The 57,671-nt window shown below is 45.2% G+C and carries 57 protein-coding genes, 1 tRNA gene and 1 pseudogene (2 of these 59 cut by a window edge); 33 read left to right on the plus strand and 26 right to left on the minus strand.

All coding sequences use genetic code 11. From position 1 onward, the window contains the following. From ACKU35_RS15880 to ACKU35_RS15960, 17 genes are all read right to left on the minus strand, one after another. Positions 1 to 217, minus strand: the 5' portion of a protein-coding gene (locus tag ACKU35_RS15880; protein WP_319760709.1) for a PEGA domain-containing protein. 794 nt of this gene lie to the left of the window's left edge; 217 of the gene's 1,011 nt are visible here — the first part of the coding sequence; it begins with the start codon at positions 215 to 217; the stop codon falls past the left edge of the window. 81 nt (positions 218 to 298) lie between these two features. Next, on the minus strand, positions 299 to 652 hold the full coding sequence (gene panD / locus ACKU35_RS15885; RefSeq protein ID WP_319760711.1) for an aspartate 1-decarboxylase: 354 nt from the start codon (positions 650 to 652) through the stop codon (positions 299 to 301). Between the two features lie 144 nt (positions 653 to 796). Beyond that, positions 797 to 1,024 (minus strand): MoaD/ThiS family protein, encoded by a 228-nt coding sequence (locus ACKU35_RS15890; RefSeq protein ID WP_319760713.1) that lies wholly within the window; start codon positions 1,022 to 1,024, stop codon positions 797 to 799. Positions 1,025 to 1,191: 167 nt separating this feature from the next. Then, a complete protein-coding gene (locus tag ACKU35_RS15895) occupies positions 1,192 to 2,112 on the minus strand; it encodes a manganese-dependent inorganic pyrophosphatase (RefSeq protein WP_319760715.1) in 921 nt (306 codons plus the stop codon). A 76-nt stretch (positions 2,113 to 2,188) separates the two neighbouring features. Further along, the gene (locus ACKU35_RS15900) at positions 2,189 to 2,887 is read right to left on the minus strand and encodes a PTS sugar transporter subunit IIC (protein ID WP_319765422.1); all 699 of its coding nucleotides are present in this window, start codon (positions 2,885 to 2,887) and stop codon (positions 2,189 to 2,191) included. A gap of 13 nt (positions 2,888 to 2,900) precedes the next feature. Beyond that, positions 2,901 to 3,362, minus strand: a complete 462-nt coding sequence (locus ACKU35_RS15905; protein WP_319760717.1) for a PTS sugar transporter subunit IIB — start codon at positions 3,360 to 3,362, stop codon at positions 2,901 to 2,903. 3 nt (positions 3,363 to 3,365) lie between these two features. Further along, on the minus strand, positions 3,366 to 3,794 hold the full coding sequence (locus ACKU35_RS15910) for a PTS sugar transporter subunit IIA (protein ID WP_319760719.1): 429 nt from the start codon (positions 3,792 to 3,794) through the stop codon (positions 3,366 to 3,368). 29 nt (positions 3,795 to 3,823) lie between these two features. Then, positions 3,824 to 4,708 carry an RNase adapter RapZ gene (gene rapZ / locus ACKU35_RS15915; RefSeq protein ID WP_319760721.1) on the minus strand — a complete coding sequence of 295 codons (885 nt, stop codon included), beginning with the start codon at positions 4,706 to 4,708 and terminating at the stop codon, positions 3,824 to 3,826. A gap of 95 nt (positions 4,709 to 4,803) precedes the next feature. Beyond that, entirely contained in the window at positions 4,804 to 5,253 is a 450-nt protein-coding gene (locus ACKU35_RS15920; RefSeq protein ID WP_319760723.1) for a fructose PTS transporter subunit IIA, read from the minus strand. A 3-nt stretch (positions 5,254 to 5,256) separates the two neighbouring features. Next, entirely contained in the window at positions 5,257 to 5,793 is a 537-nt protein-coding gene (gene hpf / locus ACKU35_RS15925; protein ID WP_319760726.1) for a ribosome hibernation-promoting factor, HPF/YfiA family, read from the minus strand. Positions 5,794 to 5,841: 48 nt separating this feature from the next. Further along, complete coding sequence (gene rpoN, locus ACKU35_RS15930; protein WP_319760728.1) at positions 5,842 to 7,257, minus strand: RNA polymerase factor sigma-54; 1,416 nt, start codon at positions 7,255 to 7,257, stop codon at positions 5,842 to 5,844. Positions 7,258 to 7,574: 317 nt separating this feature from the next. Next, complete coding sequence (gene lptB / locus ACKU35_RS15935) at positions 7,575 to 8,297, minus strand: LPS export ABC transporter ATP-binding protein (RefSeq protein ID WP_319760730.1); 723 nt, start codon at positions 8,295 to 8,297, stop codon at positions 7,575 to 7,577. A 42-nt stretch (positions 8,298 to 8,339) separates the two neighbouring features. Further along, the gene (locus ACKU35_RS15940; RefSeq protein WP_319760732.1) at positions 8,340 to 9,965 is read right to left on the minus strand and encodes an LptA/OstA family protein; all 1,626 of its coding nucleotides are present in this window, start codon (positions 9,963 to 9,965) and stop codon (positions 8,340 to 8,342) included. A gap of 14 nt (positions 9,966 to 9,979) precedes the next feature. Beyond that, a complete protein-coding gene (lptC, locus tag ACKU35_RS15945) occupies positions 9,980 to 10,570 on the minus strand; it encodes an LPS export ABC transporter periplasmic protein LptC (protein WP_319760734.1) in 591 nt (196 codons plus the stop codon). Then, positions 10,571 to 11,092 carry an HAD-IIIA family hydrolase gene (locus ACKU35_RS15950; RefSeq protein ID WP_319760736.1) on the minus strand — a complete coding sequence of 174 codons (522 nt, stop codon included), beginning with the start codon at positions 11,090 to 11,092 and terminating at the stop codon, positions 10,571 to 10,573. Continuing rightward, positions 11,082 to 11,894 carry a 3-deoxy-8-phosphooctulonate synthase gene (gene kdsA, locus ACKU35_RS15955; RefSeq protein WP_319760738.1) on the minus strand — a complete coding sequence of 271 codons (813 nt, stop codon included), beginning with the start codon at positions 11,892 to 11,894 and terminating at the stop codon, positions 11,082 to 11,084. Before kdsA ends, ACKU35_RS15950 begins: the two co-directional genes overlap by 11 nt. 76 nt (positions 11,895 to 11,970) lie before the next feature. After that, the gene (locus ACKU35_RS15960; protein WP_319760740.1) at positions 11,971 to 13,605 is read right to left on the minus strand and encodes a CTP synthase; all 1,635 of its coding nucleotides are present in this window, start codon (positions 13,603 to 13,605) and stop codon (positions 11,971 to 11,973) included. Between the two features lie 286 nt (positions 13,606 to 13,891). Between ACKU35_RS15960 and ACKU35_RS15965 the strand changes: the two genes are divergently transcribed. The 26 genes and pseudogenes from ACKU35_RS15965 to ACKU35_RS16090 all read left to right on the plus strand — a co-directional run bounded on the left by ACKU35_RS15965 (position 13,892) and on the right by ACKU35_RS16090 (position 36,424). Further along, a complete protein-coding gene (locus ACKU35_RS15965) occupies positions 13,892 to 14,701 on the plus strand; it encodes a phosphoribosylformylglycinamidine synthase subunit PurQ (protein WP_319760742.1) in 810 nt (269 codons plus the stop codon). 96 nt (positions 14,702 to 14,797) lie between these two features. Continuing rightward, a complete protein-coding gene (locus ACKU35_RS15970) occupies positions 14,798 to 15,310 on the plus strand; it encodes a nucleoside deaminase (RefSeq protein WP_319760744.1) in 513 nt (170 codons plus the stop codon). A 31-nt stretch (positions 15,311 to 15,341) separates the two neighbouring features. After that, on the plus strand, positions 15,342 to 16,265 hold the full coding sequence (locus ACKU35_RS15975; RefSeq protein WP_319760745.1) for a sulfotransferase: 924 nt from the start codon (positions 15,342 to 15,344) through the stop codon (positions 16,263 to 16,265). Positions 16,266 to 16,362: 97 nt separating this feature from the next. Next, positions 16,363 to 16,453: transfer RNA gene (locus ACKU35_RS15980), tRNA-Ser, on the plus strand. 88 nt (positions 16,454 to 16,541) lie between these two features. After that, positions 16,542 to 16,730 (plus strand): annotated as a pseudogene (locus tag ACKU35_RS15985) (DUF6538 domain-containing protein); the annotation flags it as partial. 27 nt (positions 16,731 to 16,757) lie between these two features. Beyond that, positions 16,758 to 18,236 carry a site-specific integrase gene (locus ACKU35_RS15990; RefSeq protein ID WP_319760747.1) on the plus strand — a complete coding sequence of 493 codons (1,479 nt, stop codon included), beginning with the start codon at positions 16,758 to 16,760 and terminating at the stop codon, positions 18,234 to 18,236. 313 nt (positions 18,237 to 18,549) lie between these two features. Then, positions 18,550 to 18,954, plus strand: coding sequence for a hypothetical protein (locus ACKU35_RS15995; RefSeq protein ID WP_319760749.1), 405 nt, complete (start codon positions 18,550 to 18,552; stop codon positions 18,952 to 18,954). A 266-nt stretch (positions 18,955 to 19,220) separates the two neighbouring features. After that, positions 19,221 to 19,703, plus strand: a complete 483-nt coding sequence (locus ACKU35_RS16000) for a hypothetical protein (protein WP_324292728.1) — start codon at positions 19,221 to 19,223, stop codon at positions 19,701 to 19,703. Positions 19,704 to 19,707: 4 nt separating this feature from the next. Next, positions 19,708 to 21,222 carry a type I restriction-modification system subunit M gene (locus ACKU35_RS16005; protein ID WP_319760752.1) on the plus strand — a complete coding sequence of 505 codons (1,515 nt, stop codon included), beginning with the start codon at positions 19,708 to 19,710 and terminating at the stop codon, positions 21,220 to 21,222. A gap of 44 nt (positions 21,223 to 21,266) precedes the next feature. Continuing rightward, entirely contained in the window at positions 21,267 to 21,470 is a 204-nt protein-coding gene (locus tag ACKU35_RS16010; RefSeq protein ID WP_319760754.1) for a KTSC domain-containing protein, read from the plus strand. Positions 21,471 to 21,500: 30 nt separating this feature from the next. Next, positions 21,501 to 22,532 carry a virulence RhuM family protein gene (locus ACKU35_RS16015; RefSeq protein ID WP_319760756.1) on the plus strand — a complete coding sequence of 344 codons (1,032 nt, stop codon included), beginning with the start codon at positions 21,501 to 21,503 and terminating at the stop codon, positions 22,530 to 22,532. 29 nt (positions 22,533 to 22,561) lie between these two features. Next, positions 22,562 to 23,815 carry a restriction endonuclease subunit S gene (locus ACKU35_RS16020; protein ID WP_319760757.1) on the plus strand — a complete coding sequence of 418 codons (1,254 nt, stop codon included), beginning with the start codon at positions 22,562 to 22,564 and terminating at the stop codon, positions 23,813 to 23,815. Positions 23,816 to 23,820: 5 nt separating this feature from the next. Next, positions 23,821 to 24,522 (plus strand): DUF3800 domain-containing protein, encoded by a 702-nt coding sequence (locus tag ACKU35_RS16025; protein WP_319760759.1) that lies wholly within the window; start codon positions 23,821 to 23,823, stop codon positions 24,520 to 24,522. Continuing rightward, a complete protein-coding gene (locus tag ACKU35_RS16030; RefSeq protein ID WP_319760761.1) occupies positions 24,523 to 24,984 on the plus strand; it encodes a hypothetical protein in 462 nt (153 codons plus the stop codon). 134 nt (positions 24,985 to 25,118) lie between these two features. Further along, on the plus strand, positions 25,119 to 28,409 hold the full coding sequence (locus tag ACKU35_RS16035) for a type I restriction endonuclease subunit R (RefSeq protein ID WP_319760763.1): 3,291 nt from the start codon (positions 25,119 to 25,121) through the stop codon (positions 28,407 to 28,409). Further along, the gene (locus ACKU35_RS16040) at positions 28,396 to 29,139 is read left to right on the plus strand and encodes a SprT family zinc-dependent metalloprotease (RefSeq protein ID WP_319760765.1); all 744 of its coding nucleotides are present in this window, start codon (positions 28,396 to 28,398) and stop codon (positions 29,137 to 29,139) included. Before ACKU35_RS16035 ends, ACKU35_RS16040 begins: the two co-directional genes overlap by 14 nt. A gap of 367 nt (positions 29,140 to 29,506) precedes the next feature. Further along, positions 29,507 to 29,926 (plus strand): DNA polymerase, encoded by a 420-nt coding sequence (locus tag ACKU35_RS16045; RefSeq protein ID WP_319760767.1) that lies wholly within the window; start codon positions 29,507 to 29,509, stop codon positions 29,924 to 29,926. A gap of 11 nt (positions 29,927 to 29,937) precedes the next feature. After that, complete coding sequence (locus tag ACKU35_RS16050) at positions 29,938 to 30,204, plus strand: hypothetical protein (protein WP_319760769.1); 267 nt, start codon at positions 29,938 to 29,940, stop codon at positions 30,202 to 30,204. Between the two features lie 12 nt (positions 30,205 to 30,216). Beyond that, the gene (locus tag ACKU35_RS16055; protein WP_319760771.1) at positions 30,217 to 30,441 is read left to right on the plus strand and encodes a hypothetical protein; all 225 of its coding nucleotides are present in this window, start codon (positions 30,217 to 30,219) and stop codon (positions 30,439 to 30,441) included. Between the two features lie 164 nt (positions 30,442 to 30,605). Then, a complete protein-coding gene (locus ACKU35_RS16060; RefSeq protein WP_319760773.1) occupies positions 30,606 to 31,721 on the plus strand; it encodes a phage antirepressor N-terminal domain-containing protein in 1,116 nt (371 codons plus the stop codon). Between the two features lie 3 nt (positions 31,722 to 31,724). After that, entirely contained in the window at positions 31,725 to 31,868 is a 144-nt protein-coding gene (locus ACKU35_RS16065; protein ID WP_319760775.1) for a hypothetical protein, read from the plus strand. Beyond that, entirely contained in the window at positions 31,861 to 32,652 is a 792-nt protein-coding gene (locus tag ACKU35_RS16070) for a hypothetical protein (protein ID WP_319760777.1), read from the plus strand. Before ACKU35_RS16065 ends, ACKU35_RS16070 begins: the two co-directional genes overlap by 8 nt. 281 nt (positions 32,653 to 32,933) lie before the next feature. Next, positions 32,934 to 33,965, plus strand: a complete 1,032-nt coding sequence (locus ACKU35_RS16075; RefSeq protein WP_319760779.1) for an AAA family ATPase — start codon at positions 32,934 to 32,936, stop codon at positions 33,963 to 33,965. A gap of 168 nt (positions 33,966 to 34,133) precedes the next feature. After that, entirely contained in the window at positions 34,134 to 34,823 is a 690-nt protein-coding gene (locus ACKU35_RS16080) for a hypothetical protein (RefSeq protein ID WP_319760781.1), read from the plus strand. A 20-nt stretch (positions 34,824 to 34,843) separates the two neighbouring features. After that, the gene (locus ACKU35_RS16085; protein ID WP_319760783.1) at positions 34,844 to 35,473 is read left to right on the plus strand and encodes a hypothetical protein; all 630 of its coding nucleotides are present in this window, start codon (positions 34,844 to 34,846) and stop codon (positions 35,471 to 35,473) included. 273 nt (positions 35,474 to 35,746) lie between these two features. Beyond that, a complete protein-coding gene (locus tag ACKU35_RS16090) occupies positions 35,747 to 36,424 on the plus strand; it encodes a recombinase family protein (protein ID WP_319760784.1) in 678 nt (225 codons plus the stop codon). A gap of 249 nt (positions 36,425 to 36,673) precedes the next feature. Here the strand turns inward: ACKU35_RS16090 and ACKU35_RS16095 are convergent, their stop codons facing one another. Next, on the minus strand, positions 36,674 to 38,926 hold the full coding sequence (locus tag ACKU35_RS16095) for a PocR ligand-binding domain-containing protein (RefSeq protein WP_319760786.1): 2,253 nt from the start codon (positions 38,924 to 38,926) through the stop codon (positions 36,674 to 36,676). 182 nt (positions 38,927 to 39,108) lie between these two features. On the opposite strand from ACKU35_RS16095, the gene ACKU35_RS16100 reads away from it, so the two are divergent. Both ACKU35_RS16100 and ACKU35_RS16105 read left to right on the plus strand, forming a co-directional pair. Continuing rightward, positions 39,109 to 40,458 (plus strand): DEAD/DEAH box helicase, encoded by a 1,350-nt coding sequence (locus ACKU35_RS16100; RefSeq protein ID WP_319760788.1) that lies wholly within the window; start codon positions 39,109 to 39,111, stop codon positions 40,456 to 40,458. A 233-nt stretch (positions 40,459 to 40,691) separates the two neighbouring features. Next, a complete protein-coding gene (locus tag ACKU35_RS16105) occupies positions 40,692 to 41,864 on the plus strand; it encodes an iron-containing alcohol dehydrogenase (protein WP_319760790.1) in 1,173 nt (390 codons plus the stop codon). 59 nt (positions 41,865 to 41,923) lie between these two features. Here the strand turns inward: ACKU35_RS16105 and ACKU35_RS16110 are convergent, their stop codons facing one another. From ACKU35_RS16110 to ACKU35_RS16125, 4 genes are all read right to left on the minus strand, one after another. After that, a complete protein-coding gene (locus tag ACKU35_RS16110) occupies positions 41,924 to 43,618 on the minus strand; it encodes an FAD-dependent oxidoreductase (protein ID WP_319760792.1) in 1,695 nt (564 codons plus the stop codon). A gap of 178 nt (positions 43,619 to 43,796) precedes the next feature. Next, on the minus strand, positions 43,797 to 44,180 hold the full coding sequence (locus ACKU35_RS16115) for a ferredoxin-thioredoxin reductase catalytic domain-containing protein (RefSeq protein WP_319760794.1): 384 nt from the start codon (positions 44,178 to 44,180) through the stop codon (positions 43,797 to 43,799). Positions 44,181 to 44,333: 153 nt separating this feature from the next. Beyond that, a complete protein-coding gene (locus ACKU35_RS16120; protein WP_319760796.1) occupies positions 44,334 to 45,038 on the minus strand; it encodes an HAD family hydrolase in 705 nt (234 codons plus the stop codon). A 68-nt stretch (positions 45,039 to 45,106) separates the two neighbouring features. Beyond that, positions 45,107 to 45,961: an AraC family transcriptional regulator gene (locus ACKU35_RS16125; RefSeq protein WP_319760798.1), complete on the minus strand. Its 855-nt coding sequence runs from the start codon at positions 45,959 to 45,961 to the stop codon at positions 45,107 to 45,109. Positions 45,962 to 46,286: 325 nt separating this feature from the next. Here ACKU35_RS16125 and ACKU35_RS16130 point away from each other — a divergent pair, with 325 nt between their 5' ends. The 3 genes from ACKU35_RS16130 to ACKU35_RS16140 all read left to right on the plus strand — a co-directional run bounded on the left by ACKU35_RS16130 (position 46,287) and on the right by ACKU35_RS16140 (position 50,123). Continuing rightward, positions 46,287 to 46,664 (plus strand): PH domain-containing protein, encoded by a 378-nt coding sequence (locus tag ACKU35_RS16130; RefSeq protein WP_319760800.1) that lies wholly within the window; start codon positions 46,287 to 46,289, stop codon positions 46,662 to 46,664. 134 nt (positions 46,665 to 46,798) lie between these two features. Then, positions 46,799 to 48,637, plus strand: a complete 1,839-nt coding sequence (locus tag ACKU35_RS16135) for a UbiD family decarboxylase (RefSeq protein WP_319760802.1) — start codon at positions 46,799 to 46,801, stop codon at positions 48,635 to 48,637. Between the two features lie 211 nt (positions 48,638 to 48,848). Next, positions 48,849 to 50,123: a hypothetical protein gene (locus ACKU35_RS16140; RefSeq protein ID WP_319760804.1), complete on the plus strand. Its 1,275-nt coding sequence runs from the start codon at positions 48,849 to 48,851 to the stop codon at positions 50,121 to 50,123. 162 nt (positions 50,124 to 50,285) lie between these two features. Here ACKU35_RS16140 and ACKU35_RS16145 read toward each other — a convergent pair whose 3' ends face one another. The 4 genes from ACKU35_RS16145 to glnH form a co-directional block, all read right to left on the minus strand. Then, the gene (locus ACKU35_RS16145) at positions 50,286 to 50,861 is read right to left on the minus strand and encodes a calcium-binding protein (protein WP_319760806.1); all 576 of its coding nucleotides are present in this window, start codon (positions 50,859 to 50,861) and stop codon (positions 50,286 to 50,288) included. Positions 50,862 to 51,004: 143 nt separating this feature from the next. Then, on the minus strand, positions 51,005 to 51,736 hold the full coding sequence (locus ACKU35_RS16150) for an amino acid ABC transporter ATP-binding protein (protein ID WP_319760808.1): 732 nt from the start codon (positions 51,734 to 51,736) through the stop codon (positions 51,005 to 51,007). A 4-nt stretch (positions 51,737 to 51,740) separates the two neighbouring features. Next, a complete protein-coding gene (locus tag ACKU35_RS16155; RefSeq protein ID WP_319760810.1) occupies positions 51,741 to 52,409 on the minus strand; it encodes an amino acid ABC transporter permease in 669 nt (222 codons plus the stop codon). A gap of 75 nt (positions 52,410 to 52,484) precedes the next feature. Continuing rightward, complete coding sequence (gene glnH / locus ACKU35_RS16160; protein WP_319760812.1) at positions 52,485 to 53,228, minus strand: glutamine ABC transporter substrate-binding protein GlnH; 744 nt, start codon at positions 53,226 to 53,228, stop codon at positions 52,485 to 52,487. A 1,656-nt stretch (positions 53,229 to 54,884) separates the two neighbouring features. Here glnH and ACKU35_RS16165 point away from each other — a divergent pair. Both ACKU35_RS16165 and ACKU35_RS16170 read left to right on the plus strand, forming a co-directional pair. Further along, the gene (locus ACKU35_RS16165; RefSeq protein ID WP_319760815.1) at positions 54,885 to 57,071 is read left to right on the plus strand and encodes a glutamine synthetase III; all 2,187 of its coding nucleotides are present in this window, start codon (positions 54,885 to 54,887) and stop codon (positions 57,069 to 57,071) included. Between the two features lie 142 nt (positions 57,072 to 57,213). Beyond that, positions 57,214 to 57,671 carry the 5' portion of a hypothetical protein gene (locus ACKU35_RS16170; RefSeq protein ID WP_319760817.1) on the plus strand. 85 nt of this gene lie beyond the right edge of the window, so 458 of the gene's 543 nt are visible here — the first part of the coding sequence; its start codon is at positions 57,214 to 57,216; the stop codon falls past the right edge of the window.

Genomic DNA, 57,671 nt, shown 5'->3' on the forward strand with positions numbered 1-57,671 from the left:
CCTGCTGGCGGAACTGATCTTTCTTGATTGTAATGATATGATCAGCATTACGGGGAAGCTCAACAGTACAGGGCGAAGTGCAGGAAACTTTACCATCTGCAAAAACAGTTGCCCCCATGGGGTTTGTCGAAACCGGTATGGATTGAGTCTGAATGGCTGGAGTACACCCTGCCGTAGCAATAAGCCCACAAAAAATTGCAATAAATCTTTTTTTCATTAAACCCTCCCTTTCTCTGCTACATGTACATCATATCTAAAAATAAAAAAAGGCGCGGAAATCCGCGCCTTTATAATTTAGCTATTCAGCTTTTTTAATTTTGTTCCCGTCACCGAGCAGGACTACTTGTGGTTTATGAAGAGCTAGTTCATCTTCATCCAGCCACGCATAAGAACAAATAATGATCTTCTGCCCAACCTCACCCTTGTGTGCGGCTGCACCGTTTAAGCAAAACTCACCAGGACCGCCCTCTATGGCGTATGTAGTGAGTCTTTCCCCGTTATTGACATTTAATACGTCAACCCGCTCAAAGGGAAGGATACCGGCTTTTTCGAGCATATCCACATCAATTGAAATCGACCCTTCATAATCGACATTTGCGTCGGTAATAGTCGCTCTGTGGATCTTTGATTTTAAAAGGCAACGACTGCCCATAGCTTCCTCCTTCAGGACTTATATTTTCCTGACCGGATAAGCCGTTAGCACGCAAAAAAGAGATTATCAATATAATAAATAATACTTTAATTTTTGGTCAAACAGTCAGAGAAGATAATAAACAGCTAAGATGATGTAATAATATCATCCGCCACCAACAGCGGGAAAAACACCAACTCTATCACCGTCATTAAGTTTAGTGTCAAACTTACAGGAAACACCGTTTACAAAAACAATTTTGACCTCTTCGATCGGAATCTCAACTTTCCGGAGAACATCTGAAACAGTATCTCCCTCGGCAATGGGATATGCATCAGAATTTTCTGGACATTTAACCGCAAAGGTGGCGTAGCAAAGCAGGGTAATTTTCATACGTCCCCATTTGTATAAATTAAGAAGACAGGTTTCCTCGTAGAGTCACGGCTTTAAAATAAAAATGTAAAAAAAAACTCCCCGTAGATCAACTCTATAATATTCAGCGAAAAAAAAGGTCCGGCAGAGAGACTCTGCCGGACCCAAATAAGCATATTATACTTAACTTATGCGGAGAATGCTTTCTCGAAGTTAGGTACAACCTGTTTTTTACGGGACATTACGCCTTCGAGGTATACTTTGGTACCTTCGGGAGCAACGCCGAATGCTTTTTCAACAACGGAAGGATCATCGGAAACGATAAGCATTTCGGAACCTTCTTTCATGATGTCGGTAAGCAGCAGGAAACAGCTGTGACGGCCGTCAGCTTTAACTTTTTCAAGTTCAGCGTAGAGGTCATCTTTGATGTCGTTGAATACGGACAGATCAACAACTTCGAGCTGGCCGATGCCAACTTTTTTGCCGGACATATCGAAATCTTTGTAGTCACGGAAGATCAGTTCGTTCATGGAAGCACCAGCAACAGCAGACTTCACGTTGAACATTTCCATTCCGAGAGCCATAACGTCTTCAACACCAGCGATTTTAGCCAGTTCTGCAACAGCTTCTTTATCAGCTTCGGTGCAGGTTACGGACTTGAACATAACGGTGTCGGAAAGGATAGCACAGAGAAGTACGCCAGCAATGTTTTTGGGGATTTCTACATTGTAGAATTTGTACATTGCATTGATAACGGTACCGGTACAACCTACGGGCCATACCCACATTTCGAGGGGGTTGGGGGTAGTAACATCACCGAGTTTGTGGTGATCAACTACTGCAACAACTTCACCTTTATCAAGGTTGTCCATGGACTGAGCGAGGTCAGAGTGGTCAACGAGGATAACTTTCTGATCAGTAGCGTCAGTTACTACTTCGGGAGCTGCGCAACCGAATTTTTCCAGAACAAATGCGGTTTCAGGAGCGATTTCGCCCTGAGCAACAGCTTTGGTTTCTTCTTTAGCTTTGGACCAAAGGTCAGCAATTGCGATTGCGGATGCAATGGTATCGGTATCGGGGTTTTTGTGTCCTACTGCGATAATAGCCATAATAATTTCCTCCTAAGAAATATGGTAGCTTAATAGAGCTTGTGTCTTCTATCACAATCTTTTTTTAATGCCAACCCTACAGAATCCCGGCAATGAGAATAAAACCCACTATAACCACTCCGAAGACAAAAGTGGCGTAGGCCTTACGCAATCTAAGGGCCAGAAGCCCTCCGAGACTGGCAGCTATCCATAAAAAAGACCATTTCATATCCACTCCGGCGACCAGCGGCCCCCATTTGTGAAAAAATATACAAAGCATATAATGAAGGATGATGGTGCTTGTCCAGAAAAAAAGCCAAGAAGTGACAAAAGTTCTTAAGATTGACCGAAAAACCAGTTTTTGCGGTAGTTGATCACCTACTTTTCCCTTACGTGCCCAGCCGATCAACTTATTGTGGCCGCGGTTATGCCATTGCCTGAGAGAATAATCCAACCATCCGCCGATGCGGGCAAGGGGCAGACAGGCCAACAAGATAACCATAACCTGACGTGCTTCGGTAAAAGCAAATGAAGTGGTCAGGGCCAGTGCGGCAAATGTTGAAGCCAGGATATGGGGGGGGATATAGGTTCCTGCCGGGATATTATCCAGCCAGAAAAGCTCAAAAAATACTGCAATCTTGAGACTTGTGGTTACATCTCCGGTAACAGCGCCCCACAAGGCACCGACAACTAGGGGACGCTCAAGAAGGCCGGGATTTATAGTAAAACGGAAGAGCGAAAAAATCGCAAAAAAAAACCGACTAGCGCAACCCAGACAGGAAACGACAATGCCAATCCTTGAAACAGACTCATGAAAACCTCACCTGAACAGGATCATTGGGAACGCAGCGAAAGTCGAGTTCAATACCCTGTCCTTTGAAATACTGGAGACAGGACTCATCATCAGAACTCAAAGCCACACTGGGGGAAATCTGTTTTTTACCTGGTCCGTAATGAATATTGCCGATATTAACTGTGTTGAATCTAAATCCGGCATCAAGTGCCCTGCGTACATCGCCGCATGAAGAAAAGAGAATAATGGTGCTGCCGTTCCCTTCTGCCAAGCCTATAACTTTATTATTCAAATCCTCTACAGAGCAGAATGTGTAGTTGACCGAGTGCGGAATAGCGAGTGACATAATCTGCTGCTGCAAATCATCTCCGGCGACGGCATCATTGGCCACCACTATATTCTTGGCGTGGGTGTACGGGAGCCATGTTTCGATTATCTGCCCGTGAACAAGTCGGTTATCAATTCTCACCCACATCATATCCTATCCTTTAGAAGTTCGTTTTCGCAGCATTTCGCCAGCAATTACAATACCTTTGGCAGCGGCCTTACTGACTTCTTCAGCCATTTTCTGTAAAGACTCGTTACGCATCTGAAATGCCTTCAAGAGCATAGGCAGGCTGACCCCGGTAACAACCTCGATATGATCTCCCTGCAACAGGGACAGACTGAGATTTGTAGGAGTCCCGCCAAACATATCGGTAAGAATCAAAACACCGCTCCCGCTATTAACTTCGGCAATACTTTTTTTTAAAGTATCCACAGCGGCGTCAATACCTTTCTCGACATCAACAGAAAGGGATCTGACCCCTTCCTGCGGTCCTACAATTAATTCTCCCGCTTCTATAAGCGCCTGCCCAAAATTACCATGGGTAACGAGAACTATTCCGTTCTTGCTTGATTCTATGTCCATCAAAATTCCCGATATATTCAGCTACAAAACTATTTTAAATGGATATGCTTGTGTTCAAGGGAGACAGAGTAACCATTATCCTTGAGAGTTGCAAATATCCTCTCAGCAGTTGCAACGGACCGGTGTCTCCCCCCGGTACAGCCTACGGCAATGGTCAGCCGGTAGCGCCCTTCCGACTCGTAAAGGGGAAGCACATATTGCAGGAAATCGAGATATTTCTCAATAAAAATTGAGCCCGGTTCTGAACCAAGTACGTAATCCGAGATAGCCCTATCCTGCCCGGACAGAGGACGAAGCTCTTCCTCAAAATAAGGATTGGGTAAAAAGCGAAGATCCATGACCATATCCGCGGCAGTAGGAACATCGTGCTTAAAGCCGAAAGACATGACGTGAACACGTAATCCGCGCGGCCTTTCACTCAATTCAGCCCACTTTTCCTGAATCCTGCGGCGCAGGTCGTGTATGGAATAGGTAGTGGTATCAATGACCAGATCAGCCTGGTTCCGAACAGCTTCAAGGATAGCTTTTTCCTGCTCCAACGCCTGCTCAAGCCCGAAATCTCTGGATTCAAGCGGATGAAGACGACGAGTAGTGGCATACCTGCGCACCAATTCCGGTAAACGGGCTTCAAGAAAAAGAATGCTGGGACAGTATCCCATTTTGGTTAATTCTTCACGGGTACTTTCCCAGTCGCTGCTGAACTCCAGCTGACGGAGGTCCATGCCCAATACAATCCCCCGGTAGGCATTATCACGGGTATTAAAAAGCTCAACCAGACGTGAAAGCATTCCCGCCGGGAGTCCGTCCACACAGAAGAAACGCAAATCCTCAAAAACTTTTAAAACCGTAGATTTACCAGCACCGGACAACCCGGTAACAACAATCACTGGAAACGGATCATCAGCAGATACCACTTTGTCCTCCTTAAATTGCAGCCTACAAAAAAAATTAGCAATGACCTGAGTTCATTGCTAATGTGTATATTTTAAATTTTCAAATTGGTTCGGGCTTATGCTATGCCGAGGAGTCGGAGCAATTCCTCCTTATCCCCGGTTTCTATAAAAGCCTGCCGGAAGGCCTCATCTTTGAGCTGCCTTGAAATCTGCGCCAGTACCTTTAAATGGGTACCGGCCCCCTGCTCGGGGGCCAGCACCATAAAGAATATCTTACACGGCTGCATGTCCAGAGATTCAAAGTCAACCCCTGCGCTTGAGCGGCCGACGACAACAACAATCTCTTCAATGCTGTCCAATTTTCCGTGGGGGATGGCTATGCCATCCCCTATTCCTGTTGTTCCAAGTTTTTCACGATCATTGAGGACCTTGAGCGAGTTCTCCACATCAATATCGAGACCTGCGTCCTTGAGTGTAGAAACCATCTCTTCCAGAACTCCACCCTTATCAGTGGCCTGCAGTTCATAGACAACAAGATCCTTCGCCAGATTATCAGATATATTCATCAGTTAGTATCCCGGGTCAATTAAGCCGAAATCGCCGTTATTGCGACGGTAAATTACATTTATAGCTTCGTTATCCGCATTACGGAAAACGAGGAATTCATGGTCAAGGGTCTGCAGCTGTTCTGCTGCTTCATCAATAGTCATAGGCTTCGGAACAAAGGAGTCAGACTCCACAATTACAGGTTCCCTATACTCAGCCTCACCATAACTGAGGATGTCCATACGGGCGGGAGCACTATCCTTACGCCTGTGACTCCTCGTCTTTTCATTCGCACGACGAAGCTGAGATTCAAGCTTGTCCAGAACCATATCCACGGTAGAATACATGTCTTCGGACACTTCGTAAGCAGATACATGCAAATGGTCGGAAGTCAAAACAACTTCCGCAACATGCCTGAACTTATCCACTGACAGCTTAACCTGCATGTCAGTATTGTCAGGGTTGCTTACATACTTTACCAACTTGGAGAAACGGCTGTTTGCATATTCCTTAAGATGTTCGGATGCGTCGAAATTCTTAAAAGTAAATGCTACGTTCATAGAGAGCCTCCTTAGTAAAGGGTGAATATGCTTTAATTTCTCCGACTGCTAGAATACTTTTTTCCTCTTGGACGAGGAGAGTATTCCCATTGCAGTCCTATACTTGGCCACGGTCCTTCTTGCGATATTGACTTCCAGCTTCTCTTTGAGAATCTCAGCGATCTTCTCGTCACTGAGTGGTTTCTTTCCGTCTTCTTCACTGATCAATTTCTTGATCGTCGCCTTGACGGACTCGGAACCGACCTGAGATCCGTCATCCAGACCGAGAGCACTATTGAAAAAGAACTTTAGTTCATAAATTCCATGCGGAGTCGAAACATACTTATTTGTTGTGATCCGGCTCACAGTGGATTCATGCATTTCGATGTCTTCAGCCACCTCTTTAAGGATAAGCGGTTTAAGCTTGGTAACACCTTGAGCGAAAAACTCGCGCTGAAATCTCACTATGGATTCTAAAACCTTATACAAAGTACGCTGCCGCTGATACAGGCTCTTCATCAGCCATTGTGCGGAGCGCATCTTGTCTTGAAAATATTCCTTGTCGTCTCCCTTGGTTGATGCCAGCGTCTCCACATAAAATGCATTCATCTGCAGTTTGGGAAGACCATCTTCATTAAGCACGATGACAAAATCACCGTCATATTCATAAACATAAGCATCCGGGCTGACATAGAAAGAGTCTCCGCTTGAAAAACTTGCTCCGGGCAGAGGATCAAGCGTCTGCATCAGGTCAAGATAACTCTTCAAATCCTCCATGCTGAGCTTGAATTTACGTGCCAGCGGCTTATAGCGCTTCTTTTCAAGATCATCCAGATGATCCCGGACCAGTGAGACCAGAATAGGATCATCGTCAAGTTTCAAGGCCTCGAGCTGAATAAGCAGACATTCCTGCGGAGTCCGCGCAGCCACACCGACCGGATCGAAACGCTGGATGCGGTGAAGAACCTTTTCTACGTCTTCGATTTCAGCGTAACATGTTTCGCAGACATCTTCCAAGTCAATCCGTAAAAAACCACCAGAGCTTAAATTGCCTATAAGACACTCGCCGACAACTCGTTCTTCAGCAGTAAAATCAGAAAGACTCATCTGCCAATGAAGGTGTCCTTCAAGAGAAGCAGCCTTGGTCAGACGGGCTTCAAAGGAAGTACCCTCTTCATAAGACTCCGACTCACGAGAAGCGGACTGTTTGGAGGTGCTGGAAAATTCTCCGAGATAATTCTCCCACTCGGCCTCCTTGGAAATCTGAGCCTCTTCCGCCGTAGCGGTTCCTGCTTCAGCGTCAGCGGCATCGGTTCTTTCCGCCGCTTCAGCTTCTTCAAGGATAGGATTCTCCATCAGTTCCTGATGAACGGTATCCATCAGCTCTAGACGGGAAAGCTGCAACAACTTGATCGCCTGCTGCAACTGGGGAGTCATCACCAGCTGTTGCGTAAGCTTTAATTGTTGTCTTAGTTCCAATCCCATATATTCAGGCCACCTTGTAATATATTCTCAAATTCATTTCATTTCAGTCAGTTGCACACTGAAGCAATAAAAAAAATAATCTTTTATCCCCCAGCCTTGATTTAACTATGCCACATCCATTTGCAACATGCAACAAAGACCTCTGAATTATCTGATATTTATGGATTTTTTACACAAAATTTTTGCGCATGAAAAAAGTGTACCAATGTTCGGGCAGACTGTAAATCAACAAAGACTAAATTAATCAAACTTTGATAAAAAAAGCCGGAATTCATAAAAGAATCCCGGCTGATAAATCACATATTTCAGTAGCGCAGCTAAAGACTGAAACTGTCTCCAAGATATAATCTGCGCGCCTTGGTGTTTTTGACAATATTTTCCGGCGAGCCGTTAAGAATCACACGGCCTTCGTAGACAAGATAAGCCCGGTCACAGATTGATAAAGTTTCACGCACGTTATGATCCGAGATAAGAATTCCCAGCCCCATATCCTTCAGCGTGGAGATAATATCCTGAATATCAATGACTGCGATAGGATCGATCCCGGCAAAAGGCTCATCAAGCAGAATAAATTTAGGGTTGTTGATCATGGCCCGCGCAATTTCCAGACGACGCCGTTCACCACCGGAAAGATACATGGCCTTCTGGTCTGCCAAACGCAGAATCCCAAGCTGATCCAAGAGTTCATCCGCCCTCTTGGGCACTTCTTTACCTGACAGCCCGGTATGCTCGATGATGATCTCAAGGTTCTTGCGAACAGAAAGTTTTCTGAAAATTGAACTTTCCTGCGGCAGATAACTGAGCCCGAGACGAGCCCGCTCATGCAGAGGCAGACGGGTTATCTGCTGTTTATTGAAATAAACTTCCCCGGAAGTTGGCTTCACCACCCCCACAAGCATATAAAAAGTAGTGGTTTTACCTGCTCCATTAGGCCCGAGCAGCCCCACGACCTCGCCCTCGCGCACGGTCAAACCTATTCCGCGGACAACCTCTTTGGGCCCGTAATTCTTGACCAGTTTTTTGGCGATAATCGAAGACATATATTTCCCTTTTGATGCGCGTCGCGCTTTTGATTGTATCGCCTACGGAGACACATTTTTCGGGGTATAGAAAATAGCCTCAATGGGCTTATTGCCGCCGACCACCTCTGCCCGGTTATCCTTCAGGTAAAATTTAATCTCATCACCCTGAATATTATTAGGCCCGTCCTGCAACTCGGCATTACCATTCATATAAATGATAGAATCGCCAACTACGTAGGTAAGCTTATCGCACTTGCCATTACGTTTCTTCATTACAACCTTGACGTTACCCCCGGCCACAATCTTCTTGATCTTATCCTGGGTATCGGAGAGGGAATCACCGTCAGGACGAAGGTATGCTGTAAGGGTATCGGATGTGAGAGTCACATCAAGCCGGACAACCTTCACATTGCCGGCGAAAGTAATACGGTTGCGATTTTCGCTGAAAGTCATTTTAGTGGAGGTAATCTTGATGGGAACTTCATCCGGGCCGCCCGGAACACGTTTTTTGAGCGGCTTTTCCTTTTTGACAACCGGAGCGTCGGCTTTAAGGTAAGTACCGTAAACATAGCCCACACGTTTGAGCTTATCATCTTTTCCGGATTTGAAAACGGGATACCATTTGCCCTCTTCCTGCCCTACAGTCACAGCTTCACCCAAATCCAGTTTATCAACAATAAGTGATTTGGCATTCGGCTCGGAGCGGACATTGAGCACCGCAGTGGAATACAGGACCTTGGTCTTTACCGGAGCAACCAAAATTTCATCCATGGCTTCTTCCATGGCGGCCAGATCATTGTCCCGCTTCAGTTTCTGCTGATCCTTTCTTTCTTTTTCAGCCTTAATTTCGGCCTTGCGGGCATCAATCCCCGCCATCTGGGCCTTTTCCAGATTTTTAGGATAAGGCGCAAGAAACGGTCCCCATGCGTAACCCCAAACCGGTGTATCGTCCTTTACAATAGTATCGATACGGTAAAGCTCGTACATACCGCCCTTCTCCGCACCTACCTGAGCACGAAAACCGGGATTAAGAATACCTACGGCCTTGGAAGTGGCTACAGGTTTTTCAATCACATTAATCCGGCGGACGGCATACCTTATCCGGGCGTTGTCATTAACTATATCAATGGCGGATTGCTTTACATAACCGAGGGCATCAGCCTCACTGACAACTTTTGCATCTCCCTTGAAAACAGCATACCAGCCATCCCGGAGAAACCCGACCTTGATCTTATCCCCGGACTTAAGCATACCTGCGGTGGAAGATTTTACAGTACGTTCCAGATAAAATTTAAGATCTTTACCAACGTACCGCACATCCCCCCAATCAACGAAGGGGCCGTTTTCGGGGGCCGGTACAACTATTTTTCCGGAAACATAACCGACAGGACTCATATTTTTAGCATCTGAAACAGGATAAACCGGATACCAGCTTCCCTGAACCTTGCCGACCATAAACTTTTCAGCCGGCGAAAGCACCCAGACCACCGGAGACTTCAAGTCAGGATTTGCACGGACATTGGCTATAGTCCGGGAAATTTTAACATCGGATTTATCATAGGCGAGAGCAGTGGTGCTGCCTGAAACAAAGGCCAGAAAAAACAGCACGCACAGAAAAACCGGAGAAAGAAAAACAAGTACGGACCTGCCGCGCAAAAATGAAATATTTTCAAATAATTTTATCAAATGAATGCTCGCTTCTATTGAGGCATTACCACCATGTCCGGTGAAATCAGGGCTTCCATTCCGTCTTCAATCATTATTTCACGAGTGATTAGATCTACCTTGACCCGATTGGAGGTAATATAAACAGACGGACTCTGTACCTTCACATTCCCTTCCAGAAAAAGCAGATTATCCTTGGGCTTAAAATCAAGACGATCAGCCACGAGGCCCATATCGCCATAATTTCCTTCCACATGATCCCAGAGCTTAAGTCCATGACCTTTCTGGCTTACCTCACCGTGCAAGGCACTGACAAAAACTTCTTTACGGTCCCGTCCAAGATAGTATGTAACCCGGGGTTTATCAGCAATAACCAGACCTTTTTCCTGATCATAATCCGCGCTCCCCGCCCGGAGAACCCATTCGATATCTCCGCCTGTTCCCTGAATAAGCTCAATTTCCTCAGCAGAAATATCGGACTGATTCTGGTTAGCCACCAGCGGACTCTCCACCACGCCACGGGCCATATGCGGAAAAGTTCCGTATTTTTTGCCCAGCAGGGTTCCGCTGCAAAGCCCTAAAAAAAGGGCCAGTATCAAATTTAAAATTAAGCCTAGACGGCCCATCTAGTCTGCCCACTCTTTCCAGATTTCGCTTAACTTGCCCTGTGCGTCAAGGATAAACGAAACAGCTTCACGTACAGCGCCATGCCCGCCTTCACGGCTGGAAATCCACTTTGATATACCACAAATTTCAGGCTGAGCATTCTTCACCGCCATGGGCAATCCAACACGAAGCATTACCGGAGCGTCGATCCAGTCATCACCTATGTAGGCGACCTCGGCATCTTTTAGTCCCTTGTCCTTGAGCAGCTTTTCGTAAAAGGGCAATTTCTCACGCTGACCGGGATAGTAGTCGGTAATGCCCAGTTCGGAAACACGTTTTTCCACCGCGCCATGGTTAAGTCCGGTAATTACAGCCAGTTCAATTCCGGCCTTCTGAGCGAACTTAATTCCCAGACCGTCCTGTACGTTGAACCGCTTCATGACATTACCTTCATGGTCATAATAAAGACCACCGTCGGTAAGCACTCCGTCAACATCGAGAATGAGTAATTTAATATTTTCCGCACGCTGCCTAGCAGACATAATCCACGCTCCATGCCGCCATAAGATCTTTGATCAGGTCTTCGGCGCGATCAAGAGGCCAGCTGTTGGGCCCGTCACAAAGAGCACAGTCCGGATCTGGATGGGTTTCCATGAAGACACCGGATGCCCCCGCAGCCACAGCCGCCCGGGATAATACGGGCACAAACTCACGCTGACCGCCGGACTTACCGTCCAGTCCTCCCGGCAGCTGCACGGAATGAGTGGCATCAAAAACAACCGGGCAGCCGAGATCTTTCATTATCGCCATAGACCGCATATCTACTACAAGATTATTATAGCCGAAAGACGCCCCGCGTTCGGTAAGCCAGATACGTTCGTTTCCGGCCTCACGCAATTTACCAACAACATGACGCATGTCATGCGGAGCAAGAAACTGACCTTTTTTTACATTGATAACCCGGCCGGTATTGGCGGCGGCGACCAAAAGATCGGTCTGGCGGCACAAAAATGCGGGAATCTGAATGACGTCGGCCACTTCACCGACAGCCGCGGCCTGATCAGGAGTATGAATGTCGGTAACAACGGGAAGTCCTGTTTCATCCTTCACCCGCTGCAACCATTTAAGCCCTTCCTCCATGCCCGGCCCCCTGAATGAGGTAATAGAGGTCCGATTAGCTTTGTCGAAAGAGCTTTTAAAAATAATCGTCAAATCAAGACGGGAAGCAATGTCAGCCAAGACTTCAGCGGACTTAAGGGCGACATCTATGGTTTCCAGCGCACAAGGTCCCGCCAGTACAAACGGTCCCTGCAAACTTTTTTTATATAATTCATCGGGGGTCAAAATAAACTACCCTCCAGATATGAGGTTGCCCGGAAATACTGCGTACCAGTACTTCCGGGCAATCAAGAGTTAATTTTTATTTTTTATTATCGCGGGAAGCCTTAATGAAATCCCTGAACAGCGGATGAGCATGCATGGGATTAGATTTGAATTCCGGATGGAACTGACAACCGAGGAACCAGGGGTGATCGGCAATTTCCACAATTTCAACCAGAGATTCATCAGGAGAAAGGCCACTCAATACGAGACCTGCTTCCACGAGCTGGTCCGCAAATTTTTCTTTGTTGAATTCGTAACGATGGCGGTGGCGTTCCTGAATTTCGGCCTGACCGTAAGCGTCCATTGCTTTAGTCCCTTCGATGACCTTACAGGGATAAGCACCAAGACGCATGGTGCCGCCTTTGTTGCTTTCTTCACAACGGTTCTCAGTTTTCTTGGTGCGGTAATCATACCATTCTTTCATCAGGTAGATGACATTATCATTGCCGCCGGGATTGAACTCTTCGGAATTGGCTCCCTTGATGCCCAAGACATTGCGGGCATATTCGATCACCGCGCACTGCATGCCAAGGCAGATACCGAAGAAAGGAACCTTGTTTTCACGGGCATACTGAATAACAGTAATCTTACCTTCAACACCGCGGTTACCGAAACCGCCGGGAACGAGAACGCCATCAATACCGGCCATTTTCTCGTTAACATTTTCAGGAGTGATTTCTTCGGAATTCACGTAGCGCAGTTTAACTTCAACCTCGTTGGCAACACCACCGTGGATAAGCGCTTCATGCAGGGACTTATATGCTTCCTTGAGATCAACATATTTACCGACAATGGCAATTGTTGTTGAGCCTTTAGGGTGCTTAAGTTTGTAGTTCAGGTCCTTCCATGGTTCAAGATTGCAATTCTTGGCCGGAAGTTTGAGCAGGATGGCGATCTTCTGATCCAGACCTTCCTGATAAAAACTTAACGGAACTTCGTAGATGGATTTAACGTCAACAGCGGTAAAAACAGCGTCACGGTCAACATCGCAAAAAAGAGCGATCTTACGTTTGATGTCTTCATCGAGATCAACTTCACTACGGCAGAGAATAATGTCGGGATGGATACCGATGCTGCGCAATTCCTTGACAGAATGCTGAGTAGGCTTGGTTTTAACTTCACCGGCAGCGGCAAGATACGGAACGAGAGTCAGGTGGATGTAAAGAACATTCTCGCTTCCCAGTTCAGCACGTAACTGCCTGATAGCTTCGAGAAAAGGCAGACCTTCAATATCGCCGACAGTTCCGCCAATCTCAATGAGGGCAACATCCTCACCGTTGGGAACACTTTTCACGGCTTCTTTGATCTCATCAGTAATGTGAGGAATAACCTGCACAGTACCGCCAAGATAATCGCCACGACGTTCCTTAGTGATTACATTGTGGTAAACACGGCCGGAAGTCATGTTATTCTTCTGGCTCAGGGCAACATCAAGATAACGCTCGTAGTGGCCAAGGTCGAGGTCAGTTTCCGCTCCATCGTCAGTCACGTAGACTTCCCCGTGCTGGAAGGGGTTCATAGTGCCGGGGTCAACATTGATATAAGGATCAAGCTTCTGAATGGTTGCGGTCATCCCTCTAGCCTTCAGAAGTGCGCCGATGGATGCTGCTGCAAGCCCTTTACCAAGTGAGGACAATACGCCCCCGGTGATGAATATAAATTTGGTTTTCATAACGCTCCCGTCCCGTGGCGGACAATTTATTTTAAAATATCGCTGTTACATAAAACAAAATGGACAGCGAATAAAGTCGGTAATCAGGAAAAAAACAAAAAAGGTCCCACCCCGCTAACAAACTATATTCAGGCGTATCCCACTTCGAAAAAATGTGTTAGCGGTACGTCCTGAGGAATATAGACTGTTGACGGGAAGCTGACCCGCAATTATGTTCCTCTCTTCTAAACAGGCATTAAATAGTCTTGGAATATTTCTATTGTCAACATCTGGAGGACAAAAATATATGGCCCTCGTTAAAGTTTTGGTCATTACCGGCTACGGAACCAACTGTGAACACGAGTCTGCTCATGCCGCTAAGAAAGCGGGCGCAGACCAAGTAGACATCACTTATTTTTCCGATCTTGCCGCTGGCAAAAAAACTCTGGAAGGATATAACTTCCTTATTTTTCCCGGCGGATTTCTGGACGGCGATGACCTCGGAGCGGCTCAGGCTGCTGCACTCCGCTGGAAACACGCTCAAACCGCAGACGGAACCCCGCTTGTGGATCAGATTAAGAAATTTTTCGAGGACGGCGGAATTATCCTCGGAATCTGCAACGGATTCCAGCTGCTGGTAAAACTCGGCCTGCTACCTGCTGTAGGCGGCGATTACTTTACCCGTCAGGTTTCACTGAGCTACAACGATTCCGCAAAATACGAAGACCGCTGGGTACACCTTAAGGCTAACCCCGACTCTCCTTGTGTTTTTACCAAGGAAATAGACACCTTAAACGTACCTGTCCGTCACGGCGAAGGAAAAATCATCCCCGCCAGCGATGAGATGCTGAATAAAATTGTTGAAAACAACCTGCACGCGGTACAGTACATCGACCCCGAATCCGGCGAAGTAACCATGGACTACCCCGCCAACCCCAACGGATCTCCTCTTGGAATCGCCGGTTTGACCGATCCCACAGGACGAATCCTCGGACTTATGCCGCATCCTGAAGCATTCAACCATCCCACCAACCATCCCAAATGGACTCGTGGAGACATCCCCACCCTCGGGCTGGCACTGCTTGAAGGCGGCGTTAATTACATTAAGTCTTTGTAAATTAAGAGTTGTAAGATGCCGCTATCAGGCCATGTTACCACCGAATAAAAATTACCAATCAGGAGGAGGGACCCAAATCCCTTCTCCTTTTTTATTATGAATAGCAATAAAATTATTACCAGAGGGAATCCGCCGGCAGAACCACCGCAGGGCCAGACATGGCGCTCAATGATGGATGTCGCAATCAGGTCCGGATTCAAAGCCCGTCAAAACGATGAAGTCCCGATCGGGGCCGCGCTGTTTACTGCTGATGGTGAACTGCTCGCCACTGGAAAGAATTCCCCGGTGGCAGACAATGACCCCACAGCTCATGCCGAAGTCAGATGCCTCCGCAACGCCTGCAAGGCGCTGGATAATTACAGATTACCACGCGGGACCATTTTAGTCGTAACTCTTGAACCATGCATCATGTGTTTAGGGGCAATCATACATTCCAGAGTTGAGGGCGTTATTTTCGGAGCACCGGACCCTAAAGCCGGGGCCGTCGTCTCCAACCTTGAAGGCAGCGAACTCCCTTTCGCCAACCACAAATTCTGGACCATTGGCGGGGTTTGCGAAGACGAATGTAAAGCCATGCTGCAAAGTTTTTTCCAGCAACGCAGGAAATAGATGCCATAAACTTAAAAGCGATCACATTAAAATGAAACAATATTTTTTTCTGACCGGACTCCCCAAAACAGGCTCAACATGGATTATGAATATGCTGAATAGCGTTGAAGGAATCAGTTGTATGGGAGAGGGTCTCTTTTTTGCCTCCGGTTTAAAAAATACACCTTCACTCTATGATTCACTTTATTCATCTATCTACAACTGGGGGGATTATGTTTCTGAAAGAAAAAACAACTGGCTTGAAACTCTGGTAGACATACAAACGATTGAAATGCGTAATTATGTTTCTGAAGACAACAAAGAACGAGTAATCACAACTCTAACGGAGCATGCGGTACGTGAAATTGTAAACAAATGTTTTTCACTGCGTAAAAAAGAAAGTTCAACCATAGGAGATAAGACGACTTCGCTTTCGGTAGATGTCTTTTCTCGTATACAAAGAACATTTCCAGAATCTAAAATAATTTTCCTACACCGAAATTTGTATGATTTTATGGCTTCCTACACGATGCATTTCTATCGCTCAACCAAAAATTCCAGAGCAGATGCGGCTACAACTATCTTTACAATAAATGACTTTTTGAAGATTGACTCATACCAGCAGGACAGAGATGGCGATATTATAACATCCGAAACTATAAAAAAGCTTGTTCATGATTGGAAATACATGGACATGGAATTTGAAAGATATAAATCAGACAAAACAACAGTTTTAACCGTTAGATACGAAGACATTAAATCTGATCCAGCAAAATATTTCACAAAAATTGCGCAATTCGTACATACTGATTTTAACAATGAACAAGCTAAACGTATCGTAGACAAATGGGCTTTTGATTCAAAAATGATGTCGACCGGACCACTAAAAAAACACGTGAATTCCCGCACCATAGGGTACGGCAAAAAACTTTTCAGCACGAATTTACAAAACATTGTGCAAGAAGAGCTATGCTGATTAAATAATCTTCCATTTGAACTTGCGAAATAGCCTAAGAATCGCTATACAAAATCCTCCATTAAGGCGGGAAGCTTAATTTCTGCCACGGTATGATGGAGAGGTAGCGAAGTCCGGCCGTAACGCGCTCGACTCGAAATCGAGTTATGGGAAACCATACGTGGGTTCGAATCCCACCCTCTCCGCCAAGTCATTAATATTATTGGACATTCTTCCTTTTTAGCCCATTTTGGGCTGTGGGTACACAATGCGGGTACACACAAGGAGGAATGTCCTTTGTCATTTTCAGCACCATCCTACCTCACCAAACACCGGAACGGCCTGTATTTCAGAATCAGAATTCCGAGTGACCTTCAACCTATTGTCGGTTTCTTTGAAATCAAGAAATCTCTCAATACCAGATACTTGAAAGAAGCACGGCCTAAAGCTATAAAACTGGCCTCTACCTCTCATGCTATATTTGATGAATTTCGAAGAAGGAGGGAAGACGTCATGTCAGGTAGACTTTCCCGTGACACAATAAAAAAACTTGCCCACCAATGGCTTGATGAAGCCCTTGAAGAAGAACGAGGCTACAGACTCTCCCGCAAATGGGATCTTGAAGAACTGGATAAACGAAACGAACAGATGTCTATGCTTGAAACAGATGCTCTGGAAGATCTGGAGTGCTGTAATTTCAAGCGCGTTGAAAAACGAGCTGATAGCCTATTAAAAACTGAACAAGTTGAATTCAGCAAGGACTCCAGAGAATACAAAGAATTCTGCGCCGCCCTTCTTGAAGTCGAAGCACGCTTCCTCGGCGCCATTCGTAAAACAGGGTTCATGCAAATCCTCAAAGAGGATAATACACCAGCTCAGACTCCTCAGGTCGAGCAGCAAGCCCCTTCGCTGACGATCGAGGAAGCTATTGAAAAATACATTCAATTCAAGACAGAAGGTCCTAACCCGTGGGGAGCTTCAAGCCGTAAAGACATACCGCCTCAACTGCGTCAATTCGCGGATATGATTCACCTTAAACACGGTAAAATTCATATCAACCAACTCACACGTGATCACATGCAAAGCTATTGGAAGAACCTCCAAAAGCTCCCCGGAACAAGGACGAAGCGCTATAAAGGGAAATCCTTAGCTCAGTTGCTGAAAATGAAAGTCCCTGAGCAGGATCTTTATAAACCTAAAACTCTGCAAACGCGATTTAACGCTGTCAGAACGTTTCTCAACTGGGCAGAACTCGAAGGTATGGTAGAGAAAGTCAGCCGCCTCAACAAAGTCCTTGAAGTTCCTAAAAGCAAGACAAAAACGAAATCACAACGCAGATCATTTACGGAAAAAGAACTCAAACAGCTTTTCAGTCCAGAAGCATACTCAAAACGTTACATGCGTAAGGACTGGCATTACTGGACTCCCCTGCTCGCTCTTTTCAGTGGAGCTCGAATCGAAGAAATCTGTCAGTTACGCCTTTCAGACATCAGAAAAGATTCAGGCGTTTGGTACTTCGATATTAACGATGAGGGTGAAGGTAAGAATGTAAAAACAGAGGCTGGAAAGCGAGTCGTTCCCTTGCATCCGTATCTTATTAATGAACTGGGCTTTCTTGAGTTCCTCGGTAAACTGAAAAAACGTGGTTATAAAAAACTATTTCCAGATTTATCGCCAGACGTAAAAGGAAAATACTCACACGCCGTATCCAAATGGTTCACCAGATTTCGCCGCAAGCAGAATGTAGGTGCACAGGAAGGAGTTAGTGATGTTACTTTCCATTCCTTCAGGCACACTTTCATAACCCGCGCTAAACTTCTGGATCTTCCTCGATACAAGGTCAAAGAAGTTGTAGGACATGAGCAAGGTGAATTCAGTGATGTAACTGCGAACTACGAAGGCAATTATCCTGTTGATACGCTTCTAAATGATGTTGTTGCGAAGATCGACTTTCATGAGATGCTGGATTTGAGTCATTTGTTGAAGAAATAAATTCCATCTAAATACACAAATTAGACTGTGACACCTTATGAGAAAAATATCGAACACAAAGCAAAAAGCAAATGCTGCTGAATTATCACTGAACGAAGTTCTTATAGAATGTGTAGATGGTCTTAGACATACCTGTTGGGATATCAATATTGGCAGTCTTCACATTGATATTCTGACACAGGCAATTGCTAAACTGAATACAACGTCTCAATTATACTGAATGTTAATATCAGCTGTATCTGTATTCAAAAAAGGAAGTAATTCATTTGAACCTTCAACAGGACAAAGACTTGCCACACGACTGGAATCATGGATGGAGGTAAATGGATACACACGTTACGTCTATCATGGGACGGAGTTCAGCAACCTGAAAAATATTCGAATTGAGGGGCTTCGTAATGACTTGAACAGCAACTGGGAAGAGCAATATGTATCAGCAGGGCATTGCAATAGCGCTGTCTTTTTCGATATTTCTTGGCGAAGTGCATTGGGATGGGCAGAACAAGCATGTTTAAAATCGGACGAAGACTCTCCAATTCCGGTTGCTATTCGAATCCCAATAAAAGATTTGGATCTCCAAAAAGACACGCAAGCCACCAGCAATGGAGCTATGATGGTGAAAGGTTCAATAAAGCCAGAAAATTATTGTGCTACAATTGGAAGAGATACAGGCTTCCCCAACTGGCGACCACTGGATGAAATCCTTTCAGAATCCTAACTCCCTGCACTTTCAGTAAAACACTGTTGGCTCCGGTTATTAGCTCGGGGCCTCAGCTGATTCCAACACATTTTTCTAATTATAACTCACTTACTCTCATTTCGGCTTGACCTCTTCTTTAAATTCATCCAATCTTCATCATTGTGAATGGAGTAAAAGTTTTAAAATTATCTGATGTCATTGACATCCATCCTGCCCACCCATTTCGTGGGAGTATAAAAGGGATTCATAACGGTTCGGCCCGTGCTGTCCAGATGAAGGACGTCATGGACGACTGTTCTATTCAATGGGATTCACTCATCAGAACAGAATTGACTGGAAGACGGCAACCAAACTGGCTTCAACAAGATGACATTTTATTCTTAATACGAGGCAGTAGAAACATCGCAGTATTTCTTGAGGATGTCCCTTTTAACTGTGTTATTTCTCCGCATTTTCTCTTATTACGTACCAAACCTGATGCCAAAATCTTACCTGCATTTGCAGCTTGGCAGATGAATCAGATTCCAGCACAGCGCTATTTCGGCATTTCAGCGGAAGGCTCTGCACAACGCAGTATTCGCAAAGGCGTACTGTCAGACCTTCCCATTGTGATTCCTTCAATGGCAGAACAGAAGGCCGTCATCAATCTTGCTCTCGCAGCAAGAAAAGAAGCGGCAATCTACAGTAAATTAATAGCTAACCGTGAGCAGGAAATCCGCTCTGTGGCTTCAAGAATACTCAATACGAATAAAGACTTTAAGAGGTAATTAAGTGACTTCACGCATAAGCCAGAAAGAAGTTAACGATGCAGTCTGGAACGCATGTGATACGTTCCGGGGCGTTGTGGATGCCAGTGCTTACAAAGATTACGTACTGACCATGCTCTTCCTGAAATATATCAGCGATGTCTGGCAGGACAATTACGACACCTATAAAGATGAATATGGCGACGCTCCAGAACTCATTGAAGAAATGATGAAAAACGAGCGGTTTGTACTGCCTAAAGAAGCAAGTTTCTACTCACTGCATGAACGCCGTTTTGAAGCAGGCAACGGAGAACGTATCGACAAAGCACTGCACGCCATTGAAGAAGCTAACATGGGCAAGCTGAATGACGTCTTTCAGGACATCAGCTTCAACTCCACCAAGCTCGGTGACGATAAGCAGAAGAACGATATCCTGCGACACATGCTGGAGGATTTCAACAAGCCGGAATTGAACCTGCGCCCTTCCCGCATCGGCAATCTGGATATCATCGGCAACGCTTATGAATTTCTCATCAAGCACTTTGCTGCCACATCCGGCAAAAAAGCCGGAGAATTCTATACGCCGCCGGAAGTATCTCAGCTCATAGCTGAACTGGTTAACCCGCAGGAAGGTGATGAGATATGTGACCCCGCCTGCGGATCAGCATCTCTTTTGATGAAATGCGCAAGGCTGATCAAGGAACGCTTCAACAACCGCAAGTATGCCCTCTACGGTCAGGAGGCAATCGGTTCCACATGGGCACTCGCCAAGATGAACATGTTTCTTCATGCAGAAGACAACCATCGCATCGAATGGGGCGATACTCTGCGCAATCCGCTGCTCCTTGATGGTGACGACCAGCTCAAGCATTTTGATATCGTTGTCGCAAATCCGCCATTTTCTCTTGCCAAATGGGGACAGGAAGCAGCTGAAGGAGATAAATTCAGCAGGTTTCGCCGTGGTGTACCACCCAAGACCAAAGGCGATTACGCATTCATCCTGCACATGATTGAAACCCTGAAACCGGGCACAGGACGCATGGGAGTTGTTGTTCCACACGGTGTGCTTTTCCGGGCTTCGTCAGAAGGTAAAATCCGCAGGCAGTTGATTGAAGAGAACCTGCTGGACATCGTAATAGGTCTGCCGGAAAAACTCTTCTATGGTACAGGAATACCAGCAGCTATTCTCGTATTCCGTAAGAATAAGAAGGACAATAACGTCTTATTTATTGATGCTTCAAGAGAGTATCAGGATGGTAAGAACCAGAATTTCCTTCGTGACGAAAATATCCAGAAAATTCTGGACACCGTCAAGCAACGCGAAAGCGTAGACAAATACGCTTACCTCGCCAGCTTTGACGAGATCAAGGAAAACGACTTCAACCTGAACATTCCCCGCTACGTGGACACCTTTGAGGAAGAAGCGGAAATAGACCTCGAAGCGGTCTTAAAAGAGCGCAAGGAACTAAAGGCTGAGCTTGCCGAGCTTGAGGTTGAGATGGAAGGATATTTAAAAGAGCTGGGGTACGACTTACCCTAAATCATAGATAAACACCGGACCGCAACCCTGAACAAGGAGGAGACATGATACGGCATACAGTTTCATCACGGGCAATCAGCAGCATAGGATATGACAAAAATTCCATGCAGATGGAAATTGTCTTCACCTCTTCCGGCAGGGCTTACACATTCTGCGGTGTCCCGCTACAGGTGTTCCAAAGCTTTCTTAATGCTTCATCTAAAGGAAGCTTTTACCATCAGAATATAAAAGATCGTTATCAATGCTAACGATCAAAGATATTACCACTGAGGACAATAATGGTTGATGAGACAAATTTTCCTTCCACGATCCATGAATCTGAATTTCTGCTTTATACCGCTCCGAGCGGTAAGGTTAAGGTAGAATGTTTTTTTCATGGTGAAACTATCTGGCTACCGCTGACAAGGATAGCAGTACTTTTCGGCGTGGATAAATCTGGCATTAGCCGCCACCTGAAAAACATCTATGATTCAGGAGAATTGGAGAGAGAAGCAACTGTTGTAAAAATTGCAACGGTTCAGCAGGAAGGAAAACGCAAGGTATCGAGAGACATCGAATATTACAACCTCGATGCCATCATATCCGTAGGATACCGGGTGAACTCTTCCCGTGCCACCCAGTTCCGAATCTGGGCAACCCAGAGGCTTAAGGAATTCATCATCAAGGGCTTTGTGATGGATGATGAGCGATTAAAGAACGGGCAGAACTTCGGCAAGGATTTCTTTCACGAACTACTGGAACGTGTCCGCTCCATACGGGCCAGTGAACGCCGTATTTATCAGCAGATTACGGATATTTTCGCTGAATGCAGTATCGACTACGATCCACAGTCTGAAACCACACGCAGGTTCTACGCTCACGTTCAGGATAAATTCCACGTTGCGATCACAGGACAGACCTCTGCGGAAATCATTCACCAGCGAGCTGATGCAAGCAAGCCGCAGATGGGATTGACCACCTACAAGAACGCTCCTAACGACAGAGTGCTTAAATCCGATGTAGTAATTGGCAAGAACTACCTGAATGAGAAAGAGATAAAACGCTTGGAGCGAACTGTTTCATCTTTCTTTGATTACATTGAAAACATCATCGAGAACCGCTCAAGCTTCACAATGGAGTCATTTGCAGACAGTGTGAATCGTTTTCTGGAATTCAATGAATACCGTGTTCTTGAGGGGTACGGTTCTGTTTCCCGCAAGCAGGCTGAAGCCAAGGCGTACGCCGAATACGAAAAATTTAATCGCACGCAGAAGATTGAGTCGGACTTCGATAAGCAGGTTAAGCAGTTAAGCGGTAAGAAGGGGCGGTAAGATGGAAGGTTATCTAAAGGAGATTGGTTATGGTGCCTGATGGGTGGACTCTTGGAAATCTCGGAGATCTTGCAGAAACGCAAATGGGTTTTGCCTTCAAAAGCACGGACTTTGTTGAGCAAGGAGTTCCCTTGATCAGAATGGGGAATCTCTACCAAAACAATTTTGATCTTTCTCGCAACCCAGTATTTCTTCCCGATACCTTTCTGGACGAATACGAAAGGTTCATATTGAAGTCTGGTGACTTGATTATGTCGCTCACAGGAACGATTGGAAAACAGGACTATGGATTCACTATACAAATTCCGAATGAATCCCCAAGTTGCCTTTTAAACCAACGAGTAATGAAACTAATTCCTAAAGATGCAACTGATAAGGCTTTCTTGTTGCATTTGTTAAAATCTCAAGTGGTTTTGTCCAAGTTATATTCTTTTCCAGGTGGAACCAAGCAAGCGAATCTGTCAGCAGCTCAAGTAAAGGGAATAATGATCGGTATCCCCCCTCTCCCCGAACAAAAGAAAATCGCCCGCATCCTGTCCACATGGGACAAAGCGATTGAGAAAGTGGATAAACTGATAGAAAACAGCAAGCAGCAGAAAAAGGCTCTTATGCAGCAACTACTTACCGGGAAAAAACGGTTGCCGGGGTTCTCATCAACCTATGATTATTGCCAAACCAAATACGGTCTCATTCCAACAGATTGGGATTTTGTAGAATTGAATAGACTTGCCAAAGAAACTGGCATGAAAAACATAAAAAATGAAAATCTTCCAGTGCTTTCATGCTCAAAGCATGAAGGCTTTGTCGACTCGCTCAAGTACTTCAAGAAAAAAGTCTACAGCGACAATCTTTCAACATATAAGTTAATATCACGAGGAGAACTTGGTTTCCCTTCAAATCACATTGAAGAGGGATCAATTGGACTACAAAACCTATATGAAAAAGGACTTGTAAGCCCAATATACACAGTTTTTAAACCTACTGAAAATTTATCGCGTGACTACATCTACCTTTTATTAAAAACTGAACATTATCGTCAAATATTTGCAGCACAAACTAATGCATCAGTAGATAGGCGTGGAAGTTTGAGATGGAAAGAATTTGGAAAAATTAAAGTTCCACGCCCATCAATTGCAGAGCAAAAAGCTATTTCTAAAATGATCATACGGGCAGAGACAAGGACTAAAGCACTATCAAACCATTTAGACAACCTTAAACAACAAAAACAAGCCCTCATGCAACAACTCCTAACAGGTAAACGCCGGGTAAAAATCACGGAGTAAATCGTATGGATTTTGAAGTCTATTGTGACGAAAACTTCCCGGACCTCTTTACCAGTACCAGCCCAAAGGCTCGGTATATGATGATTGGAGGTCTGTGGATTCCGAGCGGATTACGCTCTCATGTGAAAGAGAGCGTCTCCAATCTAAGGGAAAGGCATCAGGCGTGGGGCGAAATCAAGTGGACCAAGGTTTCACCTTCCAAGATTGATTTTTACCTCGACCTGATTGATCTCTTCTTTTCATATCAGGAGAGTATGAGGTTCCGCTGCATCGCTATCGACAGAGAAGTTTATGATGGTGCAATAAATAATGGTGACAACGAGCTTGGTTTTTACAAGTTTTACTATCAACTTATTCATCACTGGGTAGCAGACCACAACACATATAAAATTTTCTGCGACACAAAGACAAGCAGAGATAAGACAAGATTAAGCGTATTGCATCGCTGTCTTTGTAACTCAAACCACCTTTCGCAGATCCAATCAATTCAGGCATTGCCTTCAAAACAGGTGGTTCTGATACAACTCTGCGATCTTCTACTAGGTGCGGCAAGCAGCCGTATAAACGAGACTCTCACAGAAGGCTCTGCCAAAAGTATGCTCGTCCAACGCATCGAGAACAGGTTGGGAATCTATAAACTTGCCCCCACTTATCGCGATGCCATTAAATTTAATATCTTCAAAATAAATCTTCAAGGAGGATGGTAAGTGCCTCCTGCCCTGCTCCATTTGGCTTCGGAGGCCGAATATAAAGCACATTTCGAAGAAAAGTATTGTGCTGGACCATTAATCACCTTTGATGGGATTCCAGTATATTTCTCTAAGACTAAATTTTCACACGCCTTTTTCGAATGCACTCGCAGGGATGGGAATAAAAACGCGTTTTCATCTGCTCGGGCCCAAAGAATGGACTGGATCGAAACGGCCTTGAAAGATAGCACGGCCAATAGATATCAGGGCTGGGATGGTAAGAAAAGGCAGTATGATCCAACACGGCGTGTTGCTGTCGTGATTCAAGATTTTGTTGTTGTAATCAGGATTAAAGCAAAACGTGACGGCTCTCTGAAAGCAGAATTTATCACATGCTACAAGGCCGACAACAGCATCGAGAAAATTTGCCGTTCACCTGCTTGGGATGAACAAACATGCAGAGCTGCACTTGGAGTTTGAGCAAAAAGAAAGGACGCTGATTTGCCACGCGGGTTCAGCGTCCGAGACCTCGATAGATTCAGTGCCGATTGGCATTGAATTCAACTATTAAATAACTATGGCTATGACCAAGGTCAAGGGGAATATGAACTAAAATGAACCAGACACCGGAAACCAAAGAAGAATACAGCGCAAAAATCCCGGCCCTACAGGTCCTTGCAAACCTCGGCTGGACATATATCTCCCCTTCTCAATGCATTGAAAAAAGAGGCTCTAACCGCGAAGTTCTGCTAAAGGACGAACTGATCCGTTCTCTCCAGGCACGGCGCTTTGAATGGGACGGCAAAGAGCACGCTCTTTCTCCCAATGCCATTGAGCACATTGTGCGCGACCTATCTTCACCGGGACTGCATGAAGGTTTACTCACAGCGAATGAACGCATTTACGACAAGCTCACCCTTGGCATAACTGTAAAAGAATTCATAGACGGCAAGCCCGTTCAGCCGACCATCCCCATAATCGATTGGGAAAATCCTGAAAACAACCTGTTCCACGTCACCGAAGAAATGGACGTGCTTTCCTCGGCTGGCACGCATAGACGCATCCCTGATATAGTGTGCTTTGTTAACGGTATTCCCTTTGTGGTCATTGAGGCTAAACGCCCAGAATCCGGTAATCCGAATAAATCCATGCTGGATGAGGGTATAAGTCAGTCAATCCGCAACCAGAAGAACGATGAGATTCCTCAGCTATTCTGCTACGCCCAGATACTCATGGCAATCAGCAATACAGATGGCCGCTACGGAACCACAAAGACAGATAAAAAATTCTGGGCCACATGGCGCGAAGAAATCCTCGATGAATCAACCTTCCACACAATAAAGAACACACCATTATCCACAACAGCCAAAGACTCCATATTTCTAAATCGGCCTAAAGGCATGAGAAGCTATTTTGAATCACTCTGGTCGAAAGATGTGCTCCCTACGCAGCAGGATAAACTGCTCATCAGTCTGCTGAGTAAAGAACGCCTGCTCAAGATGATTCAATATTACATTATTTTCGATAAACGAGTCGGCAAAATTGTTGCCCGTTATCAGCAGGCCTTCGGAATCAAAGCCATGCTTGATCGCGTAAAGAAAACAGACAAGAACGGAAGTCGTGAGGGCGGTGTCATCTGGCACACCACAGGTTCCGGCAAGTCTTTTACTATGGTCTTCCTAAGCAAGGCATTGCTTCTTGATCCTGAGCTCAGAGACTGCCGTATTTTCATCGTTACAGATCGTCTGGACCTTGAAAAACAGCTTTCCAGAGTATTTCTGACCGGAGGTGCCTTCGGCTCAGCGGTTGCGACCAAAAAAGAAGGCGAACGGGCAAAGGTTCGTTCTGGACGGGATCTTGCCCAGCGCATTGGTAAAGGTGATGACCGCATCATATTTTCAATCATTGATAAATTCAATACCGCTTCAAAATTGCCGGAGTGCTATAACCCAAGTGATAAAATTATCGTTCTGGTAGATGAAGGACACCGTAGCCACGGAGGGGAAACCCATGAACGTATGCGCAAGGCTCTGCCAAACGCATCATACATAGCTTTCACCGGAACGCCCCTGCTCAAAAAAGACAAGACGCAGAATAAATTCGGTCCTATCATTCATGCTTACACAATGCAGCGTGCAGTTGAAGACGGAACAGTGACTCCCCTGCTCTATGAGGAACGCCGCCCGGAACTGGATGTGAACGAAAAAGCCATCGACAAATGGTTCGACAGAATTACACTTCGCCTAAAAGATAAACAGAAGACTGACCTCAAAAAGAAATTCGCCAATAAAGGAGCTGTGTATGGTTCCGAGAACCGTATTGAACTTATTGCGTGGGATATAGCAACGCATTTCGCGGATAATATCAAATCGCTAGGCATGGGCCTCAAAGGACAGTTGGCTACAGACTCCAAGCTTTCAGCAATCCGTTATAAAAAATATCTGGATGAGACAGGACTGGTCACAAGCGCGGTGATAATATCCCCACCGGATACACGGGAAGGACACTCCTCTGTTGATGAATCGGCCCTTCCAGAAGTACAGAAATGGTTTAAGAAGGCTGTCGGCAACAGCGCAAATGCTGAACAATATGAACGAGATGTAATTGAAAGTTTTGGAACTGATGATGGAGTGGATATCCTTATCGTGGTGGACAAACTCCTCACAGGATTTGATGAGCCAAGAAACACCGTTCTTTATATTGATAAGCCATTGAAAGAGCATAACCTGCTACAGGCTATCGCCCGAGTTAACAGACTGCATGAAGCCAAAGATTACGGTCTGTTAATTGATTACCGTGGAATACTGAAAGAACTGGATACTACCTTGAAACAGTATCAGGACCTTCAGGAACGAACACAAAGCGGCTTTGATATGGACGATATCGAAGGCTTGTATCATCAGGTGGATACGGAATACAAAAAGCTCCCTGACCTTCATAAAAGACTTTGGAGAATATTCAGCGAAGTTGAAAACAGGAAAGATCTTGAGCAATACCGTCAGGTGCTCATGCCTCAATATACTGAGGACGAAGATGGCAGCAGCTTGGATCTTCGTCAGAAGGTGCGAGAAGATTTCTATCAGGCTCTAACGCAATTTGGACTTTGCCTCAAAATAGCACTGTCGTCGCGTTCTTTCTTTGAAGACGGCAGTTTCAGCGAAAAGGATATCGCCAGATACAAAAGTGACCTCAAATTCTTCACCAATCTTCGCAAAATTGCCCGGCAGGATGCACAAGAAACAGTTGACTACAGTGCATACGAAGAGCAGATAAGACGGCTCGTTGATAAACATGTTGTTGGTGAATCGATAGCTGAACCGGAAGGAATTGTCCTCATCAATGAATTAGGAACGGAAGATCCTTCGGAGTGGACTAAGGAAAAGACCCGCAACGAAACAGATATCATCCGAACCAGAGTAAGAAAGACAATCGAACAGGAACTGAATAACGATCCTTACGCCCAGAAAGTCTTTTCAGAACTTCTGAAGGACGCAATCTCACAGGCCGAGAAAATGTTCGAGCATCCCTTTAAGCAATACACCCTATTCAAAGATTTCGAAGAACAGCTAAATAGCCGAGCAATGGCGGGAATTCCTAAGGAACTCAATGAAAGTGAAACAGCAAAAGCATACTACGGTACTTTCAGACTTGTTTTAGGTGAAGACCATTTCAAAGCCATCAAGCCGGAAGAAGAAAAGCAACTCATTGATGAAGCGATTGCCATCGACTCCATTGTAGGAACCGCTGTAGTAGAACACTCTCTGAGTCCGCAGGCAATGGAATCAACAATACATAAAGGACTGCTACCGCGCCTTTTCAAAATCATCGGACTTGATAAAGCCAAAGACGTCATTGAACACATTATACAGATAACCAGAGTGCGTCTGACTCATGGGAAAAAATAGAACGATTATGCAAACACTTACATATGGTGACGAAAAGATACGTTACCAAGTTTGCCACGTGCCCGGCAAAAAAACTAAAGTAGCGATCCACGTTCACCCAGATGGATCTGTTCAAGTTGATGCTCCATTAAACGCTGAAATTACACAGATCAAGGAAGCAGTCCAAAAACGGGCAAGATGGGTAATGGAACATCTCATCCGAAACCGTGAAATACGAGCAAATGTTCTTCCAAGGGAATATATCAGTGGAGAAAGCTACTTCTACCAAGGCCGCAGACATCAACTTAAGGTAATTAAAAATCAAGAACAAAAATCCCAAGTGCGCCTTTATAGAGGACAATTACAAGTTACGACAGAAAATGCTTCTCCAGAACGAGTAAAGAAACTCCTGCAACGCTGGTATAAGGATCGAGCTAAAGCTTATTTTGAAAAGCGTTTACTCGATATAGTTTCAAAAACTCCCTGGCAAAGTGATGTCCCGCAATGGCGACTGCTGACAATGAAAAAACAATGGGGAAGCTGCTCTCCCAAAGGTACGCTTTCTCTAAATCCGCATCTTGTCAAAGCTCCAAGAGAATGCATTGATTATGTTCTTACTCATGAATTGTGCCACCTTCAGGAGCACAACCACAGTCCCAGATTCTATCGCCTTCTTACAGAGCGCATACCTGAATGGAAATCAGTCAAAGCAAAGCTGGATGGTATGTCTGAAATGTTACTAAATGAATAAAAATAAATAGTTGTATTTACCATAACAGGCTGGTTGAGGAATTGTCCTTAGCCAGCCTTTTTTATGCCCATCAAATCAGCAGATCCCCCTTTGTCCATCCCGCTCTCACCTCATAAATCACACCACAAAAAAAGATAAAAATCTGTAATATATAGCAATACTCTAAATATCTGAGCAGAGCCCGAAACATAAAATTAAATTAAATCATATCAGCATATTACATTTAACCCTCACTACAAAGTAAGAACACGGAAAATTACAGAGCATTTAATAAGTGAAATCCAAAATTTAATTAGGGCGCACTTAATAAGCAAGCCATCAATCCCAAATTAAGACGCACTGGTAAGCAAGTACACGGTCAGGCTCTATGCCAGCCCTTAAGCGTCTCGTGGAAGACGTAAAGGCAGCCGCAAAGAAACGAGGGTATCTCCGTGGACTCGACGGCAGACGTCTTCATGTACGCTCTGAACACTCTGCACTCAATACACTCCTCCAGTCGGCTGGTGCGCTCATCATGAAGGAAGCCACGGTAATCCTGTGGCGTGACCTACATGAGCGTGGAGACCTTGTGATGCCTAAGTTTCCGGCACACGAGCCTACCGAAGTGGACCTATGGCAAGCCGCTCATGTCCATGACGAATACCAGTTGATTGTGAAGGAAGACCTTGCTGACGAGATCGGGCCTCTGGCTGTCAATGCAATCGTCAAGGCTGGTCAGTCGTTTAACTTCCGGTGTCCTCTCGACGGCGAATATCAAGTCGGCAGGAACTGGGCAGAAACCCATTAGGAGAAACAAAGATGGAAGCATCATACAAATATATCGAAGAAAAGAAATTCAGACCCGTCACCCTTACCGTTGAAATCAAGAACGAAGAGGAGCTTCTCGACCTCTATCACAGGCTCGAAGCGCGTGACGTTATCGACGTGCAGCTTATGGATGGACGTGAGTTCTCTCTCCCGAAAAATCATTCATATCCTTTGAGACGCAAGCTTCGCAAAATCATTTTCGAAAGCGGCCTCCAGGAAACCACACCAGTAAACTACGAAGACCCTATCGGATGGTAAGGAGTGAACGTCATGCTTAAACTTAAGAAGAAAACCGGAGAAGAACTCCTGACAGAAGCTACTGCCTTCGTTGAGAAAACCATAGATCAACTCGACGCAGCCGCAGAGAAACTCAATGAGGAAGCTGATGAAGTCGAACGTCAGATCATTGAGCTTCAAGATAAGAGCGACAAGCTCAACGGTCAGTATCTGCAAGCAGCAAGAATGAAAGAAAAGTTCGAGCAGCTTCTGTATTAAAATCAGCGTCTTAGAATTGGGGCGCACTATGTAACCAGCCCGACGGCTGACGAAAGATAGGCAATGAGAAAGAGGTGGATCACTCCAAGTGGTCTGCCTCTTTTCTTTTGGTCAACCAATCAACCACCAACAGAATTTCAAAAGAAAAAGAAAGGAGAAAAATTATGAGCACCAACATTTCTAAAATCAACATCAACGCTTGTGAGTCCGTACAGTACGAAATCGACAACTGGGCAATCATCCGTGGTCTCTCCAGTAAAGAACATGGAAAGCTCTATCTCTGTGAGGACATCAACAATGTGTTTGAAGAACCTGCACACGCTACTCACTCTGGTGAGAGCAATGGTAATGTTCTCTTCTTCTACGATGAACAGACTGTCCGTAAGATGCTGATGGATTCCGGTAAGGAAGAGTTCATGGATTACCTCGACATTGAAGAAGATGTGAAACCCGCAGCACTGACTCCGGTTCGCCATGAGGAAGTTGAAGTGTGTGGCGCAACAGTCCTTGCAGCGGTGACTGAGGACGGTAAAGCGTATTTCTCTCCGAGGCATTTGTGTGAAGCGTTGGGTATTGCATGGCCTCGTCAGTTCACCAAGATCAAGTCTGATCCGGTCCTCGGAAGTTCTGTTACCGAAATGGTAACGGAAGTGAACCGTGCTGACACAGGGAATAAAACCACACGCAAAACAACAATGCTCCCCATCGAGTTTGCTAGTGGCTGGCTGTTCACCATCAAGAAGGTACGTCCCGAAGTACAGCACAAGCTGAATATGTTCCGTGCCGAAGCGTTCCACGTTCTCGACCTCTGGTTCCGTCAGGGGTTCAAGAAGAACAAAATGGTACAGGCCGCTCTCGACCTCCCCGACTTCAACGATCCGGTAGCCGCAGCACGAGCATGGGCTGACCAAGTGGAAAAGCGTCAGGCTCTCGAAGCTAAGAACAAGAAGCTTGCTCCGAAAGCAAAAGTCTACGACGCAACCTTCGCAAAGAAACTGTCTCCTCTCCAGGTCGTCGTTCGGAAACTCCGTGGTGTAAACACCATGAAGATCAAGAGTGACCTTCTGGACGCTGGATACCTTTATAAAAGAGGTGGCGTTTACCGTGTTTACTCCCAGTACCGCGATAAGGCGTTCGTTGAGAAGTTTGATCCCCGGTACAACCGCACTGAAATCTACGCGCTCGATAAGGGCAAACAGAAGATCGTCGAACTGTACCGTGCTGGGCGTCTGTCCATGAAGAATGGTTGCGAGAACGCTTACCGTAACTTCAAGGGGTAGCTCATGGAAACTCTACTCGAACTCATAGCGTGGTTCTTTGCAGGATGGCTCACAGCCCTTGCCATATCAGGCTTAGTGGGAGTGGGCATACTCACTGCCTGTCTCTACAAGGAACTTAAAAAATGGCGAGGTAAGCGTAATGGATAACCGTGTCGCAATCATCGACGGTGACATCCTTGCCTACCAGATAGCATCCAGAGAGGAGAAACCGATCAACTGGGGTGACGGCTTCTGGACCCTTCATGCAGAACAAGGGCCAGCCGAAGTTGCTCTGGAGGATCGCGTTCTCCAACTCCAGGAAACCCTTAAGTCAGACAGGGTAATCATTGCTCTGTCTGACGACGACTACAACTTCCGAAAGGACGTCTATCCGAAATACAAAAGTAACCGGAAGGAGAAGCGCAAGCCAATGATCCTTCCGGTTCTCAAAGAGTTCCTTATGGAAACCTTTGAAACCTTTCGGCGTCCTGGGCTTGAAGGTGACGACATTCAGGGAATACTGGCTACCTCCAAGGTGATCCTTAAGGCAAAGGAAAAGATCATCGTATCACTGGATAAGGACATGAAGACCATCCCCGGTCTTTTCTACAACTTCGGGAAACCTGAACTGGGTGTCATGGAGATCACTGAGGACGAAGCAGATTACTGGCACCTCCTCCAGACACTGACCGGAGATACCACAGATGGTTATCCCGGTTGTCCCGGTGTTGGCCCGAAGAAAGCCGAGAAGCTTCTCGCTGAACATTTCACTGAGACTGACGACGGGATTGTCCTTGAGACGTCTATGGATGAAGTGTGGGCAGACGTGGTTGCTGCCTTCGAGAAAGCCAAGCTCGGTGAAGAAGAGGCTCTGACTCAGGCGCGTGTGGCGAGAATCCTTCGTGCCTCTGATTATGACTTTAAGAAATATCAACATAAACCACTAAAATAAAACATCATTATCAAAAAAAAAGAATTACCACGCACTGAATAAGAATATACCAAAAAGACTACAACCTGAGCAGGCCACGCAATCAATGTGGTCAATCTCAGTTTACATACACCCCCTTTGGCATGGGCAGGATTGCACTTAAGCGTCCTGCCCTTTTTCTATTTCAACGGCCTAACGCCACAAAAAACATGGAGAAATTCAATGCGAATGACCTCAACCAATCGTCAAGTGCCCTGTACGAATCGACCCTCAAACCAAACTTCAAAAAGATGGAGGTAGCCATGAGCGATGAATTAAGAGCCCCTTCATTGAATACTCTGCTGAACATGGAATTCCCGCCACGAGAACACCTTTTAAAACCTTGGCTCCGGGATGGAGAAAGTGCAATGATTTACGCTTCACCGGGAGTAGGTAAATCAATGCTGACTCTGACCCTGGCTCTTGTCATAGCTGGAGGCGGTGAATTTATGGGATGGAAAGCTCCAAAGCCCCGCAAAGTCTTATTCGTAGATGGTGAGATGCATATTCAGGACATCATTGACCGAGCCACTCTACTCCTGTCTGGACTCGATATTGATATTGAAGTCGCAACCCAGAATATGACTATCCTTGCTCGGCAATATCAGCTGCCGGAAGCAGAATTCCCCGATCTTGCGTTCGAAGAAGGACGAGACTGGATGCTGGATTTCGCTACAATGGGTGACAGTGATGATCAGTACGATGCAGAGAAATATGATCTTGTTATTCTCGACAACCTTTCAACTCTGGCATCCATCAAAGACGAGAACGACGCAGGAGACTTCAACGAGGTTCTCCAGTTCCTGATGAAACTTAAACAGGCAAAGGTAGCTTGTATTCTCGTTCATCATTCAAATAAGAACGCAAACAACTATCGTGGTTCTTCGAAGCTTGCCACGACCTTTGAGGTTATCCTCGGTCTCAAAGCGGTTGAATCGATCCAATCAAACGGGACGTCCTTCAAATTGTGCTGGGATAAGTTCCGTTGTCCGCGAGACGAGACTATTCAAGAGCGGGAGGTATGGCTGGAGCCAAACGAAGAACTTGGCGCTATCTGGAAGTCACAACAGTCCAAGGACGACCAGATCCAGACCATAATCAATATGCTCAAGACTCTGGAGTATCCGACACAGGATGCCCTCTGCAAAGCATTGCCGTTTAAATGCAATAAAGGGACACTGTCCAAGTTGAAAAAGCGGGCCATTGCTAATGACTACATCAGTAAAAAAGACTGGGATGAATTGCTTTCTATGGCAGCAGACAATCAGAAGCAGGGTGAAGATGAAGAACAGTAGTTGCGACTCAGCGAGTAAGAGTAACTCGCTGACCGCATCTATTCTTCCTACCCTCTCTTAGTTTCCAGTTTCTTTACCCTTATAGGCTGGAAACCGGAAACCACTCTCCACTGTCTACCACTCATATCATAACCGCCTGACCTACAGGCTCAAATTCAAGGAGGTTCTATGTCAACACCTTCAAGGATTCGTCTCGCCCAATGCAGAACATCAAGAAGAACATGTGATGTCCCCGGTTGTTACAATCCCAGTCAGAAATGGGGACGCTACTGTGAAATACATGATGACCGTTGCCAGCGCACAGGCCATCCTCAAGGTCATACTGTAGGGAAAAGAGAGCTCTCACCTTACTTGTCCTCGGTCAATAGGTTCATTGAAGAGCACGAACATCATCCAGCCATAGAAGGAGCATGTAACGTGCTTCAACGTCTTCTGGACTCAGCTCGCCCCAAACGAGTCAGGTCAGGAGAGATGGCTCCATGGCAGAGAACAAATAACTGGTTAGTTCATCTAAGGGAAAATAAAGTCACTCCCCAAGAAATGCTGGCAACCATCGTCGCCATGTTCCTCTATCAGGAATTGGACCCAGCAAACTTCAGGAGTGACAGACACTTCAGGCATCAATTGGTTGTCAGGCTTTTACGCCTGGCTCCAACAAAAAGAGATCATACAACTCATTTCAGGCAAGATCGCATCACGGTAGGCGTTCGGGATTTTCTTTCCGAGCGCCTTTGCCATTCCAAGCTCGGCGCACTGGCGCTGAGGATCGCTAAACATATCGCGCAGGATGAAAACAAGAAGCACGACTTCCTGCGCTGCGATATTGACGGATACCACGTGCCCTTTAGCCACAACTAAAAATATAAGGAGTTAAACCTATGAATAAAAACATTACCTTTGCCAACGACTGCGAACTGACAGACATCCTGATTGCTACTCTGGAAAATGAGTATGAAGACTATGACTGCAAAATGGAAAAACTCTTGGACTGGTGCGAGCAAGAAACCGGACTCCAGCTTCAGTGTATTACTGAATATGCAGAAGCGATCGTCAAATCGACTATGGAATCTCGCCGTGAATTGGGCGAACGGATGAATGAATTCATGCCTAAGATTCAGTTACTGGATGACCTTCGTGCAGCCTACAGGAAGGAAGTGGAACGCCTGAAAGGTGAACTGGACTTCTCCGACTTTGATGAGGTCGTTTCAGTCTTAACAGCGCTGGAATATGTCAAACAGACTGATTCTGAATTGGCGGCTGAGGCTTTTGGCGCGTTCTGCTCAATGGCACCTGGAGAAATCAAAGAAATGATCGACGACAAATTAGCAGAGATGTTCCCTGGAATTCAGCTTACCCATCACGATTCCCAAGGCAATGTGTTTTACTCACTTGGCAATATAACCAATGAGCTGAACGTCTCAGTCGAAGAGATCAATACGATGATTAACAAAGGTGAGATCGAGATGATCGACGGCAGAAAGCTATCTTCAATCTCAACAAACAACTAAATCCAAAGTGGGGCGAGGGCCGTTGCGTCCTCCCCCTTGATAATACCTCAGCATATTTTACTACAAAAATCTGAGCGCCTTTCTGATATTATCCTTTCCAAGTTTCCCCCCTACCCGGCCCTTCAAAATTATATAAGTTAGCTGCTTGTAAATTTATTAAATTATGGCCTGACCATGCTTACTAATCGTGCCCAAAGACTATTGACACATTATTATTTTTTCTGTTTATCAAATTGCCAAACGAACGTTATGCAAATTGAAAAGGAGTTAATCGTGGACGGAAAATTCGTATCCTACCTTCGTGTGAGCACAGAAAAACAGGGACGAAGTGGTCTTGGCATCGAGGCCCAACGCAAGGCAGTCGAAGACTATCTCAATGGCGGTCAGCTGGAACTTCTTGAAGAATACGTCGAAGTTGAGAGCGGAAAGAATGATGACCGTCCTGAACTGAAGCAAGCTCTTGAGTATTGTGATTTGACTGGAGCCACACTCCTTATCGCAAAGCTCGACCGTCTGTCTCGTGACGCATACTTTTTGCTCGGTCTTCAACGTTCTGGTGTCCGCTTTGTATGTGCCGATATGCCTGAAGCCAACGAGCTTACAGTAGGTATTATGGCGTTAATGGCACAGGAAGAGCGTAAACGTATTTCAGAGCGAACAAAAGCTGCTCTGGCTGCTGCAAAATCCCGAGGTGTTAAGCTAGGTAATCCTAAAGGAGCTGAACATCTCCGAGGACTTGGAAACGGTCCTGCTGTCAAAAAGATCAAGGCCAATGCAAATCATAATGCAGAACGCCTTCGTGGTCAGATTACCAAACTGCTCGAACAAGGGATCACCAGCGCCAATGGGATTGCGACGGAGCTCAATAGAAACAGCATCAGAACTCTTCGTGGAGGTAAATGGTATGCTGCCAGCGTTCAACGATTACTGAAACGTCTTGAGCTGGCTTAAATTGAATATTTCTCTTTTTTCACGTGTCTATCTTAGAACGACCCGTGCTTGACAGCAGTCTCACGATATGGGTACACGGACAGAGAGTTAACGACCCCGCATTTACGGATTAATGTTCAATAAAGTGGAGACCTTACAGAAAGGGCATCAATCTTTTCCCACCCTCTCCGCCACAATAAAAACAAGGGCTTAGGATTAATTTCCTAAACCCTTTTCTATTGCAAAAAAACAGCAATAGGTGATTTATTCTTACAACGGCAGCCGGATCGTAAAACGGGTCCACTTTCCCGGTTCGGAATCCACCTTAAGCATTCCGTTATGGTGCTCAGCAATTATGAAATAAGAAACGGATAAACCAAGTCCGGTACCCTGACCAACCTGTTTAGTGGTGTAAAAAGGATCAAAAATGCGCTTAAGGGTTTCTTTGTTCATTCCGGGGCCATTATCCTCTATCTGGATAACCGCGAACGAATCATCACGCTTAACCCTGCATATAAAACGAGCCCGACCATCACTGTAGTCTTTCTCCGCCATCGCTTCAGCGCCATTTTTAAAGATATTCAAAAAGACCTGCAACAATTCGTTCTTTTCACACATAACTGGTGGAACACAGTGGTCATAATCACGCACAACATCAATGGCCTTGAAATCATACTGTTTTTTTAAATCATAATCACTAGCTGCCAGTTCCAGAGTTTTTTCCAGAAGCTCTATAAGGTCATGCTTTTGAAAATCCATTTCACTTTTTCTACTGAAACTTAGCATGTTATGGACAATATTCGCGGCACGGGTTCCTGATTCCTGAATACCATCAAGCATACGGGGAATTTCCCTTTCCCGGAGGTAATTCCTTACATTATCCAAAGAAATCCTACACCCCTCAGCTACCTGCCCGTTTGCCTTAATATCACTGAAAATTCTCTTTTTAATATTACTGACGGCTCCCAGTATTCCGGCCAGCGGATTATTGATCTCATGAGCCATTCCCGCTGCCAGACCACCGACTGATAACATCTTTTCAGATTGAATCATCATTTTTTCCATGTTGATACGCTCAGTAATATCATCAACACGAAGCACTGCTCCTTCCACTCCATCAGCGACTAATGGATAAGCGGTAACATTTTCATATTTAACGCTGCCCCCCTTCTGACTTGTTTCCAGAGAAAAGGAACTGGGAGTTTTGGATACTATCGCGGCATCAACAGACTGGCTTCTTGTTTTTATGCGCGGTAGAACTTCATACAATGATCGCCCTAGAGCCTCCTGAACAGAAAAACCGGTCGTCCTTTGTGCTTCAGCGTTCCATTGCGTAACTTTGCAGTTCACATCCACACCGATGAGCAGAGAAGGCATGGAATCAATGATACTTGAAAGATAATTACGAGTATCATTCAGCTTACTTTCTGTTACTGTCAGATCATGGATAAAACGTGCCTGTCGGATATTTTGGTATGCTATATCTGAAAGCTGACTTGCAAGCGTGTAAAGTACCCGCGATATCTGACGAAATTTCTTATGTGACATGGAGGGAGTGCTGTGAAAAGCTACCGCCACTAATTCTTCATCGGCCCCTACTTCACGGGCATAGGCACGAATATCTTCTTCAGTATGATTTTCATCACGCACCTGCCCGATAAGCCAATTAGCGACATGTGTTCCACCTACAGTAATCGCCGCACCAGCATCCCACAATCCTCCGCTCAAGCATAAATGAATAGTGGGCCCGCCCCTTTTGGGCCGTCCCAAGGCAGCATCAGACTTTCGACAATTTTCATTTCCTTTGACGGTCTCGCGGATAATCGAACATAACTGGCAAAAACAACTTGGTTTCGTAATAGGATTCCCTGTCGTATCACAGATAAGAGAAGCAACTCCGGTCGCATCTGAAAATTCATCCTGCAGGCGCTGTATATCATTGATATCGAATAAATCTGCAAACTCTATTTCTGCCGATTCTCCTGATGGTTGCGTCAGCAGCTTCAACTGCTTTTTAAGTCCGTCTTCAGTTAATTTTCGGTCCGTAATATCTCTTGCAACCCCAAGAATACCTATTACATTGCCGGCATCATTTTCTACGGGAGTCTTTATTGTTTCAACCAGCGTCCTCTTTCCTGTAGCTGCAATTGTAATCCATTCTTCATTAATACTGGGCCGACCGCTTTTCATGGCTTTTTTATCATTCATGCGGAAAAAATCGGCTAATTTTTTATCAACAAAATCGTAGTCGGTTTTACCTACTATTTTCGACTCAGCGGCCCCGAAAAAGAGTTCAAAAGCTTCATTGCACGCCAAATACACTCCCTGAAGATCCTTTACCCAGACCAAATCAGGGATTGTATCTATTAACGTACGGAAAAATTCATTGTTTTCACTGCAATACGTACACTCGGTTCCAATGCGATCTTCAGCGCATAAGCCTAATTCAGCCTCAATCTCTTCAGCACGGCCCCGAATCGTCTTCAGTTCATTCAATAAGCTAGCTCTTTCATTCTCGTCCATTGCTGCGTTTCAATCCTGAGTTTTAAATTTTAAAAATACATTAACTTAAAAAGGAAAAAACGCAAAACAATTCATACTGTAAAAGAGACGGCTTGCCTAAAACAGGCAAAAAGAACTTTCCCGGATATTCATGGTCGACTTGTTCTGCGCCATAAGATAGACCGGCAGCAACAGGAGTATTTATGCTGATCGAAATATCAAAAGACCTGATCATAACCGACGCGCCGGAAGAACTCGTAGACGAAATCAAGGAAGCTCTTACCTTGATGAATCCAGATTATATCAATGCAATCAAGTATCGAGGCCGGGTTGGAAAGCGCATTCCCAAATATATTAAAATGTGGTCCGGCGACCGAAAAAAACGCCTGCACTGCCCGCGCGGATTTGGCATTGAACTCCATCAGATTGCCAAGGCTGCCGACATTGAGCCTAGTTATGAAGATAAAAGGTTGGAGCTTGAGCCTGTTGATTTTTCTTTCACTGGAGAGCTGCGCCCCTATCAACAGATCGCCCTTAAAGCCTTTTCCAATCAGACTCAGGGGTTGCTGGAGGCAGGTACAGGAGCCGGAAAAACAGTCATGGCCTTAGCTCTCATCGCGGAACGCAAACAGCCCTGCCTGATAATAGTGCATACCAAGGAACTGCTCTTGCAGTGGATAGATAGGATCCACCAGTTTCTCGGGATTGAAGCAGGACAGATCGGAGGCGGTAAGTTTAATGTAAAACCTCTGACAGTAGCGACCATTCAGACTGCCCGTAATCGTTTAAAAGATTTGAAAAAGACTTTTGGACACATCGTGGTGGATGAGTGCCATCGCACCCCGGCCAGCACTTTTCAGAAAGTGGTAAAGAATTTCGACGCAAAATACCTGACAGGCCTTTCCGCCACTCCCTACCGTGCGGATGGACTGGACAGGATGATCAATCTCACTCTCGGACCGGTAGTACACAGGGTCAACCCGGATCTGCTGCGCAATACAGGAGCAATCCTCAAACCGGAAATTTTTACAGTGGAAACCGCTTTCAGATTCGCCGGAAACCCCTCTGATGAATACTCTCTGATGATGACAGCCATTGCCGAAGACTACCCCCGCAACAAAATAATCGCCTCCTGCGTAGCCAAAGAGCTGGAGCAGAATCAGGGGACCCTGCTGCTGGTGGCGGACCGCACCGCCCATTTGGACGCTCTTTCTGATCTTCTATTTGATCAGGGCATAGAAGTTGCTGTTTTAACGGGCAAAACCCCCACCGGAGAACGTGAAGAAATTATTAACGACCTCAATGCCGGAAAAATAAAAGTACTGGCCAGCACCGCCTCGCTCATTGGGGAAGGTTTTGATTGTCAGGGATTATCCACCCTTTTCCTCTGCTCGCCCATCAAGTCGAAAGGCAGACTTGTCCAGATTATCGGGAGAATTCTTCGTCCGGCTGACGGCAAACGTCCCCGGCTATATGATTTTGTAGATATTGAAGTAGGCGTTTTAAAACACAGTGCCGGCCTGCGGCAGAAAATTTATGAAGAAATTATTTAAATCTGAAGAACCCCATTAATTCATACGGTTTATATCTCAAACACGCCATATGCAGTCACTTAATCCACTTTAAACAGTGACTTTTTAAACTATTACAATTATTAATACTCAAAGACAGGCCCAAAAAACACGCCTTTCGCGCAAAAAAAGACTATTACTCGGCAGTTAGGCGTTCGCTACGAATATCATTAATCTTTTTAGCATTTTAATACCATCAAAAAGCAGGAGTAGATATGCTCAATTTTTCTTTTTACAATCCTACCAACATAATTTTCGGTGAAGGCCAGCTTCAGGAATTGGATAACCTTATCCCCAAAGAGGCAAAAGTTCTTATTACCTACGGCGGCGGCAGTGCCAAAAAGACCGGACTACTTGACCGTGTTAAGGCTGAACTTACCAAAAACGGAAGAACCGTTAATGAATTTGGTGGTATCCCGGCGAATCCCAGATTTGAAGTGCTTATGGAAGCAATCAAGATCGTCCGTGCCGAAAAAATTGACTTCCTCCTTGCAGTGGGCGGAGGGTCCGTTATTGACGGCACAAAATTCATTGCGCTGGCTGCTCCGGCAAAAGAATATGAAGGAAGAGAACGGGAACTGATGGCTTTCGGTTTTACCCCTGTTCCTGTTGATTACGCTATACCTTTCGGCACGGTACTCACCCTTCCCGCTACCGGCTCAGAAATGAATAACGGAGCCGTTATCAGCGACGGCGAAGATAAACTACCGGTTTTCTCCACCCATACTTTCCCGAAATTTTCCATACTTGATCCGAAAATTACTTTCACACTGCCTAAAACTCAGGTGGCAAACGGTGTTGTAGATACATTCATCCATACGATTGAACAGTACTTGACCTATCCAGTGGATGCCCGCTTTCAGGACCGCACTGCGGAAGGCATTTTGCAGACACTGATAGAAATAGGTGAAACTACCGTCAATGAACCTGAGAATTATGATGCCCGGGCCAACCTCGTATGGTGCTCCACCATGGCCTTAAACGGCCTTATCGGATCAGGAGTTCCCCAGGACTGGGCCACCCATATGATCGGTCATGAACTCACCGCACTGACAGGACTTGATCACGCCAAAACCCTGGCTGTAATGCAGCTCGCCAACTGGAAAATACGCCGCACTGAAAAAAGGGAAAAACTTATTCAGTACGCAGAACGAGTCTGGGATATTCGCGAAGGCGATGATGATACACGCATTGATCAGGCCATCTCCAAGACCGAAGCATTCTTTAACAGCATCGGCATGGCAACCAGACTTTCCGCATACGATATTGGTCCCGATATCATTGACCGGGTTATCGCCAATCTCGAAAAACACGGCATGACCCAGCTCTCTGAACGGGGAGATGTCACCCTTGAAGTTTCTCGCAAAATGCTTGAGACGGCACTCTAAAAAAATGGGCCGTAGCGTTTGCTACGGCCCAATTTACAAAAACCAAATCTTACTCGAAATTACATTTCTACCTTGAACGGCCAAGCCATAATCCCGCCTTCCATAACTTTTACGTTAGTCCAGCCGCATGCTTCCAGCACCCGTTGAGCTTCGTAACCGCGCATGGATATTTTGCAGAAAGTTATAATTTCCGTTTCCTTGTCTTGCGGCAGTTGATCAAGGGAATTACGTAATTTGCCAAGAGGGATAAGATTCTCACCAATGTTGAGACGCATCTCTTCAAATTCCTTGGGCGAGCGCACATCCAGAATGAAAGGCTTCTCGCCTGCATCCATCTTTTCCTTAACCTGAGCGTTACTGATCCCGGTCATTTGTCCGGCAATTTTATTATCCAGAATATGCGCGGTGGTAATAAAATGGTCAATGGCCAGTGAAAACGGAGGCGCGTAAGGCAGATCAGCCATACCGATTTCATAGATAGTATTGCCGTTCATCACAGCCATAGCTGCCTCTGCAAGCTGACGGTTGACTTCGCCCGGACCTACGCATTGGAAACCGAGGATACGTCCGGTATCGGCATCGGCAACCATTTTAGAGACCAGCAGTTTGGCTCCCATGAATCCTGGCTTATCAGGACTGGCATTGGTGGCGGTGACAACATTGAACCCTTCAGCCTTAGCCCGCTGCTCGGAGAGCCCCGTTGCCCCGGCGCTGAGATCAAAAACCTTGCAGATACCGCTATTAACAGTTCCGGGGAATTTATGTTTATTACCACGGGCGATGTTGTCCGCAACCACGCGAGCCTCGAGATTAGCGAGGTCACCATAAGGTGCAAAAGTTTTTTTGCCGGTAATTCGATGGTTGATTTCAACGCAATCCCCGGCCGCGTAAATATCAGGATCGGAAGTACGCATAAAATCATCGACAGCTATGCCGCCGAAACCGCCGAGTTCAATCCCGGCTTCGTCGGCCAGCTTAGTATTGGGAACCACTCCGATAGCGACAACAGCCAGTTCGCAAGGAACAACAGATCCGTCATTGAGCTTAACACCGGTCAACTTGCCGTTTTCGCCTATAAATTCAGACACGCCGTTATCTGTGTGTACGGTAACACCTTTGGAAGCGACATGTTTTTCCACCAGCTTGGCTATTTCCCAGTCGAGGAACATCAGCAGTTGCGAAAGCATTTCAACAACATTCACATTCATGCCCGAATTGGAAAGAGCCTCACAAACCTCGATGCCAATCAATCCACCGCCAACAATAACCGCATCCTTGACCTTACCGGAATCAACCAACTCACGCAGTTTGTCAGCATCGCGCATTTCGGAAAGAGACCGCACTCCTTCAAGATCGATTCCGGGAATGGGCGGACGACGCGGAGTTGCTCCGGTGCAAAGTACCAGTTTATCATATTCTACAGTTGATTTTTCCCCGGTGATCACATCGATGCATGCAAGAGTCTTATTCCGGCGGTCAATGGCGGTGACTTCAGTATTTACTCTGGCATTCACGTCTTTGGCTGCGGCAAAAAATCCTTCATCACGAACCACTCCGGTAGGGGTGGCAAGAAGAGCGTCACGCTCATCAAAATTACCGCCGATGTAATACGGATAACCGCAGGAGGCCATGGAAAGTTCCGGTGCTTTCTGCAGCAAAGTTACTTCAGCCCCCTCATCAAGGCGTTTAGAACGGGCTGCGGCCTTTGGTCCGGCAGCGGAACCTCCGACAACTACTATCTTTCTCGAACTCATATGTATCTCCTTTTATAAGCTGTTGAATCTCTATACCCCAATCCATGATAAAAACCATTGATCGAGATCAACATAAATACTTTTAGTTCTGAAAAAAACAACTATCTGCATAAAAAAACAGAACGGGCACATACTTAAAAGTATATGCCCGTTCTGTTTTAAATAAAATCGGTGCTTTTTAATTCGGCAACTTGCGATGCATTTTTTCCGGGGCCGGATCGGCGATTTCACCGTATGTTTCGCGTCCGTCATGCCCTTCCGGAAGATGCTCGGTTACAGGCATACCGTCTTTATTAACAAAAAGCATACAGTGACAATACTTGTATTCCTTCATATCCGAACAGGGACAAAGCCATTCACGCTCTGCAACCGCCTGCTGTTTGTCCGGGTAGAACCTACAGGGACAAAGAGGACGTTTAAGTTCATCAAGATGCATGGCCAGTCCGGTAGTCACTGCTTCTGAGACATCCTTCATGGGATGAAGGTTGAGTCCGGTACGTTTGCAGTATTTATCCACATAAGTGGAAACCAGTTTTACACTTTTTTCTGTAGGCTTAGACAATGCTTTTACCTTGTTTATTGATAGTTATCGCAGAAACTACGCACTAAAAAAACCAATGCATTCCCTCATGCGTAGACAGCGATGTATTAACATTCATTCCAACAGATGGAAAGGGTGAAGCAACGAATAAAAATGCTCAATATATTCCTTTAATTACGAAACGGATAATAAAGGAAGGAGTTCGCAGGCACTGCCAAGCTCGACATACTTATGACCGCAAAGATCGTCTTCACAAACGACTTCATGCACCCAAGTTGTGTGAAATGGAATATGCACGGCACAACCGCCGATCCCAACAACCGGCAGAATATCGGACTTCACAGAATTACCGACCATGAGAAATTCATCATGGTTAATGCTGTATTTGCTGAGAATCCCTCTATATGCGGCTTCATCTTTCTCGCTAAGTATTTCGATATGATCAAAATATGAAGACATTCCGGAAAGGCTGATCTTGCGCTGCTGCTCAGCCACATCGCCTTTGGTGATCATCAGGAGTTTGTAATCACCGCCGAGGACACGCAGAACTTCCTCGACCCCCTCAATGGGTTCCACGGGATTAGTCATCATACTCCTGCCGAGTTCAATAATCTGCTCGATTTCCAGACCTTTTATTTTACCGCTGGTAACGGCATTGGCAGTCTCGATCATGGAAATAACAAAACATTTCACCCCATATCCAAACACCGCGATATTTCGGGACTGGGTCTGCTCAAGAACCTTGGTAAATTTTTCGGGAGAAACATATCCGGACATCATTTCCGCTACATCAGCCTTGACCCGGGCAAAAAAAGGTTCGTTAATCCACAAGGTATCGTCTGCGTCAAATGCTACGGCCTTTACTTTTCCATGAAACATTGAACTCTCCTTTAGCAAAAACTTAACCACCCGCTCCGACAAGTCAAATATAAAACTAAAGGACAACATTATTTTAGTTGATGATATTTTCCTCTAATGTGTTCACGAAATACAGAAGGAGTAAATCCTGTTTCCCGTTTAAAAAATCTCCCGAAATACGAGGGGTCTTCAAATTTTAAGCTATAACATATTTCTGAAACATTAAGATCGGAATTGGCCAGCATGCGCTTAGCGGAATTCACCAGTTCATTACGCACTATCTGACCCGGCGTGAGGCTGGTGGCTTCTTTAATTACCGCGCTGAGCCTGCTCACGCTGATATTCATCATTTCAGCGTAATCCTGAACGCGCAGCAGGGAACCGTGCTCCGAAATAACAAGTTTCTTGAATTCACGCACAATACGATTTTCAGTTCTGCCCCCGGGACTCTGAGACATGTTTGCGAAAAGACGTTTCAAATTAACCATAAGAATATGAAAATAAGATCGCACCACGATTTCAAACCCCGGCTTCCTTAAACTATATTCCCGGCATAAACTCGCCATAACCACCGCCAATTCCTCTTTCTGCCCTGTTGCAAGCATAAGCATGGGCGAGTTGACGACACTGTTGAAAAAAACCAGCTCAAAAATATTATGCACCGGCCCTTCAGGAAAATTCAAAAACTCGGCACTGAAAACCATCACAAACCCTTCGATTCCGTCTTCCGGGTTCCACAGATGCAGCTGCCCAGGTGACACAAAGTACAAAGATCCGGAAATAATGTCGTATGTCTCGAAATCAATTACGCAGTTGCCATGACCGGACACAACATAATGCACAACATAAAAATCATGCAGGTGCGGTTCCTGAATATCGCTTATCGGACACCCGGTGCCGTCAGTAAAGGGATATATTTTAAAATCGGGTTCAAAATCAAACATGTTTTCAGCGTTATCTGGAGTGATTGTTTCCTGCATGGCGGTATTTTTAACACTGTAAGTGAACAATCATCAAGAATTATAAAAGCAACTTTTCCATCCGTCATTGAACAATAATAAGATAGTTCATAGTGACTGAAAAAAACAAATCAGCTAAGATTACTTCATTATGAATTTTGACCGCTGTTTTACAAAAATATGCCTTTCCTTTTCGGCGCGGTATTATTAATGAATTGCGGGTTTAAGGATTCAAACTTTATCGGCGAAAATATTTTCAATAATTATTTTATCTTACGAACAATAATCATATTAAACAAATGGAGTAATCATGGGAATTCTTGACGGATTAATGGGCAATGCATCAGAAATAACCGTTGAAGACGTAGAAGAAGAGCTTTCCCCTATAATGGGCGACAGCGAAAAGGTCGAACGGGCTTTCAAGGTTATCCGGGATATGTACGTTTTTACTTCCGGCAGACTTATCCTCATAGATAAACAGGGCCTGACCGGGAAAAAGGTAGAGTACCTTTCTATCCCCTACAAATCCATTTCCACTTTTTGTGTGGAAACAGCGGGACATTTCGACATGGATTCTGAACTTAAAATGTGGGTATCCGGTCGTCATGAACCCATCACCAAAGAGTTGAAAAGAGGAAGCGATGTGGTAGGCATCCAGAAACTGCTCGCAAATAAGGTTTTAAAGTAATTAAAAACACATTTGTCATACAAAAGCCTGCCCTTATACCGGCAGGTTTTTTTATGGCTTATAAAACTTGCCTACCGCTTCCTGAATACATACACTCTCCCGCACGAACATAACAACAAAACAAGGTAAATATAATGGGATACAAAAACACAAAAGAATGCCTTGATGCACTGGAAGCCAAAGGTGATCTGCTACGCATAGACCAGGAGATTGACCCTGAAATTGAAGCCGGAGTCATTCAGCGCCGCGTCTTTCAGGCAGGCGGTCCGGCCCTGCTCTTTACCAATGTAAAGGGATGTAAATTCCCCATGGCGGCAAATATTTTCGGGACAAAAGAACGACTGCACTTCATCTTTCGCGACACGATTCAAACCGTTGAACGACTCATGAAGCTTAAACTAAACCCGATGGAAGCGATGAAATGCCCGTGGAAATATCTCGGCGCGCCGAGAACAGCTTATCACACACTGCCGCGTAAACTTTCCAGCGGACCGGTAACAGCCAACGAAACCAGCCTTAGCCAATTGCCACAGCTTAAATCATGGCCAATGGACGGCGGAGCATTTATCACCCTGCCGCAGGTCTATACCGAGAACCCCAGTAATCCAGGATTCGCGGGATCAAACATGGGAATGTACCGGGTGCAGATTTCCGGCAACGATTACACCAACACCGAAGTCGGATTGCATTACCAGATCCACCGCAGCATCGGGCATCATCATGCTCAGGCCCTTAAAAATGGAAAACGGCTAAAGGTCAATATTGCGGTAGGCGGTGCACCGGCGATGAGCATAGCTGCGGTAATGCCCCTGCCTGAAGGTATTGCGGAAATTTTCTTTGCCGGGGCTTTAGGCGGACACCGTATCCCTATGGTTATGCGCCCCAATGGACTGCCTGTTCCGGCTGAAGCTGATTTCTGCATCTGCGGCACAATCAGCAATGAGCAAAAGCCCGAAGGACCTTTTGGAGACCACATCGGCTACTACAGCCTGACCCATGACTTTCCGGTTCTCAAGGTAGATAAGGTTTACCACCGCAGCGACGCGATATGGCCTTTCACTTCTGTAGGCCGTCCTCCGCAGGAAGATACAATGTTCGGTGATTTCATCCATGAGCTAACCTCCGAACTGGTGCCGTCCGTCTTCACCGGAGTCCATGAAGTACACGCTGTGGATGTGGCCGGAGTACATCCGCTATTGCTGGCTGTCGGCAGCGAGCGTTATGTCCCCTACGCGGAGGAACGCCAACCGCAAGAACTGTTGACCAACGCCATGGCCCTGCTGGGAAATACCCAGACCGCACTGGCAAAATACCTTTTCATAGGTGCGAAGGAAGACATGCAACGTGGCGAGAACTGCCATAATATTCCCATTTTTTTCAAGCACATGCTGGAACGTGCCGACCTCAGAAGGGATCTGCACTTTATCACCCGTACGACCATTGATACCCTTGACTACTCCGGCGCAGGATTCAATGAAGGATCAAAACTTATATTTGCCGCTGCCGGATCAAAGAAACGTGAACTTGCCACAGAATTACCGGAACTGCCCAACCTGCCCGAAGGTTTTGGGGAAGCAAAGATATTCGCCCCCGGCATCATGATTATCAAAGGTCGCAAAAGCGAATCAGAACGCGGAGAACAGGATCGGCAAGTGGAGAAGCTTGGGGAAATCCTTAACCATACCCGTGAAATCGAAGGGTTCCCCATGATTGTCGTGGTAGACGATAGCGACTTCACAGCCAAAAATTGGGAAAACTTCCTTTGGGTAACCTTCACCCGCTCCGACCCGGCAACAGATATCTACGGGGCCGGAGCTTTCACTGACGCGAAACACTGGGGAGCTGAAAAATCACTTATCATCGATGCCAGAATGAAAAATCATCAAGCACCGCCACTTGATCCCGACCCGGAAGTAGAAAAGCGGGTGGATGCGCTGGCAGCGTCCGGTGGACCTCTTTATGGATTAATTTAATTAACTATATGAGCAAAAACACAATCACTATAGAACCGTCAGGTTAATATACTTTAATCAGATCAAAGAATAAAATATAGCAATAAGCCCCCGTTTAGATTAAAATGGGGGCTTTTTTCTCTATCAACACAGCACTATCTCTGGTATAATCCGTGCATTAAATAGAATAACACAAAAAAAGGGTCAAAAGTTGCCTCATAGGAGGCAGAACATGGTTAAAGAGCATAAAAACAACTTATTTAATAGCTGTAATTTAAGTATTATTCTTGAGAATATATACAACAGCATTATGCCGCAGGTTGAAGCTATACCGGAAAAGGAATTTCTTGCCACTTCCGATACTGACCTTGTTGCTAAACTGGTTCAGCTCAACACAGTTGAGCAAATCACTTTTGACGAAGAAAATATTCGGATGCACACCATTTCAACTTGCAAGATGACCCCGTCAGGCAAGCCTTATTTCCCGGTTGAAGGAGAAAATCCACCAGATTTACAAGAAGGGATAGTAGTTCAGGTAGAAGTTCCATATTCAGGTGACAAAAGACTTCTGGTAAGCAGGCCGAGCATGAATTACAAACACGGCGGTCCCAGCTTTACTATTAAGGGAGACCGCATCGTAAAAGATTATGTAGGTCCTCTTTATTCCGATCCCGCATCGTTTAAAGCCCACTTCAAAAGCAATTTCACAAAGATAAAAAAATACCTTTCATGGCAGGCTCAGGACATAGCCATGTTTGAGAAAAGACTCCGCAACAAGATAGTAGAATCTATCGCGGAAAGACGCGATCGACCTGATATAGTGGAACTTTGCTTCACCTCGAGAGAAGGAGCCACAGACTTTTTCCCAGACAATATTCTCAACGACTATACAAATTCGGACTCCACACCAACAACTCTGAAAAATCCTGTAATTTCAGAAGATGCTTTCAGCAGAATAATCAGAGTCTTACGCCATACAGGCAAAACCTTTGAACGAACACCTGCAATCTACAGCGTGCACAATGATCTGGATCTGCGTAATATTTTAGTATCTAACCTTAATACCCATTTCGTCGGCAAGAATAATAAGGATATTTTCTATCGCTCCGGCAAAACAGGTTTCAATGTACCTATATACAGCAAAGCTACCTTCAAAGGTAAATGCCTTAGCTGGCAGTGCGAAGAAGGATTCACTTATACCCTGAGCCGCATGCTGGATAATAACCATTGGCATTCATGCAAAATGGTACTTATCGTTTTCAACAGAACGGAAGCAGACTTTAAGGAACTACTGAAAATCATAACTCAAAACTTCAGCAGCCATCCTTACCAGGTACAGCTGAAACAGCTATCAACTGCAAATGAATGCCATGCGCTGATGCACACCGCAAACGACCATAACCGCAGGCATGAAGTGTACATGATGGTTTTCAACCTATATTTCGGAAAAGATTTCGATTCCCCTTACCTGAATGATGCTGAACGTAAATTCTTCGTGCAAAATTAATCAGCCTAAAGTTCTGAAAATCAGCTTCTGAGCCCCCGCATTAACCCCAGAGCTTTGATTACTTTAATCAGGCCTACTTCATGAGAGGATTGTTTTACCAATGGCAAAAAAAAGCACGGACCTGAGTCCGTGCTTTTCACAATTAAAATCAACCGGGATTATTTACTGATTTTTTTTCCACTCTTCCCATTCATCTTTACTTAACTTACCGTCCTTATTCGCATCTGCTTCACGCATAATCCGCTCAACATTCATAGGGTAAACCTTAACAATTTCGGAACGAATTATAGTTTTGCTACCATCTTTATCAATATCCACAAACGCGCGGGCGAAGTGGACTCTCTTCATATTGTAATAGATAACCTTTGCCTTGCGTCCATTCTCGAGATAATAAAGAGACATACTTTCCTTTCCAGTCAAAGAACCGAAAGTGTATCCATCCTCATGCTCAGCAAAATAAAGACTCACACCATCTACGCCAACAATACCGCTAAAACCTTCGGTAATGAGATTCTCCTTATTCGCTGCGAACCACGCTTTTTCACCGGTAAAGAGGTTTCCGTCCTGTTTTCTGATTACGAAAACAGCTTTATTTTCCTTTACCGTGCCATCTTTGGCAATCATTTTAACAGTACCTACCCATGTTCCACGCAGTTCAGGGCATCCGTCAGCGAAAACGAAAGAACTCATCAGGACAAATGCAAGAGCGACAATGCTGCAACTAAGAAATTTCTTCATCAAATAGCCTCCCATATTTTATATTTTGAGATACTACACTTATTTAGCAAAGAAACAAATACGTCAACCCATTCAACAAAAACAAATGACAAAAAAAAGGCAGTCCCAAAAGACTGCCCTAAAAATCGATACATAATGTTTCCCTAAAGATGGGAAACAACTTTTCCGAGAAAATCTTTTAATCTAGGATTCTTCGGGTTGGCGAAAACCTCTGTGGGGTCGCCTTCTTCCTGTATGATTCCTTCATCAATAAAGATCAGACGGTCAGCAACTTCCTTGGCAAAACCCATTTCGTGAGTAACAACAATCATGGTCATGCCTTCTTTGGCCAGCTTTTGCATTACTTCAAGCACCTCCCCCACAAGCTCGGGATCAAGGGCGGAAGTCGGCTCGTCGAAAAGGATAACCTTAGGCTGCAAAGCCAAAGAGCGAGCAATAGCGACCCGTTGTTTCTGGCCACCGGAAAGCTGCTCAGGATAGTTGTGAGCCTTATCTTTAAGCCCGACCTTATCCAACAACTTCAGGCCCAGTTCATTTGCATCGCTTTTACCCATTTTACGGACCTTAACAGGTCCCAAAGTCACATTCTCAAGAATGGTCATGTGAGGAAAAAGGTTAAATTGCTGAAAAACCATACCGGCTTCTGTACGCACTTCATTAATATTGGTCGATGAAGACATAATATCATGACCGTCTACGATAATCGTGCCGGAAGTGGGTTCTTCAAGCTTATTGATGCAGCGAAGAACAGTGGATTTGCCGGACCCGGAAGGCCCGATAATACAGACAACTTCACCGGACTCAACCTTGAGGTCGATCCCTTTGATAACTTCAAGTTTCCCGAAGCACTTATGAAGGTTCTTAATCTCAATCATTTCATTACCTCCGGGAAATATTAAGCTTTTTTTCAATGCGACGCATTACGAACGCTATGGAAAGGGTCATAACAAGATAAACACAGGCAACCGCGAGGTAAACTTCAAAGGCACGGAAGTTCACGGATGTGATTTCCTGTCCGGTTCTCATCAGCTCACCTACACCGATAACCATAAGCAGCGAGGTATCTTTAAGACTGATTATAAACTGGTTGCCAAGTGGCGGTATCATGCGTTTGAGAGCCTGCGGCCAAACAACATAGCGCATAGTCTGCGCGCTGGTAAGTCCGATGGACCTTCCCGCTTCGACCTGCCCCAAATTGATGGACTGAACAGCACCACGAACAATCTCGGCGATATAAGCACCTGAATTAACGGCAATAATGACAATACCGGCGGTCATAGGGGGAATACGCATCCCAATAGCCATGGGAACCCCGTAATAAAGAAACATCGCCTGTACCAGCATTGGAGTTCCCCTGATGGTCTCGACGTAAACTCCTGCAATTTTCCGGGTAAAAAAATTACGGGAAAGCTTCATCAGACCAGCTGCGCTTCCAAGCAGAAAACCAAAAAAAAGACCACCGACAGTGATCTCAACAGTAAGTTTGAGACCACGCATGAGCATGGGAAAAGTGTCCCAGAAAACTGAAGTGTCAAATGCAAATGCCATTACGACCCCTGTTTAAAAAAGAATTAGGGGCGACACTCAGGCCGCCCCTTTGAACATATAGAATAGTTGTATTTATTATTTAGGCTCAGTACCAAACCATTTTACATACAGTTCACGATAAGTACCGTCTTTACGCAGGTCTTTCAGTGCTGCGTTAACTTTGGCTACAAGATCGCTTCCTTTGGGGAAAGCGATTCCGTACTTCTGGCCGTTGTAAAGAGGACCTACAACCTTGACCTGACCTTTACCGGCCTTACGCATGAAATCAGCGATTACCGGAGAATCAAAAATAACAGCATCAGCGCCACCGGTCATGAGCTCCATGAACATAGCGTCATTGTTGGGGTAAAGCTTTACTTCTTTTGCGTTTGCGCTCTTAGCGAAGTCAGCGGAAGAAGTGCTGAGTTTGGTAGCAATAATTTTACCTTTGAGGTCAGCAATGTCCTTAACGGAATTGTTGTCCTTCTTAACAAGGATAAGCAGACCGGAATTATAATAACCATCAGAAAAATCAACAACTTTAGCACGTTCAGGCTTGATGGTGATACCTGCGATACCTACATCCAACTGGTTGGACTGCAGACCGGGAATGATTCCGTTGAAATCCATGGGCTGCAGGTCATATTCAGCACCGATTTTTTTGGCAATGGCATCCCAGAGTTCAACATCAAAACCAGTATGAGTTCCGGTAGCGGGATCTTTAAACTCAAAAGGAGGGAAGCTGGTGTCACAAGCAACGGTAAGTTTACCCGCAAAAGCAGTTCCGACAATGGTGGCTGTGATCATAGCAGCAGCCATGAGTGTAAACAGTTTTTTCATTAATCCTCCAAGACTGAAAATCATTTTAAAAAAATCTTCATCAGAAAAATGAAGATAGACCGAACAACAGGAACATAATCAGTACATTATTTGCCGAACTAAATAAATTTAGCACTTTCCTCTACTAAATTCAAGTTATTGGCAGCATATTACGCGATTAGAAATTTAATCAAAACACAAAACAAAGCCAACAGATTATGATTACGCGCATTTTATACGGATTTTTTTTACAATTAACTAATATAAGACACAGATTAATATCCAAATAACTGCAACCACACGCATTATTTATAACAAATATATCGCCTCACTTTTTCACGCGAAATGAACTCATAATCAATCGTTTTCGGTCGACGAATTAACCCCAAACGCAGATAAGCATTCTTGAGCTCAATTCGCTTATCTGTTTTTATGCTCAATTATTGCTATGAGCAGAGCTTAGATGAATGCACTAAATAATATTGGTTACAGCAAAACGGGCTAAAAACACCCAAAACTTCTCCGAACGGAGAAAATATATGAAGGATTATATAGATAAACTCTAATTGTTACTTAACAAAAAGGAGCCAATGCTATACAAAACAATATATCAAAATCTGGAGAGACAAGATGAATCACATTCTAAGACACTTAAATAACATTTATATTGCCATATTGCTTAGAATTCGAATTTTTTATGGAAAAGTTCGTCGTCAATTCATTATTTTTTTCATGCATGACTATATAGAACGCCAAAAGACACGAAGATCAGGCTCATGCCGCCAGTGCGCCATATGTTGTAACCTTGCATACAGATGCCCTCTTTTGGCTCGTCACAACTTTTGTAGAATATACAGCATAGGCCGTCCTCGCGTATGCTCACTCTTTCCCATCAACCAGAACGACATCGATGACATTAAAGCCCTCGGCGGAGAGTGCGGCTATAAATTTAATTAGCATTATCTTTTAGATATATCTGCCCCTACAGTTAAGACAGGTAACGTGTTGACAAAAAGTAATAACCTTTCAGACAGGCCATAAAAAACACTGGAAATTCAAAAAATACATGCTTGAAGTTTCCTGAAATAAACACATAACCGCACCTGACAAGAATCCAATCAATCAATTTAATTAGATCAATTGGGAATATATTTTAGAATTGTTTCAAATAGGGGAGGCAGGAAGCTACGCGGTCCTCGGAAAATATCTTTATTTAAAAAGGCAAAATAAACTTTCGGTTTCAAATTCGCACTATACTATTTTTACAAATTAGCAGCTGACAACACATATATATTAATGTAGGTATGTTAATAAAAAAAACGCATAATGTACTTTCCTTCCCAAACACATTGTTTACGAAATGCAGCTGATTCCTACTAAATACCCCACTAAGCTATTTGACAATATACAATTTTGTTATCAAAATCACGCAGAACCAGAGACTCACAAATACCAATTACATTTTTGTAACAAACTTTTGTTTTCAGATTGGAGCATTCTACATTTTTGTAAGTTAATAGGCTGCTCAGCCTCTCCTCTACCGAGCCAAGACATTAAAAATAATGAATAAAATATTTCTGGCATGCCTACTGCTTACATCGAATAAGATTTGATGAAAGCCCAAATTCTTCGCCGAGCGGAGATCACCAATAAAAATTATTCAAGGAGTTTTTTCAAATGAGTTCAAACACCTCTCGTCAGGGTGCGATCACTGCAGTGACCAATTACTCTACCCCCGAAGCGTCCTTCAGCTTTGCCGATTCTAAACCCACCGAACTCTTCGGCTGCAACGTCTTCAACGACAACGTAATGAAGGAAAGACTTCCCAATAAGGTCTATAAATCCCTGAAAAATACTATTGAAGAAGGCGCTGCCATCGATCCTTCCATCGCCGATACCGTTGCAAACGCAATGAAAGAATGGGCTCTGGAAAAAGGCGCAACTCACTACACACACGTATTCTACCCCCTGACCGGCCTGACAGCAGAAAAGCACGACAGCTTCATCTCTCCCGACGGTAAAGGTAACTGCATTGCCGAATTTGAAGGTAAACTTCTCATTCAGGGTGAGCCCGATGCTTCCAGCTTTCCTAACGGTGGTCTGCGCGCAACATTTGAAGCACGCGGCTACACAGCATGGGACGTAACCAGCCCGGCCTACATCCTTGAAAACCCCAATGGAACTTTCCTGTGCATCCCCACCGCATTCATTTCCTGGACCGGTGAAGCACTCGATAAAAAGACACCTCTGCTCAAGGCAACTCAGGTCGTCAACAAATCAGCACAGCGTATCCTGAAAATTTTCGGCGACGATTCCGGTAACCGCGTAGTTTCCAACGCCGGCCCCGAACAGGAATACTTCCTTATTGATCGCAACTTCTACTTTGCCCGTCCTGACCTCATGATGTCCGGCAGAACCCTTTTCGGTGCTAAGCCCGCAAAAGGACAGGAACTTGATGACCACTACTTCGGCGCAGTTCCCCGTCGTGTGCTTTCTTTCATGATGGACGTTGAGCATGAACTCTACAAACTTGGTGTACCGGTTAAAACCCGTCACAACGAAGTTGCTCCCGGCCAGTTTGAGATTGCTCCTGTTTATGAACAGGCCAACATTGCCACCGACCACAACCAGATGGTCATGACCACACTCAAGAGTGTCGCCAAAAGACATGGAATGGCCTGCCTGCTCCATGAAAAACCTTTTGCAGGAATCAACGGTTCCGGTAAACACCTTAACTACTCCCTCAGCTGCAACGGTCACGGCTCCCTGTTTGATCCAGGCGAAAACCCCACTGAAAACGCTCAGTTCCTCATCTTCTGCGCCGCTGTAATCCGCGCTGTACACAAAAACAGCAAACTCCTGCGCGCAGTAGTCGCCAGTGCATCAAACGACCATCGTCTTGGTGCAAACGAAGCTCCGCCGGCAATCATGTCCATTTTCCTCGGTGATCAGCTTTCCGAAATCCTTAACAAGATTCAGGAAGGAAATTCCCCGACCCCCACTTCCACTGGCTTCCTGAAAGCCGGCGTAGACACTCTGCCTCCGCTTCCCAGAGATGCAGGTGACCGTAACCGCACCAGCCCGTTTGCATTCACCGGTAACCGTTTTGAGTTCCGTGCAGTAGGTTCCAACCTCTCCATCGCCGGCCCTCAGGTTGCCCTGAACACCATGCTCGCTGAATCTCTTGATTTCATCGCTGATGAAATGGAAAAGATCATGGGCGGTGACGAGTCCAAACTGAACGACGCTGTAAACAAAGTGATCAAAGACATCATGGATAACCATGGTCAGATTGTTTTCAACGGCGACGGCTACTCTGAAGAATGGCACAAGGAAGCAGTCGAAGAACGCGGCCTTCCCAACCTTCGTACCTCCACTGACGCAATTCCTGAGATCTCTTCTCCTGAATCAGTGGCCCTGTTCACAAAATACGGTGTATTCACTGAACAAGAACTTGAAAGCCGTACTGAAATCTACCTTGAACAGTACAGCCAGGCTATTGTTACCGAAGCTGCACTGGTATCCAAACTCGCCAAGACTCACATTCTTCCCGGCGCTGTTCGCTACCAGAAAGAGCTGGCTGAAACCTGCGCTGCTATGAAAGCAATCAACGTAGAATTCACCACCGGTACTCTTGAAGACCTGACTGCAAAGCTTCGCGGAATGCAGACTGCTACCATCGAACTTGACAAAGTAATGGAAGCAAAACCAGAGGATGATGTTTTGGGAGAAGCTAAATACCTCTGCAGCTCTGCTCTTCCCGCAATGCTCGAAGTTCGCAAGTACGCTGATCAGCTCGAAGACATCGTCGCAGACGACCTCTGGTGCCTGCCCAGCTACTCCGAAATGCTCTTCATCAAATAAACATCAATTACTGCCACCATATCCTTAAGCCTAGGAAGGTCCCCGTTTCAAAAGAAATGGGGACCTTTCATTTTTTGCTACTATTTCCATAATATTTAATTTATATTCCTCTGTAATTATCACCATTTTTTCTGGAGTAAAAATGCTTAAAAAAACACTTGCGCTATTAATACTGAGTTGCCTTTGTGTATTCACAGCCAATGCCGCTGCTCCTTTGACAGGAGATCAAGTAGAAAGGGTAGTTAAAACACTTGAGCAACTTGATCCCCTCATGGATCAGATGGAAGAGGAAATAGAGCAATCCGGTGAAATGGATACAGAAAGCTTTGATCCTGAAATACTGAACAAAGAATTCGCAATGCTCTATAATTATACACCTCAAGCAGCAAAAGTAATTGAGGAAAACGGCTTTACAGAAAAAACATGGCCGGAAATGGCCGGGCGAGTCGTAAAAGCTTTTGCAAGCATAGCTATGGAAGAAGAAGGAAATGTCAGCATGAAAGAAATGGAAGCAGTACTGAACCAGTTGGAGGCAGATCCCAACCTGCCCCCGGAACAGAAAAAAATGATGAAAGAACAAATGCTTTCAGCCATGAAGAC

It is taken from the genome of Maridesulfovibrio sp. (assembly GCF_963676065.1).
Lineage (GTDB): Bacteria > Desulfobacterota > Desulfovibrionia > Desulfovibrionales > Desulfovibrionaceae > Maridesulfovibrio.

Bases quoted from the DNA above. Each gene is read 5' to 3' on its own strand.
- ACKU35_RS16000 (WP_324292728.1), top strand. From the start codon at position 19,221: ATGGACGACTGTTCTATTCAATGGGATTCACTCATCAGAACAGAATTG.
- ACKU35_RS16060 (WP_319760773.1), top strand. From the start codon at position 30,606: ATGAGCACCAACATTTCTAAAATCAACATCAACGCTTGTGAGTCCGTA.
- ACKU35_RS16015 (WP_319760756.1), top strand. From the start codon at position 21,501: ATGGTTGATGAGACAAATTTTCCTTCCACGATCCATGAATCTGAATTT.
- ACKU35_RS16040 (WP_319760765.1), top strand. From the start codon at position 28,396: ATGGGAAAAAATAGAACGATTATGCAAACACTTACATATGGTGACGAA.
- ACKU35_RS16165 (WP_319760815.1), top strand. From the start codon at position 54,885: ATGAGTTCAAACACCTCTCGTCAGGGTGCGATCACTGCAGTGACCAAT.
- lptB (WP_319760730.1), bottom strand. From the start codon at position 8,297: ATGTCTTCGATTATCGCCAAAAAACTGGTCAAGAATTACGGGCCCAAA.
- ACKU35_RS16050 (WP_319760769.1), top strand. From the start codon at position 29,938: ATGGAAGCATCATACAAATATATCGAAGAAAAGAAATTCAGACCCGTC.
- ACKU35_RS15975 (WP_319760745.1), top strand. From the start codon at position 15,342: ATGAAACAATATTTTTTTCTGACCGGACTCCCCAAAACAGGCTCAACA.
- ACKU35_RS15905 (WP_319760717.1), bottom strand. From the start codon at position 3,362: ATGATGTGGGTGAGAATTGATAACCGACTTGTTCACGGGCAGATAATC.
- ACKU35_RS16110 (WP_319760792.1), bottom strand. From the start codon at position 43,618: ATGAGTTCGAGAAAGATAGTAGTTGTCGGAGGTTCCGCTGCCGGACCA.
- ACKU35_RS16035 (WP_319760763.1), top strand. From the start codon at position 25,119: ATGAACCAGACACCGGAAACCAAAGAAGAATACAGCGCAAAAATCCCG.
- ACKU35_RS15910 (WP_319760719.1), bottom strand. From the start codon at position 3,794: ATGGACATAGAATCAAGCAAGAACGGAATAGTTCTCGTTACCCATGGT.
- ACKU35_RS16065 (WP_319760775.1), top strand. From the start codon at position 31,725: ATGGAAACTCTACTCGAACTCATAGCGTGGTTCTTTGCAGGATGGCTC.
- ACKU35_RS16080 (WP_319760781.1), top strand. From the start codon at position 34,134: ATGTCAACACCTTCAAGGATTCGTCTCGCCCAATGCAGAACATCAAGA.
- ACKU35_RS15920 (WP_319760723.1), bottom strand. From the start codon at position 5,253: ATGAATATATCTGATAATCTGGCGAAGGATCTTGTTGTCTATGAACTG.
- ACKU35_RS15995 (WP_319760749.1), top strand. From the start codon at position 18,550: ATGGAGGTAAATGGATACACACGTTACGTCTATCATGGGACGGAGTTC.
- ACKU35_RS16025 (WP_319760759.1), top strand. From the start codon at position 23,821: ATGGATTTTGAAGTCTATTGTGACGAAAACTTCCCGGACCTCTTTACC.
- ACKU35_RS16020 (WP_319760757.1), top strand. From the start codon at position 22,562: ATGGTGCCTGATGGGTGGACTCTTGGAAATCTCGGAGATCTTGCAGAA.
- hpf (WP_319760726.1), bottom strand. From the start codon at position 5,793: ATGAACGTAGCATTTACTTTTAAGAATTTCGACGCATCCGAACATCTT.
- ACKU35_RS15970 (WP_319760744.1), top strand. From the start codon at position 14,798: ATGAATAGCAATAAAATTATTACCAGAGGGAATCCGCCGGCAGAACCA.
- ACKU35_RS16120 (WP_319760796.1), bottom strand. From the start codon at position 45,038: ATGTTTCATGGAAAAGTAAAGGCCGTAGCATTTGACGCAGACGATACC.
- ACKU35_RS16125 (WP_319760798.1), bottom strand. From the start codon at position 45,961: ATGTTTGATTTTGAACCCGATTTTAAAATATATCCCTTTACTGACGGC.
- ACKU35_RS16140 (WP_319760804.1), top strand. From the start codon at position 48,849: ATGGTTAAAGAGCATAAAAACAACTTATTTAATAGCTGTAATTTAAGT.
- ACKU35_RS15990 (WP_319760747.1), top strand. From the start codon at position 16,758: ATGTCAGGTAGACTTTCCCGTGACACAATAAAAAAACTTGCCCACCAA.
- ACKU35_RS16010 (WP_319760754.1), top strand. From the start codon at position 21,267: ATGATACGGCATACAGTTTCATCACGGGCAATCAGCAGCATAGGATAT.
- ACKU35_RS16130 (WP_319760800.1), top strand. From the start codon at position 46,287: ATGGGAATTCTTGACGGATTAATGGGCAATGCATCAGAAATAACCGTT.
- ACKU35_RS16095 (WP_319760786.1), bottom strand. From the start codon at position 38,926: ATGGACGAGAATGAAAGAGCTAGCTTATTGAATGAACTGAAGACGATT.
- ACKU35_RS16150 (WP_319760808.1), bottom strand. From the start codon at position 51,736: ATGATTGAGATTAAGAACCTTCATAAGTGCTTCGGGAAACTTGAAGTT.
- panD (WP_319760711.1), bottom strand. From the start codon at position 652: ATGGGCAGTCGTTGCCTTTTAAAATCAAAGATCCACAGAGCGACTATT.
- lptC (WP_319760734.1), bottom strand. From the start codon at position 10,570: ATGGGCCGTCTAGGCTTAATTTTAAATTTGATACTGGCCCTTTTTTTA.
- ACKU35_RS15890 (WP_319760713.1), bottom strand. From the start codon at position 1,024: ATGAAAATTACCCTGCTTTGCTACGCCACCTTTGCGGTTAAATGTCCA.
- ACKU35_RS15950 (WP_319760736.1), bottom strand. From the start codon at position 11,092: ATGTCTGCTAGGCAGCGTGCGGAAAATATTAAATTACTCATTCTCGAT.
- rpoN (WP_319760728.1), bottom strand. From the start codon at position 7,257: ATGGGATTGGAACTAAGACAACAATTAAAGCTTACGCAACAGCTGGTG.
- ACKU35_RS16075 (WP_319760779.1), top strand. From the start codon at position 32,934: ATGAGCGATGAATTAAGAGCCCCTTCATTGAATACTCTGCTGAACATG.
- ACKU35_RS16135 (WP_319760802.1), top strand. From the start codon at position 46,799: ATGGGATACAAAAACACAAAAGAATGCCTTGATGCACTGGAAGCCAAA.
- ACKU35_RS16055 (WP_319760771.1), top strand. From the start codon at position 30,217: ATGCTTAAACTTAAGAAGAAAACCGGAGAAGAACTCCTGACAGAAGCT.
- ACKU35_RS16045 (WP_319760767.1), top strand. From the start codon at position 29,507: ATGCCAGCCCTTAAGCGTCTCGTGGAAGACGTAAAGGCAGCCGCAAAG.
- ACKU35_RS16100 (WP_319760788.1), top strand. From the start codon at position 39,109: ATGCTGATCGAAATATCAAAAGACCTGATCATAACCGACGCGCCGGAA.
- ACKU35_RS16155 (WP_319760810.1), bottom strand. From the start codon at position 52,409: ATGGCATTTGCATTTGACACTTCAGTTTTCTGGGACACTTTTCCCATG.
- ACKU35_RS15965 (WP_319760742.1), top strand. From the start codon at position 13,892: ATGGCCCTCGTTAAAGTTTTGGTCATTACCGGCTACGGAACCAACTGT.
- ACKU35_RS15960 (WP_319760740.1), bottom strand. From the start codon at position 13,605: ATGAAAACCAAATTTATATTCATCACCGGGGGCGTATTGTCCTCACTT.
- ACKU35_RS15895 (WP_319760715.1), bottom strand. From the start codon at position 2,112: ATGGCTATTATCGCAGTAGGACACAAAAACCCCGATACCGATACCATT.
- ACKU35_RS16070 (WP_319760777.1), top strand. From the start codon at position 31,861: ATGGATAACCGTGTCGCAATCATCGACGGTGACATCCTTGCCTACCAG.
- ACKU35_RS16085 (WP_319760783.1), top strand. From the start codon at position 34,844: ATGAATAAAAACATTACCTTTGCCAACGACTGCGAACTGACAGACATC.
- ACKU35_RS16145 (WP_319760806.1), bottom strand. From the start codon at position 50,861: ATGAAGAAATTTCTTAGTTGCAGCATTGTCGCTCTTGCATTTGTCCTG.
- glnH (WP_319760812.1), bottom strand. From the start codon at position 53,228: ATGAAAAAACTGTTTACACTCATGGCTGCTGCTATGATCACAGCCACC.
- ACKU35_RS16105 (WP_319760790.1), top strand. From the start codon at position 40,692: ATGCTCAATTTTTCTTTTTACAATCCTACCAACATAATTTTCGGTGAA.